Annotated in this window: 32 protein-coding genes and 2 pseudogenes (1 of these 34 only partly in view); 16 read left to right on the top strand and 18 right to left on the bottom strand. The window is 74.4% G+C overall.

Going from position 1 to position 43883, the window contains the following annotated elements; genetic code table 11:
* Positions 1–525 precede the first annotated feature (525 nt).
* Entirely contained in the window at positions 526–975 is a 450-nt protein-coding gene (locus IH09_RS03495) for a PTS sugar transporter subunit IIA (protein ID WP_052853768.1), read from the top strand.
* A gap of 77 nt (positions 976–1052) precedes the next feature.
* Positions 1053–2723 (top strand): phosphoenolpyruvate--protein phosphotransferase, encoded by a 1671-nt coding sequence (gene ptsP, locus IH09_RS03490; RefSeq protein ID WP_052853767.1) that lies wholly within the window; start codon positions 1053–1055, stop codon positions 2721–2723.
* A 94-nt stretch (positions 2724–2817) separates the two neighbouring features.
* On the opposite strand, the gene IH09_RS03485 is transcribed toward ptsP, so the two are convergent.
* Together IH09_RS03485 and IH09_RS03480 are read right to left on the bottom strand one after the other, a co-directional pair.
* A complete protein-coding gene (locus tag IH09_RS03485) occupies positions 2818–3753 on the bottom strand; it encodes a hypothetical protein (protein WP_052853766.1) in 936 nt (311 codons plus the stop codon).
* 82 nt (positions 3754–3835) lie between these two features.
* Positions 3836–5854: an acetoacetate--CoA ligase gene (locus IH09_RS03480; RefSeq protein WP_052853765.1), complete on the bottom strand. Its 2019-nt coding sequence runs from the start codon at positions 5852–5854 to the stop codon at positions 3836–3838.
* 325 nt (positions 5855–6179) lie between these two features.
* On the opposite strand from IH09_RS03480, the pseudogene IH09_RS03475 reads away from it, so the two are divergent.
* The 5 genes and pseudogenes from IH09_RS03475 to IH09_RS03455 all read left to right on the top strand — a co-directional run.
* Positions 6180–8801: pseudogene (locus IH09_RS03475) on the top strand (glycoside hydrolase family 31 protein); the annotation flags it as partial.
* Between the two features lie 388 nt (positions 8802–9189).
* Positions 9190–10029: a M15 family metallopeptidase gene (locus tag IH09_RS03470; RefSeq protein WP_052853763.1), complete on the top strand. Its 840-nt coding sequence runs from the start codon at positions 9190–9192 to the stop codon at positions 10027–10029.
* A 303-nt stretch (positions 10030–10332) separates the two neighbouring features.
* Entirely contained in the window at positions 10333–10731 is a 399-nt protein-coding gene (locus IH09_RS03465; RefSeq protein WP_052853761.1) for a DUF962 domain-containing protein, read from the top strand.
* 284 nt (positions 10732–11015) lie between these two features.
* Positions 11016–11474, top strand: a complete 459-nt coding sequence (locus tag IH09_RS03460; protein WP_094794811.1) for a Zn-ribbon domain-containing OB-fold protein — start codon at positions 11016–11018, stop codon at positions 11472–11474.
* Positions 11471–12661, top strand: a complete 1191-nt coding sequence (locus IH09_RS03455; RefSeq protein ID WP_052853756.1) for a lipid-transfer protein — start codon at positions 11471–11473, stop codon at positions 12659–12661. The genes IH09_RS03460 and IH09_RS03455 overlap by 4 nt, the downstream gene beginning before the upstream one ends.
* Before the next feature lie 72 nt (positions 12662–12733).
* Here IH09_RS03455 and IH09_RS03450 read toward each other — a convergent pair whose 3' ends face one another.
* From IH09_RS03450 to IH09_RS03425, 6 genes are all read right to left on the bottom strand, one after another.
* A complete protein-coding gene (locus IH09_RS03450) occupies positions 12734–13345 on the bottom strand; it encodes a GTP-binding protein (protein WP_052853755.1) in 612 nt (203 codons plus the stop codon).
* 76 nt (positions 13346–13421) lie between these two features.
* Complete coding sequence (locus tag IH09_RS03445) at positions 13422–14159, bottom strand: TetR/AcrR family transcriptional regulator (protein WP_240150936.1); 738 nt, start codon at positions 14157–14159, stop codon at positions 13422–13424.
* A 62-nt stretch (positions 14160–14221) separates the two neighbouring features.
* A complete protein-coding gene (locus IH09_RS03440; protein ID WP_052853753.1) occupies positions 14222–15091 on the bottom strand; it encodes an alpha/beta fold hydrolase in 870 nt (289 codons plus the stop codon).
* Between the two features lie 85 nt (positions 15092–15176).
* Positions 15177–15599, bottom strand: coding sequence for a DUF742 domain-containing protein (locus IH09_RS03435; protein WP_052853751.1), 423 nt, complete (start codon positions 15597–15599; stop codon positions 15177–15179).
* Between the two features lie 19 nt (positions 15600–15618).
* The gene (locus IH09_RS03430; RefSeq protein WP_052853749.1) at positions 15619–16059 is read right to left on the bottom strand and encodes a roadblock/LC7 domain-containing protein; all 441 of its coding nucleotides are present in this window, start codon (positions 16057–16059) and stop codon (positions 15619–15621) included.
* Positions 16056–18833, bottom strand: coding sequence for a sensor histidine kinase (locus IH09_RS03425; RefSeq protein WP_052853838.1), 2778 nt, complete (start codon positions 18831–18833; stop codon positions 16056–16058). Before IH09_RS03425 ends, IH09_RS03430 begins: the two co-directional genes overlap by 4 nt.
* Before the next feature lie 374 nt (positions 18834–19207).
* Here IH09_RS03425 and IH09_RS03420 point away from each other — a divergent pair, with 374 nt between their 5' ends.
* Positions 19208–19591: a hypothetical protein gene (locus IH09_RS03420; RefSeq protein WP_094795571.1), complete on the top strand. Its 384-nt coding sequence runs from the start codon at positions 19208–19210 to the stop codon at positions 19589–19591.
* A 78-nt stretch (positions 19592–19669) separates the two neighbouring features.
* On the opposite strand, the gene IH09_RS03415 is transcribed toward IH09_RS03420, so the two are convergent.
* Entirely contained in the window at positions 19670–19999 is a 330-nt protein-coding gene (locus IH09_RS03415) for a bifunctional 3-phenylpropionate/cinnamic acid dioxygenase ferredoxin subunit (protein ID WP_052853745.1), read from the bottom strand.
* A 162-nt stretch (positions 20000–20161) separates the two neighbouring features.
* On the opposite strand from IH09_RS03415, the gene IH09_RS03410 reads away from it, so the two are divergent.
* The 5 genes and pseudogenes from IH09_RS03410 to IH09_RS36560 form a co-directional block, all read left to right on the top strand.
* The gene (locus tag IH09_RS03410; RefSeq protein ID WP_052853744.1) at positions 20162–20968 is read left to right on the top strand and encodes an IclR family transcriptional regulator; all 807 of its coding nucleotides are present in this window, start codon (positions 20162–20164) and stop codon (positions 20966–20968) included.
* A gap of 230 nt (positions 20969–21198) precedes the next feature.
* Entirely contained in the window at positions 21199–21342 is a 144-nt protein-coding gene (locus IH09_RS38775) for a hypothetical protein (RefSeq protein ID WP_172451109.1), read from the top strand.
* Positions 21339–23801 (top strand): FAD-dependent oxidoreductase, encoded by a 2463-nt coding sequence (locus IH09_RS03405; protein WP_052853741.1) that lies wholly within the window; start codon positions 21339–21341, stop codon positions 23799–23801. Before IH09_RS38775 ends, IH09_RS03405 begins: the two co-directional genes overlap by 4 nt.
* A gap of 96 nt (positions 23802–23897) precedes the next feature.
* Positions 23898–25073 (top strand): N-methyl-L-tryptophan oxidase, encoded by a 1176-nt coding sequence (solA, locus tag IH09_RS03400; RefSeq protein WP_052853739.1) that lies wholly within the window; start codon positions 23898–23900, stop codon positions 25071–25073.
* Positions 25070–26182, top strand: a pseudogene (locus IH09_RS36560) (aromatic ring-hydroxylating oxygenase subunit alpha); the annotation flags it as partial. The gene solA and the pseudogene IH09_RS36560, both read left to right, overlap by 4 nt.
* On the opposite strand, the gene IH09_RS03395 reads toward IH09_RS36560, so the two are convergent.
* The 7 genes from IH09_RS03395 to IH09_RS03365 all read right to left on the bottom strand — a co-directional run bounded on the left by IH09_RS03395 (position 26169) and on the right by IH09_RS03365 (position 36963).
* Positions 26169–30932 (bottom strand): hypothetical protein, encoded by a 4764-nt coding sequence (locus IH09_RS03395; RefSeq protein WP_052853737.1) that lies wholly within the window; start codon positions 30930–30932, stop codon positions 26169–26171. The pseudogene IH09_RS36560 and the gene IH09_RS03395 sit on opposite strands and share 14 nt — an antisense overlap.
* Positions 30933–30996: 64 nt before the next feature.
* Positions 30997–31932, bottom strand: a complete 936-nt coding sequence (locus tag IH09_RS03390) for a hypothetical protein (RefSeq protein WP_052853736.1) — start codon at positions 31930–31932, stop codon at positions 30997–30999.
* Positions 31933–32014: 82 nt separating this feature from the next.
* Positions 32015–33538, bottom strand: coding sequence for a hypothetical protein (locus tag IH09_RS03385; protein ID WP_052853735.1), 1524 nt, complete (start codon positions 33536–33538; stop codon positions 32015–32017).
* A 227-nt stretch (positions 33539–33765) separates the two neighbouring features.
* Positions 33766–34410: a pyroglutamyl-peptidase I gene (gene pcp / locus IH09_RS03380; protein ID WP_052853734.1), complete on the bottom strand. Its 645-nt coding sequence runs from the start codon at positions 34408–34410 to the stop codon at positions 33766–33768.
* Between the two features lie 20 nt (positions 34411–34430).
* Complete coding sequence (locus IH09_RS03375) at positions 34431–35399, bottom strand: DUF979 domain-containing protein (RefSeq protein ID WP_052853733.1); 969 nt, start codon at positions 35397–35399, stop codon at positions 34431–34433.
* Positions 35396–36103, bottom strand: coding sequence for a DUF969 domain-containing protein (locus IH09_RS03370; protein WP_052853732.1), 708 nt, complete (start codon positions 36101–36103; stop codon positions 35396–35398). The genes IH09_RS03375 and IH09_RS03370 overlap by 4 nt, the downstream gene beginning before the upstream one ends.
* Before the next feature lie 116 nt (positions 36104–36219).
* On the bottom strand, positions 36220–36963 hold the full coding sequence (locus IH09_RS03365; RefSeq protein ID WP_052853731.1) for a GntR family transcriptional regulator: 744 nt from the start codon (positions 36961–36963) through the stop codon (positions 36220–36222).
* A 357-nt stretch (positions 36964–37320) separates the two neighbouring features.
* Here IH09_RS03365 and IH09_RS03360 point away from each other — a divergent pair, with 357 nt between their 5' ends.
* From IH09_RS03360 to IH09_RS03350, 3 genes are read left to right on the top strand one after another with little or no spacing between them, the layout of a single operon-like run.
* Entirely contained in the window at positions 37321–38097 is a 777-nt protein-coding gene (locus IH09_RS03360) for a LamB/YcsF family protein (RefSeq protein ID WP_094794798.1), read from the top strand.
* Positions 38094–38795 (top strand): 5-oxoprolinase subunit PxpB, encoded by a 702-nt coding sequence (pxpB, locus tag IH09_RS03355; RefSeq protein ID WP_240150935.1) that lies wholly within the window; start codon positions 38094–38096, stop codon positions 38793–38795. The genes IH09_RS03360 and pxpB overlap by 4 nt, the downstream gene beginning before the upstream one ends.
* Positions 38792–39685: a 5-oxoprolinase subunit C family protein gene (locus IH09_RS03350; RefSeq protein ID WP_052853730.1), complete on the top strand. Its 894-nt coding sequence runs from the start codon at positions 38792–38794 to the stop codon at positions 39683–39685. Before pxpB ends, IH09_RS03350 begins: the two co-directional genes overlap by 4 nt.
* Positions 39686–39710: 25 nt before the next feature.
* Here IH09_RS03350 and IH09_RS03345 read toward each other — a convergent pair whose 3' ends face one another.
* Positions 39711–43352, bottom strand: a complete 3642-nt coding sequence (locus IH09_RS03345; RefSeq protein WP_052853729.1) for a hydantoinase B/oxoprolinase family protein — start codon at positions 43350–43352, stop codon at positions 39711–39713.
* Positions 43353–43861: 509 nt separating this feature from the next.
* A protein-coding gene (locus IH09_RS03340) for a hypothetical protein (protein WP_052853728.1) crosses the window boundary here: on the bottom strand, positions 43862–43883 show its final stretch. 1403 nt of this gene lie beyond the right edge of the window; only the last 22 of its 1425 coding nucleotides appear in the window; its start codon lies beyond the right edge, outside the window; the stop codon is at positions 43862–43864.

The raw sequence follows: 43883 nt of genomic DNA, 5'->3' as shown, positions 1-43883 counted from the left end.
CAGCGTCCTCGCTAGTGTCGCCTCCCACACCACCATGTGGCGTCGGAGGACTTTTTCAAAGGAACCTCATCCACCGAAGTGGACGGGGTATCAACATATTTGGCGTTGACTTTTGGCACACTGTTGAGTTCTCAAGGAACGGACGCTTCCTTTGCGCCTGTTTCACCAGGCTCTCCGGGCGCTTCCCTTCGGTGTTTCACACTCTATCAGGCCGTTTCGGGCTTTCGAACCGCTGCTTTTCTGTAGGAATACAGAAGCGCACAATTCGAGAATCTCGATCAAGACTCTGAGGGAGTGCCGCCCACTCTCCTGGTCGCAGTGATTGCGTCCTGGTGTCCGGGGCAGGTGTCAGACAGTACAGCCCTGCTGTGGGCGAGGCAAATCGATTCGGCGGGGTTCTGGATCTCTGACGGGTGTCGCGCATGCGGAACCGTCAGTTCTTATGACTTACGCTTCTGAACGGTGCGCCGTCCAGGACAGGTAGTGACGGCGGCCTGATGAATCTCCACCCCTGGGAGGCTTCCCATGACCACCGTGACGTCCCCGCTTGCAGGACGCGCCATCGGACTCGCGGCTGTGCCCGACCCGGTGTTCTCCGGCGCGATGGTGGGTCCCGGTACCGCCATCGACCCCGTTCGTGAGCCGTCCACGGCCGTCTCGCCCGTGGACGGTGTTGTCGTATCGCTGCACCCGCACGCGTTCGTCGTCGTCGACGGCAGTGGGCACGGCGTGCTCACGCACCTCGGCATCGACACCGTTCAGCTCAACGGCGAGGGCTTCGAGCTGCTCGTCGACAAGGGCGACACCGTGACGCGCGGCCAGGAGATCGTGCGCTGGAACCCGGCCGCGGTCGAGGAGGCCGGCAAGTCGCCGGTGTGCCCGGTCGTCGCGCTCGAGGCGACCGCCGACTCGCTCGGTGAGGTGCGCGAGGACGGCGACCTCAAGGCGGGCGACACGCTCTTCTCCTGGCAGTAGCCGGGCGCCGTCCGTGACGGCAGGTACGACATACACCGCGGCGGCACAGACCGTCGCATCAACCGGAGACGGGTGAAATGGAGACAACGCTGCGAGGCGTCGGGGTGAGCCACGGCGTGGCCATCGGCGAGGTGCGGCACATGGGCACGGCGGTTCTCGAGCCGCCGGCCAAGCAGATTCCGGCGGAGGAGGCGGAGCGCGAACAGGGGCGCGCCCGCCAGGCCGTGGAAGCTGTTGCCGCTGACTTGATCGCGCGGGGGAATCTGGCCGGCGGCGAGGCGCAGGCCGTGCTCGAGGCGCAGGCCATGATGGCCCAGGACCCCGAGCTGATGGCCGATGTCGAGCGACGGATCACCGTCGGCAGCACCGCGGAGCGCGGTGTGTACGACGCGTTCGCCGCGTACCGGGCGCTGCTGGCGGGTGCCGGTGAGTACCTCGCCGGCCGGGTCGCCGACCTCGATGACGTACGGAACCGGATCGTCGCCCGCCTGCTGGGCGTACCGATGCCGGGTGTGCCGGACAGTGACGAGCCGTATGTGCTGATCGCGCGCGATCTGGCGCCGGCGGACACGGCGCTGCTCGACCCGGCGCTGGTGCTCGGCTTCGTGACCGAGGAGGGCGGGCCGACCAGCCACAGCGCGATTCTCGCGCGGGCGCTGGGAGTGCCGGCCGTGGTCGCGATGCCGGGTGCGGGTGAGCTGGCCGAGGGCATCGTGGTCGCCGTGGACGGCAGCACCGGCGAGGTCTTCGTCGAGCCGAGCGCCGACAAGCGTGCCGCGCTGGAGCAGGCCGCGGCGGCGCGGAAGGCGGCGCTCGCCGCGTCGTCCGGGCCGGGTGCCACCTCCGACGGGCACAAGGTGCCGCTGCTGGCGAACGTCGGCGGCCCGGCGGATGTGCCGGCCGCGGTCGAGGCCGGAGCCGAGGGTGTCGGTCTCTTCCGGACCGAGTTCCTCTTCCTGGACGACAGCCACCGGGCGCCGTCCGAGGAGAAGCAGGTCGAGGCGTACCGCAAGGTGCTGGAAGCCTTCCCCGAGGGCCGGGTCGTGGTGCGGGTGCTCGACGCCGGTGCCGACAAGCCTCTCGACTTCCTGACGCCGGGCGACGAGCCGAACCCGGCGCTGGGTGTGCGGGGTCTGCGGTCGCTGCTCGACCACCCCGATGTGCTGCGGACGCAGCTCACCGCGCTGGCCAAGGCCGCCGAGGGGCTGCCCGTCTACCTCGAGGTCATGGCCCCGATGGTGGCGGACCGGATCGACGCCAAGGCGTTCGCGGACGCGTGCCGGGAGGCCGGGCTCCAGGCGAAGTTCGGCGCGATGGTGGAGATTCCCTCTGCCGCGCTCCGGGCGCGTTCGATCTTGCAGGAGGTGGAGTTCCTGTCGCTGGGCACCAACGACCTGGCGCAGTACACCTTCGCGGCGGACCGCCAGGTGGGTGCCGTGTCGCGGCTGCAGGACCCGTGGCAGCCGGCGCTGCTCGATCTCGTGGCGGCTTCGGCCGAGGCCGCGAAGGCCGAGGGCAAGAGCTGTGGTGTCTGTGGTGAGGCGGCCGCCGATCCGCTGCTGGCCTGTGTGCTGACCGGTCTGGGCGTCACCAGCCTCTCCATGGGTGCGGCGTCGATTCCGTATGTGCGGGCTTCGCTGGCCAAGCACACGCTCGCGCAGTGCGAGCGCGCCGCGGCCGCGGCGCGTGCGGCGGACACCGCCCAGGAGGCGCGGGTCGCCGCGCAGGCGGTGCTCTCCGGGGAGTGATCCCGGCGGCGCGCCGCGTCGCAGGAGTGTCGATGGCCGTCCCGCCCTTGTGGCGGGGCGGCCATCTGCCGTATGAGGCCGGGCGGGGCGGCCGTCAGCGGTGCCGGTGGTCGTCCGGCGGGGGTGTGAGGGTCAGGCCGGGGGCGTGGTCGACGCCGGGCTCGGGCGGGACGGGATCGCCGGTGCCGGGGTCGGTGCAGTAGGCCGTGAAGACCTCGGCCGCGGTGAGGGCGCGGAGCCAGGAGTCGCGCAGGGACCAGCCGCGGACGGTGTCCCGGGCACCGCTGGTGCCGCTGCCGGTGTCGGTATCGGCGCTTGTACTGGTGCTGGTGCGGGAGACGATGCCGCCGGGTGTGCGCAGGGCGATGCCGGTGGCCAGGACCGTGCAGAAGACCAGGGATTCGGATTCGGAGAGCCGGCGGCGGCCGCCCTCGGCCGTCGTGTGCAGGACCGCCAGGAGGGACCGCTCCCCCGCCGGGACGCTGCACACCAGGTGGTGGGTACCGTCGCCGAGGGCTTCGAGGAGTTGGCGGAGGGCCTGGGTGGCGCGGGTGAAGGCGGTGTGTGCGAGGTCCGCGCCGCACTCCTCGCAGTGGCCGGCGCGGGAGAGCAGGGTGTTGGCGTGCTCCCAGGTCGCCCGGTGGTCGGCCGCTTCGACGAGCGGGGGCAGGAGCTCGGTGAGCGGTTCGCCGCCGTAGGGCAGTGTGGCTCCGGCGCAGGCGGTCTCGGTGGTGTAGCGGGTGCGGCTCTCGGGGCGGTCGGGGTCGAGGGCGAGGTCCGCGCAGTATTCCTCGTAGGCGGCCGGGTCGAAGAGGGTGAGGGTGGTGGGGACGCCCTGGGCGGCGAGGGTGCGCAGCAGGGTCTCCAACTGCCGGAGGTAGCCGCCGTAGTCGTCGAACGGGAAGGTGCGGTAACGGCGCATGGCCGCGAAGTCCTGCTCGTCCGCCAGGACGGCGGCGGTGCTGGGGACTTCGCGGCGCAGTGCGCGGCGGCCGCCGGCCGGTTCGGTGTGCCGGGATGTGGTGGTCATGACTCCCCCTCGGTGAGATGCGCTGCTCGCCCATCGCTTGTCACCGAGAGTAATCGGGGGGTCGGACAATGGCGGTCCGGCGTTACTGTGCGCGGTCGTTGGCGATGCGCTCGTAGAAGCGGAGCAGTTCGAGGTCGTCGACCGAGCCGGGGTTGACGGCCTTGTCGAGGGGGGTGCCCTGGAGGAGGCGTTTGACCGGGACCTCGATGCGCTTGCCGGTGAGGGTGTGCGGTACGCCGGGGGCCTCGATGATGTCGTCGGGGACGTGTCGCGGGGAGAGTTCGGTGCGGATGGTCTGCTTGATGCGGTTGCGCAGGTCGTCGTCCAGGGTGGCGCCGGGGGCGAGGTGGACGAAGAGGGGCATCCAGTAGCCGCCGTCGGGGAGTTCGAGGCCGATGACGAGGGATTCGCGGATCTCGGGGAGCCGTTCGACGGCTTCGTAGATGTCGGCGGAGCCCATCCGCACGCCCTGGCGGTTGAGGGTGGAGTCGGAGCGGCCGTGGATGACGACGCTGCCCCGCGAGGTGAGGGTGATCCAGTCGCCGTGCCGCCAGACTCCGGGGTACATGTCGAAGTAGCTGTCGTGGTAGCGGCTGCCGTCCGGGTCGTTCCAGAAGCGCAGCGGCATGGAGGGCAGCGGGCTGGTGACGACGAGCTCGCCGACCTCGTCGATGACGGGCTCGCCGTGCGCGTCCCAGGCGTGCAGGTCGGTGCCGAGACAGGGGGCCTGGAGTTCGCCGATGTGCACGGGGAGGGTGGGGACGGCCCCGGCGAAGCAGCTGCAGACGTCGGTGCCGCCGCTGACGGAGGCGGTCCACAGATCGGCGCCGCTCTCCGCGAAGGAGTCGTGCAGCCAGCGGAAGCCGTCGGGCGGGAGCGGCGAGCCGGTGGTGGCGACGCAGGTGACGGCCGAGAGGTCGAAGTCGCGGGCGGGGTGGATGTCCGCCTTGCGGCAGGCCATGACGTACGCGGCGGAGGTGCCGAAGACGGTGGCCCCGGTCCGTGCGGCGACCTGCCACTGAGCGGAGATGTCCGGGTGGCCGGGGCTGCCGTCGTAGAGCACGAGGGTGGTGCCCACCAGTAGGCCGCCGACGAGGAAGTTCCACATCATCCAGCCGGTGGAGGTGTACCAGAAGAAGCGGTCGTCGGGGCCGAGGTCGCAGTGCAGGCCGGTCTGCTTGAGGTGTTCGAGCAGGATGCCGCCCTGGGACTGGACGATGGCCTTGGGCAGGCCGGTGGTCCCGGAGGAGTACAGGACCCAGAGCGGGTGATCGAACGGGACCTGCTCGAAGACCGGTTCGGTGTCGTCCGAGGTCAGTTCCGACCAGGTGTGGGCGCCTTCGGGGGCGGGTGTGCCGAGCAGCGGGATGTGGACCACGGCGCGGAGGGTGGGAAGTTCGGCGCGGAGCTCGGCGACGGTCGCGCGCCGGTCGTGTTCCTTGCCGCCGTAGCGGTAGCCGTCGACGGTGAACAGGATGACCGGTTCGACCTGCTGGAAGCGGTCCAGGACGCTGCGGGCGCCGAAGTCCGGGGCGCAGGAGGTCCAGACGGCGCCGACCGCGGCGGTGGCCAGGAGGGCGACGACGGCTTGCGGGATGTTGGGGACGTAGCCGCTGACGCGGTCGCCGGGGCGGACGCCGAGCCGGCGCAGCGCGGCGGCCAGCGAGCCGACCTGGGCGCGGAGTTCCGACCAGGCCACCGGGGTGGGCTCGTGGGTCTCGTCGACGTACAGCAGCGCCGGGGTGCCGGCGCGGGCCGGGTCCTGGGCGTGGCGCAGCGCGTGCTCGGCGTAGTTGAGGGTGGCACCGGGGAACCAGCGGGCGCCGGGCATCGTCCGGTCGGCGAGGACGGTCTCGTACGGGGTGGTGAACCGGACGTCGAACCATTCGGCGATGGCCTGCCAGAACCGGTCGAGGTCGTCGACGGACCAGCGGTGCAGGGCGGCGTAGCTCGCGGCCGGGTCGCCCGGGGTGGGGGCGGGTGCGCCGTGGTGCTCGGCGGCCCAGGCGTGGAAGCGGGTGACCTGTGCGCCGGCGATGCGGTCCTGGCCGGGCTGCCAGAGGGGTTCCGGCTGCGGTGCGGACTGCGGTGCGGTGGTCATGATGCGGCTCCTGGGCGATACGCGTGGTGTGCGTCGGTCGCGCGTGGCGGTGGGTGTCCCCCTCCGGTGCGGTGGGGTGTGCGCGTGACACGGCTTGCCTGGACGATGCCATGTGATCGACTCGTGCACCAGAGCGGACCCCCCACATTCGGGGGGTACCCGGTGTGGGGCGGCCACGGCATGCGGGCCCCGGGGCTGTCTCCCGGCCGGTTCCGGCCACCGGGGGGCGGGCCGATTACCGGGAGGTGGCCGACATGATCTCTCACAGGTGAACGGGAGTTGAACGGTACCGGCCCGCAGTTCCGTCAATGGCAGGCTGACCGGCATGGACAGGCGTGATCTCGGGCGTGCTCTGGTGCGGTCGGTACGGATGGTCAGGGCGATCGGGCCGGCACAGGGGCTGCGCTCCGTGCGCACGGCATGGCGACGGCGGCGTGCGGACGCGCTGGCGTTGCCGCGGCGGGGTGCGGAGCGGGCGCGGGTGCCCGGGGCCGCGCGGGGCGCGGAGCCGCAGCCGGGTGGCGGGGTGATCCATTTCGCCCGGTCGTCGCTGCGGGTGCGGGTGGCGGCGGGCGGCGCGGTGTTCTGCGGCTGGGACGGCGCCGCGCCGGAACCCTCGTACGCACTGGCCGGGGCGTGTCCCGAGGTGGACGCACGGGCCGTGCTCGAACCGGATACGGAGGGCGGCTGGCGGGTGGTCTCCGAGCGGCTGCTGGTGGTGGTGTCCCGTTACGGCGCGGTCGAGGTGCGGACACCGGGCGGGGCGGTGCTCCGTCGCGAGCTGCCGCCGCGCTGGTGGGACCGTACGGACGGCGCGGACGGCGGGACGGACGGGAAGAAGGGCGGGAAGAGGGGCGGAAGGGGCGGGAAGGGCGGGAGGGGCCGTGGGGACGGCGCGGCAGGCGGTGGGGAGGCGGGCGCCGGGGCGCCGCCGGCCCGGGAGTCCGAGCGCTCCCGGGGCCCGGAGGGGCTTGAGCGGTCGGAGGGGTCGGAGCGGTCCGAGGCATCGGAGGGGCCCGAGCGCTCGGAAGGGTCAGAGCGCCCCGAGGCGTCGGAAGGGCCCGAGCACTCGGAAGGGTTCATCGGGTCGCGGTGGGTGCAGCGGTCGGAAGTGGCGGCCGATGCGCGGTTCTTCGGGCTGGGGGGCCGGGCGCACGGACCGCGGCTGCGCGACGGGGTGTACCGGCTGTGGAACACCGATCCCGGCGGCGCGTTCGGGCCGGGTGACGATCCGCTGTCGCTGACGATGCCGGTGCAGCTGGTGGTGGCGGACGCCGGGACGCATCTGGTCTTCCACGACAACTCCTGGGACGGGCGGGTGACGCTGCGCGAGGGCGAGGAGGGCGCGGGCTCCGGGCACGACCGGCCCGGCACCTGCGAGGTGCGGATGGACGGCGGGCCGCTGCGCTACTGGGTGCTGGCCGGCACCCCGGCCCGGGTGCTGCTCGGCTGGACGGCGCTGACCGGTGCCCCCGCGCTGCCGCCCCGTTGGGCGCTGGGCCATCAGCACGCCCGTTGGGGGTTCGGCGGGGCGACGGAGGTGCGTCGGGTGGTCGCGGGCTATCGGGAGCGCGGGCTGCCGCTGGCCGCCGTCCATCTGGACATCGACCACTACGACGGGCACCGGGTCTTCACCGTCGACCGGGAGCGCTATCCGGATCTGCCGGGTCTGGCCCGGGAGCTGCGGGCGGACGGGGTGCGGCTGGTGTCGATCGTCGATCCGGCGGTGAAGGCGGAGCCGGGCGGGGCGGTGTACGACAGCGGGGCCGCGGCCGGTGCGTTCGTCCGGGACGCGCGCGGGCGGGAGGTGCGCGGTGTGGTGTGGCCGGGCGAGACGGTGTACCCGGACTTCACCGACGCGCGGGTGCGCAAGTGGTGGGGCGCGCTGTACGCGGAGCGGCTGGCGCAGGGGTTCGCGGGGGTCTGGCACGACATGAACGAGCCGGTCTCGTTCGCGGTGTTCGGTGAGCCGACGCTGCCGCGTTCGGCGCGGCACGCGCTGGAGGGCCGGGGCGGCGACCACCGGGAGGCGCACAACGTCTACGCGCTGGCGATGGCGCGGGCCGGGTACGAGGCGCTGTGCGAACTGCGGCCGGACGAGCGGCCGTTCCTGTTCTCCCGGTCGGGGTGGGCGGGTTTGCAGCGGTACGGGGGCAGTTGGTCGGGCGATGTGGCGACGGGCTGGCCGGGGCTGCGGGCGTCGCTCTCGCTGGTGCTGGGGCTCGGGCTGTGCGGGGTGCCGTACAGCGGTCCGGATATCGGGGGGTTCTCCGGGGTGCCGTCGCCGGAGCTCTATCTGCGGTGGTTCCAACTCGGCGCGTATCTCCCGCTGTTCCGCACCCATTCGGCGATCCGGGCGGGGCGGCGGGAACCGTGGGAGTACGGGCCGCAGGTGCTGGAGCACGCGCGGGCGGCGCTGCGGGAGCGGGTGCGGCTGCTGCCGTACTTCAACACGCTGGGGCAGTTGGCGCGGCTGACCGGTGCGCCGTACGTCCGCCCTCTGTGGTGGAACGCGCCGCGGGACCGGGCGCTGCGGGACTGCGAGGACGCGTTCCTGCTGGGGGACGCGCTGCTCGTGGCGCCGGTACTGGAGCCGGGCGCGACCCGGCGGGCGGTGCGGCTGCCGCGCGGGCGGTGGTACGACACGGCGACCGGGCAGGCGTACGAGGGGCCCGGCCAGGTATGGGTGGCGGCGCCGTTGTCGCGGATTCCGGTGCTGGCACGGGCGGGCGCGGTGCTGCCGGTGGCGGGCGCGGACGGTACGACGGAGCTGGAGGTGTGGGCGCCGGCGGCCGGGCACCGGGGCGGCGGTCCGGTGGTGCCGGACGCCGGGGACGGCTGGCGGCGGCCGAACGTCGAGCGTTTCACCTCGCGGCTGGAGGGCGGGCGGGTGGTCGTGGAGCGGCACGGCGGCAACGCCGTGGGGTACCGGGTACGGGTGCGTGGAGCGGATACCGGGCCGGACAAGGGGACCGGGACGGATCCCGGAGCGGGGTCGGACGGGGGAACCGGGTCGGATTCGGGGACCGGGACGGATACGGGCGGGTCCGCGGCGGGCGGGGGCCGGTAGTGGGCGGCTGCCGCGCGGGCGGGCGGTTCCCGTAGAGGTGCATCGCGGCGGCGAGCCGTTCCCGTCGGGGGACTTCGCATCGCACATCGCCTCGTACATCGCGGCGCACGCCACGGTGCGCCGCCCGGCTTCCCGTCACGGTGCGCCGCGCGGCCTCCCGTCGCGGCGCACCGCGTGGCCTCCGCCCGTCGGGTGTCCCCGCTCCCGGCACGGCCCGCGTCCCGGAGGGTTCCCCTCCATGGGCCGTGGCTGGTAAACGGGGGCCATGCCGAGACTTACCGCCGCGCTGCGCGGCCTCGCCGTTGCCGCCGCCGCCCTGCTGACCGTCACCCTGCTGCCGTCGAGTGCGGTGGCGGGCGTCCCCGCCGCCCGGCCCGCCCCGCCCCCGGCCGCGGAGCCCAAGGCGCCCGCGGAGTTCGTCGCGCTGCGCGCGGTGGATCCCACGATCATTCAGGAGATGCGCTACTTCACCCCGCATGACTTCATGGGCGTACCGGTGACCGGCTATCGGGCGCCGGTGTGCCTCGTCACCCGGGACACGGCACGGGCGCTGCACCGGGCGCAGCTGTCGTTCCTGCGCCGCGGCTACTCCCTCAAGGTCTACGACTGCTACCGCCCGCAGCGCGCCGTGAACCACTTCATCCGGTGGGCCGAGGATCCGGGCGACCAGCGGATGAAGGACGAGTTCTATCCGCGGGTCGAGAAGTCGGCGCTCTTCCGGGACGGCTATATCGCCGAGAAGTCGGGGCACAGCAGGGGCAGCACCCTCGATCTGACGCTGGTACGGCTGCCGGCGCTGCCGACCAGGCCGTACCACCCCGGGGAGCCGCTGTCGTCCTGCTACGGCCCGAAGGCGGCCCGCTTCCCGGACAACTCGCTCGACATGGGCACCGGCTTCGACTGCATGGATCCCCTGGCGCACACCCTCGATCCGCGGATCACGGGCACCCAGCGGGCGAACCGGCTGCTGCTCAAGCAAGGTCTGGAGCAGGCCGGGTTCGTCAATTACGCCTACGAGTGGTGGCACTACACCCTCGCGGCGGAGACCTTTCCGGACACCTACTTCGACTTCCCGGTGTCCCTGCGCTCACTCGTCCGGCACTGACGTCGACCGGCCGCCGCGGGCGGGGCGCGCCCGCGGTCCGGGGCACGGAATCACCCCCGTCGATCCCGTGCCCCGGACCCTGCTGTGAGGGACGCGGTCGGGTCGCGTCCGGTTCGTTGAAAACACGAGAAATACCGAGGAGTAGCGGAACGGAGGTCCGGCCCCGTTCCCCTTGGTCCGGGCCATGGCCACATGCGCCCCGGCCACCCCGGATGGCCGGTTCGCGCCCCGTCCCCGGGGCCGCACGGGACCACCGTGACACCGGATGCTGACAGCCTCCACGGGCCCGGCTACCGTGCGGGCATGACCGACCGAGAGAGCAACCAGGAGCGCGAGGGAGAGGCCGGGCGTGCGGGCGGCCGGCGGTTCGGCTCGTACGAGGAGTTCTGGCCCTACTACGTCGCGATGCACTCCAAGGCGGCCACCCGCTGGGTGCATCTGACGGGCACGCTGACCGGGCTGGCGGTGTCCGCGTACGGGGCGCTGCGCGGGCGGCCGAAACTGCTGCTCGCCCTGCCGCTGATCGGCTACGGCACGGCCTGGCCGGCGCACTTCCTCATCGAGCGCAACAACCCCGCGACGTTCGGACACCCCGCGTGGTCGCTGCGCGGGGATGCGCAGATGATTCGCATGATGCTCAAGGGGCGGGACGCGGAGCTGGCCGAGATCGCCGCGAAGTGGCTCGCGGAGCACGGGAGTTAGCGAGGTCCGGCCGACGGAGGGGTAACGGCGGCCGACGGATCCGCGGCCGGGAGGGGACGGCGGCGCTCCCCCCCACTCCTCCCCCGCGGCCACCGCTCGGGAGCCGACGGGGTTCCGCGCCGAGCCGGCGGAGCTCCGTGCCGAGCCGACGGGGTTCCGCGCCGAGCGGGCGCGTGGCACACTCCTGACGTTCCGTCAGTTCTACGATTCCGGCGATTCGGTGAGCTGCGTGCGCCGTGTGAGTGCGTTCCACCGGTCCGTCGGTCGCGTTGCCGGGAGGCGTTGTGCCGCGTACGCGTAAACCCGTGGTGCCGGGTTGGTTCGATCAGGACGCCGCGGATTTCCGGCTGCTGGGGACCCGGTGCCGGGCCTGCGGCTCGGTGTTCTTCCCGCGGGAGGACTCCTTCTGCCGCAACCCCGGCTGCGCGGGCGACGAGCTGGACGAGGTGCCGCTGTCCCGGCGCGGCACGGTCTGGTCCTACACCGACGGGCGCTACCGCCCACCCGCCCCCTACGTCTCCGACCCCGACGCCCCATGGCAGCCGTACACCCTGGTCGCCGTGGAGCTGGCGGCGGAGCGGATGGTGGTCCTCGGGCAGGCCGCGCCCGGTGTCACCGTCGACGGCCTGACCGTCGGCGCGGAGGTGGAGCTGGTGCCGGGGGTGCTTCACGAGGACGCCGAGCACATCTGGACGACCTGGTACTGGCAGCCGGTCGCCACGGCCGCACCGGAGGCGTCATGACGGGCGAGGTGGCGGTGCTCGGTGCCGGGATGCACCCCTGGGGCAAGTGGGGGCGCGGCTTCGTCGAGTACGGCACCCGGGCGGCGCGGGACGCCCTCGCGGACGCCGGACTCGACTGGCGCGCCGTACAGAGCGTGGTCGGGGCGGACACCGTGCGCGGCGGCTACCCCGGCTATGTCGCGGGCGCCGCCTTCGCGAAGGCGCTGGGCTGGCAGGGCGCCCGGGTGACCAGTGTCTACGCGGCCTGTGCCTCCGGCGCGCAGGCGATCGGCACGGCGCGGGCGCAGATCCTGGCGGGCCTGGCGGAGGTGGCGCTGGTGGTGGGTGCCGACGCCGCGCCGAAGGGTTTCTTCGCCCCGGCGGGCGGCGACCGCCCCGACGACCCGGACTGGCTGCGCTTCCGGGTGCTGGGGGCCACCAACCCGGCGTACTTCGGGCTGTACGCGCGCCGCAGGATGGCGCTGTACGGCGACACCGTCGAGGACTTCGCGCAGGTGAAGGTGAAGAACTCGGCGGCGGGCGCGGTCAATCCGTACGCCCGTTACCGCAAGCGGGTCACGGCCCGGGAGGTCGCCGCGTCGGCGGTGGTCGCCGATCCGCTGCGGCTGCTGGACATCTGCGCCACCTCCGACGGCGCCGCGGCGCTCGTGCTGAGCAGTATGGACTTCGCCCGCCGGCACGGCGCCGCGGACCCGGTCCGGATCCGCGCGGTCGCCACGGCCACCCCGCACTATCCCCGGACCGTGCTCGACCTGCCCGATATCGCCACCGACTCGGCGGCGGCCGTGCCGGAGCCGGCGACCGCCTTCCGCGCCTCGATCGCCCGCGGCGCCTACGAGGAGGCGGGCATCGGCCCCGAGGACCTCTCGCTCGCCGAGGTCTACGACCTGTCCACCGCCCTGGAGCTGGAGTGGTACGAGGACCTGGGGCTGTGCGCCGCGGGTGAGGGGGCGCGGTTGCTGCGGGAGGGGACGACGGCGCTCGGCGGGCGGCTGCCGGTGAACACCAGCGGCGGGCTGGCCTCCTTCGGGGAGGCGGTGCCGGCCCAGGCCATCGCGCAGGTCTGCGAGCTGACCTGGCAGCTGCGGGGGCAGGCGGGCGCGCGTCAGGTGCCGGGCGCGCGGGTCGGGGTGACGGCCAACCAGGGGCTGTTCGGGCACGGGTCCGCGGTGGTCGCCGTCCGGTGAGACCGGGGACGCGCCGGGCGTGCGGCCCGCACCCCTGACGGTGCGGGGTGCGGGCCGTACCTCCGCGCCCCGTCAGGGAAGCGCGGGCTCGCGCCGCCGGGCGCCGAGGCGCATCGCGTGCTGGACGACGGCGATCAGCACGTCCCGGGCGGAGTCCTTGTGCCGTGCGTCGCACAGCATCACCGGTACCTCCGGGTCGAGGTCCAGGGCGTCCTGGACGGTCTCCACGGCGTAGCGGTCGGCGCCGTCGAAGCAGTTGACGGCGACGGTGAAGGGCAGGCCGCGGCGCTCGAAGTAGTCGATGGCGGCGAAGCTGTCCGCCAGCCGCCGGGTGTCGGCGAGCACCACGGCGCCCAGCGCGCCAAGCGCCAGCTCGTCCCAGAGGAACCAGAAGCGTTCCTGACCGGGGGTGCCGAACAGGTAGAGCGTCAGCCGCTCGCTGAGGGTGATCCGGCCGAAGTCCATCGCGACGGTGGTGGTGGACTTGCCGGTCACCCCGTCGAGGTCGTCGACCGGCCGGCCGGCTTCGGTCAGCCGCTCCTCGGTGCGCAGCGGTTTGATCTCGCTGACCGCGCCCACCAGGGTGGTCTTACCGACGCCGAACCCGCCCGCGACCAGGATCTTGAGCGTCATCGGGTCCGCGGTGGCGGGCCGGCTGCGGCGTTCCGAACGCCCGAAGGCCATGGGAATCGTCTCCAGGATTGCCGGGTACAGAGGGTGAACTCGCGCAGGGTCCCCGGGGGACGGCGAGCGTCCGGCGTCAGCGGCCGGAAGGGAACGGTACAACGTGCCCGCCGGTGAGCCCACTCGAGACGGGCCATGGCCGGGAACGGTGCCCGCGGAGTCCCGTAATTTCCCCAAATGGTCTGCGGGAAGGGCTGGTTGGCGGGCACCGCTCAGCGTGGGGTGAGCGCAGTGGGCCGGTCCAGCAGCCCCAGGAGGCCGACGAAGCCGGCTTCCACGAACGCGCAGATCTCCTCCCGCGCGTCCGCGTCCGCCGGGCGACCGCCTCTTCGGCGAACGCCATCCAGGCGCCCGAGGCCAGCTCCAGCCGGGGGACGTCCGGCAGGCCCAGCCGCCGCCGTCCCTCGCACACCCGCCCGGCGAGCGTCCGGCGGGTCTCGCCGACGATGTCGGCCACCACCGGATGGCTGCCCGCCGCGCCCCGGACCAGCGCGCGGTACGCCTGCCGGTGCTCCAGGACGTAGCCGACGAAGCCCGCGATGAAGGAGCGCAGCCATTCGACGGGGCCGAGCGAGGCGTCCGGTTCGGTGGCGGCCGTCAGGCGGTCGCACTCCGCGCGGACCACGGCGCGGTAGAAGTCGTGTTTGGAGTCGAAGTAGTGGAAGAGCAGTCCGCGCGAGATACCGGCCCGCCGGGCGACCTCGTCGGTGGAGAGCGCGTCCAGGGAACGGCCGGCGAGCATCTCCCGGCCGATCTCGACCAGCTGTTCCCGGCGCTGGTCGGGGGTGAGACGGGTGGCGCGCTTGCCGGACATGTCCGCAGTGTACGGCGGCGCGGGCCGGGCCGGACGGGGATCGTCCCCTCCCGCGACCGCGGTCAGGTGTACCGGCCGAGGTGGTGCAGGATCCGGGGTACGAGCGCGTCGGGGACCTCTTCGGGCAGCCAGTGGCTCGCCCCCGCCAGCGCCTCGAAGCGGTACGGGCCGTCGACCCACTCCCCCGTCGATTCGGCCGCGACACGTCCCAGGGCGACGTCCTCGCTGCCCCACAGGAACAGGGTGGGGACGGCGATCCGGCCCGCGGGGACCGAGACGGCCTCGCGGGGCGCCCGGTACCAGTTCAGGGTGGCGGTCAGCGCGCCCGGCTCGGTGAGCCTGCGGACGTTGGCCGCCACCAGCTCCTCGGCGACCCTGCCGCCGTACGCGGCGCGCAGCCGGGCCGCGCCGTCGGCCAGCAGGGCGCGCTCGGCGGCGCCGTCCGCCTGGCGGAAGAAGCGCACATAGTCCAGCCGGTGGTGCTGGTCCGGGTCCTGGGCCGCCGCGCGGCTGAGGGCCTCGGGGTGCGGGGTGGCCAGTACGGTCAGCGACCTCAGCCGCTCGGGGTGGGCGGCGGCCAGCGCCCAGGCGACCATGCCGCCCCAGTCGTGGGCGACGAGGTGGAACCGGCCGGCGCCCTGGGAAGCGGCGAACGCGAGGGCGTCGGCGACGAGTTCGGGCACGGCGTAGTCGGCGGTCCGCGGCGGGCGGGCCCGCGGGGAGTAGCCGCGCTGGTCGACCGCGACGGCGCGGTAGCCGGCCGCGCCCAGAGCGGTGAGCACGGCGCTCCAGGAGTCGGCGAACTCGGGCCAGCCGTGCAGCAGCAGGACGAACTCGCCGTCGGCGGGCCCGGCCGCCAGGGCGTCGTAGGTGTACGGGCCGGCCTCGATCGTCAGCTGCTCGAAGGGGGCCGGGGTGGTGTCCGGGGACATGGCGGTGCTCTCTTCTCTTCGGCCGCCGCGCGGCGCGAACCGTACGGACGGACCGTCGGATGGGCGTCGGTGCGCGAGCACCGTGTCACAGCGCGCGCAGACCGTCGATCACCTCGCGCAGGATCTGCTCGTCCGGCAGCTCGGCCGGCGGTACGGGGCGGCTGACGTGCACCAGTCCCGCGTCCAGGAGATCGCCGATGAGCACCCGTACGACGCCGACCGGCAGATCGAGGCCGGCCGCCAGCTCGGCGACCGACAGCGGTGTCCGGCGGCAGCGCCCGACGATGTCCACATGCTCGGGCGAGAGCGTCTGGTCGGCGACCGTCTCGTCCGCGCGGGTCTCCGCGATCACCAGCGCGATGAGGTCCAGGCGTCCTTCCGCGGCCGTGCGGGTGCGCCCGCGGGTCATGGCGTACGGGCGGACGACCGGGCCCGCGTCGTCGTCGAACCAGCGGGCCGCCGCACGGTCCGGACCGGCCCGCCCGGCCCGCCCCTCCTGGTCCCTCATGGCGTCACCGTCGGCGCCCTCAGGTGGTCAGCCCGGACCGGGGCGCGGTGACCAGGTGTGCGCCGACGCGTTTGACGAGCAGGGTCATCTCGTAGGCGATCAGCCCGACATCGGAGTCGGCGTCGGCGAGGACGGCCAGACAGCTGCCGTCGCCGGCCGCGCTGACGAACAGGAACGCGTCGTCCAGTTCGACCAGGGTCTGCCGGACCCGGCCCGCGTCGAAGTGCCGGCCGACGCCCTTGGCCAGACTGTGGAAGCCGGAGGCCACCGCTGCCAGATGCTCACCGTCCTCGCGGGTCAGGTCCTTGGATGCGCCGGTGGCCAGCCCGTCGCTGGACAGGACGAGTGCCTTGCGGATGCTGCCGACCCGCTCGACCAGTTCGTCGAGGAGCCAGTTGAGCTCGCCCGTTCCCTGCGACGCGTCCGGTGCGGTGGAAGCTGCTGCCTTCGGTGCGGTCATGGACCGTCTCCTCCCGATGTCGTTCCTGGTGCGGTGGTGCCCCCGTCGCCGCGGCGCGCGGCTGCGTCGCGGGTGGTGTCCGTGCGGTGGGCGGCGGTCTCCGCGGGGCCGCCGTCCGGTGCGGTGCCGGCTCCCCCGCCGTCCGGGGCCTCGCCGTTGTCGCGGCGGCCGCGCTGCCAGCCGCGCTGGAGCGCGGCCATCCGGGCGCGGACGGCGTCCGCGTCGCGGTCGTCGTCGTCCGCCGCCTGCTGCCGGACCGGGTCGGTCTTGAGCTGCGGTGCAAGGCTGGCCTGCCGGACCCGGCGGGGCAGTCCGCCGGAGGCCGGGGGCGGTGGTGTGACGGGTACGCCGTCCACCGGCTCAGATGTGCCGTCGCCGGAGGGCCGCGCTCCGTGCCCGGTGTGCCGTCCGACGCGGTCCGGGCCGGGGCGCTCGGCGGGTGGTTCGCCACCGTCGTCGCGGGCGTCGAGAGGTCTGCCGTGGTCGGCGACCAGGACCGGCGGGCGCCGGCGGCGCGGCAGCGGCGCGGGGCCGCCGCCCGGCGCCTGGTCCCGGCTCTGCCGGTGCTGTTCGGCGGCCGGGGGCGGGGCGGTGCCCGCGGGGGCGGCGGGTGAGGGCGTGGGGCCGGTCGGCGCGGCGGCCGGGCCCCGGCGGCCGCGGCCCCGGGCGTGGTTCCGGCCGCGGGGGCGGCCGGCCGCGTCGGCGCGGGGCGCCTCCCGTCCGGCCGGTTCGTCGAGCGCGGCCAGGGTGCGGCCCGCGCGCTCCGCCAGCGGGACCGGTATCTGCGCGAGGACGGCCAGCCGGTCCACGGCCTCCTCCGGTGCGCCGTTCGCCGCGCCGTCCAGGGCCGCCGCGCCGGTGTCGTCGCGGCCGTCCTCGGCGGTCTCGGTCAGGATGGTGCCGGGGATGAGGACCACGGCGGTGGTGCCGCCGTACGGCGAGGGCTGGAGCGAGACCCGTACGCCCTGCCGCCGGGCGAGCCGGCTGACCACGAACAGGCCGAGCCGGTCGGTGTCGGACAGCTCGAACTCCGGGGTCTCGGCGAGCCGGAGGTTGGCGTCCAGCAGCAGGTCGGGGGCCATTCCCAGACCGCGGTCGTGGATCTCCAGGGTGAAGCCGTTGGGGACCCGCTCACCGCGTACCTGGACGGCGGTGTGCGGCGGTGAGAAGACGGTGGCGTTCTCCACGAGTTCGGCGATCAGATGGGTGAGGTCCGAGACGGCGGGCCCGTCCACCGCGAGCCGCGGCAGCCGGCGCACCTCGATGCGCGCGTAGTCCTCCACCTCGGCGACGGCGGCCCGTACCACGTCCATCAGCTGGACGGGTTTGCGCCACTGCCGGGAGGGGGCCGCGCCGGAGAGGATGACCAGGCCCTCCGCGTGCCGGCGCATCCGGGTGGTCAGGTGGTCGAGGCGGAAGAGGTCGGCGAGTTCGTCGGTGTTCTCGGTGCGCCGCTCCATGGCGTCCAGGAGGGTCAGCTGACGGTGCAGCAGGACCTGGCTGCGGCGGGCGAGGTTGACGAACACCTCGGAGACGCCGCGGCGCATGTCCGCCTGTTTGACGGCCGCCTCGACGGCGGCCCGCTGGAGGGTGTTGAGCGCCTGGCCGACCTGGCCCGTCTCGTCGTGGCCGAAGTCCAGCCGGGGCGCCTCGGCCGCCACGTCGACCCGCTCGCCGGCCGCCAGCCGGCGCATGACGCTGGGCAGCCGGACGCCGGAGACCTCGTGCGCGTCCTTGCGCAGCCGGGTCAGGTCCTTGACGTGCCGGCGGCCGATGCGCAGGGAGACGATGACGGACACCAGCAGGGCGACGAAACCGAGGACACCGGCGATACCGGCCTTGATCACGACGGCCCGCGCGACCGGTGCGACGCGCTCCTGGTAGCGGTCGCCGGCGTCCTTGCCCAGCTGCTGGAGGTCGCCGAGCACCGTGTCCGCGGTGGATTGCCAGCGTTCGGTGTTGACGGCGTGCGGTGCGTCCCGCGCACCGGCGGCGATCACGGCGTCCTCGAAGGAGGTCAGCGCGCGGGCCGTGGCGGTACGCCAGTAGTCGTCGTAGGCGGTGCGCTCCGCGGCGGGCAGGGCCGCCAGACCGGTGGCGTACAGGACACGGCGTTCGGCGATCCGCTCGGTGAACGCCCGCAGATCGCGGGTGCTCATGCTGCCGGAGGTCAGGACCGCGGACAGCAGGGCGTCCTCGCGGGCGAACGCCTCGCGGGCGCGGGTGAGGGTGACCAGCGCGCGGCCCTCTTTGTCCATCTCCACGTCCGCCAGGGCGTGGAGGGCGGCGAGGAAGTCGTAGTGCGGGTCGACCAGGCTGTCGTACGCCTCCATGGCCTCCTCGCGGGTGAGGGTGTTGCCCTCGACCTCGGTGCGCAGGGCGGGCAGGCCGTCCAGTCCCTTGATGACGTCGCGCATCCGGGCGCCCGCGCCGGCGGTGAGGTCCTCGCGTACGCCGGGGTTCCGGGCGTTGGCGCGCAGCCGGGCGGCGGCCTCGTCGGTGGCCCGGTCCCGCTGGCGCAGTTCGGTGAGCGCGTCGGCGCCGCGGCGGTCCGCGAGGTAGAGCAGGCTCTGCCGGCGTTCGTTCTGGAGGGCCTGGACGACGTCCTCGGCCGGGTACCCCAGTTTCCGTACGACGTTGCCGACGTCCAGCAGCTGGTTGGCCTCGCGGCCGGTGAGGTAGGTCGCGAACGCCCACATGGCGGTCAGGGACACCAGCGGCACGAGCAGCAGCGCCACGATCTTCCGGCGGATCGACTTCCCGCGAAAGCGCATGGCCTCCCCCACGTCAACCCCGGCGCACGGGGGCGGTGTTCCGTCAGCAAACGGCGCGAGCCTACTACTGTCGGGTGACCGGGCCGAAGGCTCTTCCGGACGCCGTGGCGCGGGGTTCGGGGCGGGGCGGTCATGAGTTGTCCGTCGATTCCCGGACAACCCACCCGTGTTTACGGCCCCGGACGCCGCTCCCGTCTCCGGTGCCCCGCCGCGCCGGTTGGCCGGAATTCTGCTACCCCGGGTGATCCGGTGGCTCCGGGGTGCGTGACGATGAGGGTGGACGAGGTGCGGCGACACGGGCAGTACCCGGTGAAATCCGGGCAGCCACCGAGGAGTCGGACATGCGCGGAGAGTGCGGGGAGTGTGACGCGTTCATGGACACCGGCAGGCGTGCCCTGTGGCAGGAGGAGCCGGCGACCCGGTGGCGGATGCCGGATCCGGTGCGCACGGCCGCGGTGCGCGCCGTGATCATCGTGGCGGTCACCCTGATCCAGGCCATGGTGGCGTTCCTGAGCACCGTGACGGGATCCTGGCTCGCCTTCCCCGCGGTGATCAGCACGGTCGCCAGCACCGTGGTCGCCACCTGGGGGGTGCTGGACGTCTGGGTGACCCGGCAGGTGTGGGTGCAGCGCAACGGCGTGTGGTCCCAGCCGAGCAGTACGGCCCGGGAGTTGCGCCGGGAGCGGCGGCGGGCGCGCCGGCAGCGGCGGCGGGAGGCCCGGGACGGCTCCGCGCGGGCGGACCGCGCGGCGGCGTGAACGGGCGGCGGCCGGTGTGCCGTCGGGGGCCGGTGTGCCGTCACGCGCGGGTGGGCGCGGCGCCCGGCCGGACCGGGCTCACGCCATGGACTCCTCGGACACCGCGAGCCGGATATGGATCACGCCGTCCAGGACGCTGACCTCGTGGGTGCGCACGGGCCGGCGGGCGGGCGGCCCGGCGGGGACGCCGGTGCGCAGGTCGAACCGGGCGGCGTGCAGCGGGCATTCGACGTGGCAGCCCTCGGCCCAGCCGTCGGAGAGCGAGGCGTCCTGGTGGCTGCAGGTGTCGTCGAGGGCGTAGAGGCCGGTCTCGGTGTGGAAGACGGCGATGGCGGGTGTGGTGTCGTCGATCTCGATCCGTACGGACTCGCCTTCGGGCAGGTCCTCGATGCGGCAGACGGGAATCATCTGGCCCCCCTCGCGCTGATCGGTATCATGGCGTTCTGAATAACGCATCGCGGAGCGCGATGCGCAACAGAATCCAAGCCGGGGAGCGGGCCGTCAAGGGCTTCCCGCAGAGCTGCCGTCGGACGCGCCCCGCGGGGCCACCGGGTGGAGACGCGGAGACCGATGTCGAACACGACCGATGCGGCCGGGGAACGGTCCGAGGAGCGGCGCGGCGCGGCGGGATCCGTTCAGTCCGTGGACCGCGCGGTGAGCGTGCTGGAGATCCTGGCCCGGACGAGCGAGGCCGGGGTGACCGAGATCTCCGAGGAGCTGGGCGTCCACAAATCGACCGCGTTCCGGATCCTGGGTGTGCTGGAGACACGCGGGCTGGTGGAGCAGGAGAAGGAGCGCGGGAAGTACTTCCTGGGCGCCGGGGTGCTGCGGCTGGCGGGCGCCGCCGCGATCCGGCTGGACATCTCGCAGGAGGGCCAGCCGGTGTGCCGGGCGCTCGCCGACGACACCGGGGAGACCGCCAACATCGCGGTGCTGGACGGCGATGCGGCGGTGAACATCATGCAGGCCAGGGGCGCCGCCGCGGTGACCGCGTACAACTGGCTGGGCCGCCGCACCCCGCTGCACGCCACCGCGAGCGGCAAGGTGCTGCTGGCGCATCTGCCCCGGGAGCGGCAGGAGAGTCTGGCGGCACGGAAGCTGCCGCGGTTCACCGGGCACACCCTCACCGCGCCGGCCGCGCTGCGCGCCCAGCTCACCGCCGCCGCCGAGGACGGGTTCGCCTGCTCCGCCGAGGAGCTGGAGATCGGGCTGAACGCGGTCGCGGCGCCGGTCCGGGCGTACGACGGCGCGGTGATCGGGGCGATCGGCGTCTCCGGGCCCGCCTACCGCATGGCGCGGGCACGCCTTCCGGAGCTGGCCCGGCTGGCCGTCGGGGCCGCCGCCGAACTCTCCCGCCGGATGGGCCACCCGGGCTGATCCACGGTCAGGAAATTCCCCTCTTGACGGATTCCTGATGGACTTCCAGCATGTCTCCCATGGCGCAACGCGATGTGCCATAGGCAACAGCATCCGGTACGTACCGGGTGCGGCGGAGCGCCGTCCGACACGCCCCGGCACAGCGCGCCGCGCCATCCTCACCAGCATCCGTGCCAGCTCCAGGCGCCCCCGCCCCTGCCGTCACCGCAGGGGCTGTTGAGGAGTGAGACATGCCGCACGAAGCCCGCGCCACCGTCGCCATAGCCGTCGCCGTCGCCGTCGCCGTCGAGAAGGGCGCACCCGTCGAGGTGCCGCCGGTCCCCGTGCCGGATCCCGGTCCGGGTCGTGTACTCCGTACGGCGGTGGTCCGGTGAGCACCGGTGCGGGCACCCGCCGGGTGGTCGTCATCGGCGCCGGTATCGTCGGCTGCTCGCTCGCCGACGAGCTCACCGCACGCGGCTGGCGGGACGTCACGGTCCTGGAGCAGGGCCCGCTGCACGCCCCGGGCGGCTCCACCTCGCACGCCCCCGGCCTGGTCTTCCGTACCCATCCCCACAAGACGATGACCGACCTCGCCGCGTACACCGTGCGGAAGTTCTCCGCGCTGACGGAGGACGGGCGGTCCTGTTTCGACGCGGTCGGCGGGCTGGAGGTCGCGACCACCGAGGCGCGCTGGGCCGATCTGCACCGCAGGGCCGGGCTGGCGGCGTCCTGGGGCATCGAGGGCGAGCTGGTCCCGGCGCGGCGGTGCGCCGAACTGTGGCCGCTGCTGGACGAGTCGAGGGTGCTCGGCGGTTTCCACACCCCCGGCGACGGGCTGGCCCGCGCGCTGCCCGCGGCCCGGGTCCAGGCCGCGCGGGCCGCCGCCCGCGGTGCCCGCTTCCTGGACCGGCACACCGTCACCGGCATCGAGCGCGCGGACGGCCGCGTCACCGCCGTCGGCACGGACCGGGGCACCTTCCCGGCGGATCTGGTCGTCTCCGCCGCCGGGTTCTGGGGTCCGGTGATCGGCGCGCTGGCGGGCGTCACCGTCCCGCTGCTGCCGCTGGCGCACCAGTACGTGACGACCTCGGCGGTCCCGGGCCTGGACGGCCGCCGCCCGATCCTGCGCCACCAGGACCAGGACCTGTACTTCCGCGAGCACCCGGCGGACACCCCGGGCCCGGACGGGCGGCCGCCCGTCCGGCTCGGCATCGGCTCGTACGCGCACCGGGTGCTGCCCGTCGATCCGTACACGGTGCCCGCCTTCGACGACGCCCCGGTGATGCCGTCCGCGCTGCCGTTCACCCCCGAGGACTTCGCCCCCAGTTGGACGGCGAGCGGCGCGCTGCTGCCCGCCCTGGCCGGGTGCCGGATCGAGGACGGTGTCAACGGGGTCTTCTCCTTCACCCCGGACGGGCTGCCGCTGCTCGGCGAGTCCCCCGAGCTGCGCGGATTCTGGCTGGCCGAGGCGGTCTGGGTCACCCACTCCGCGGGCGCCGCGAAGGCGGTCGCCGAGTGGCTGACCGACGGCAGGCCCGGCACCGACCTGCACGGCTGCGAGGTGTCCCGCTTCGAGGGCGCCCAGCGCTCGCCCGGTTACGTCCACGCGCGCGGCGCGCGGCAGTTCACCGAGGTCTACGACGTCGTCCACCCCTTGGCGCCGGCGGACCGGCCACGGCCGCTGCGGGTCAGCCCGTGGTACGCCCGGCAGCGGGAACTGGGGGCGCACTTCCTGGAGGACGGCGGCTGGGAGCGCCCGCACTGGTTCGAGGCCAACGCCCCACTGGCGCGGGGGCTAGCCCTGCCCGCACGGGACGCCTGGTCGGCGCGGCACTGGTCGCCGGCCGCGGCGGCCGAGGCGCGGGCCACCCGGGAGCGGGTCGCGCTCTACGACATGACGCCGCTGCGCCGGCTGGAGGTCACCGGGCCCGGCGCGCTGGACTTCCTCCAGCGGATGACCACCCATCAGCTGGCCAGGCGGCCCGGCGCGGTGACGTACACGCTGCTGCTGGACGCGGCGGGCGGGATACGCAGCGATCTGACGGTGGCCCGGCTCGCCGCGGACCGCTTCCAGATCGGCGCCAACAGCGCCGCGGACCTGGAGTGGCTGGCCGGCCACGCCCCCGCCGGCGTCCGCGTCGCCGACCGCACCTCCGGCACCTGCGGAATCGGTGTCTGGGGCCCGCTGGCCCGCGAGCTGGTCCAGCCGCTCTCCGGGACCGACTTCTCGCACCGCGGCTTCGGCTACTTCACGGCGCGCGAGGCGTACATCGGCGAGGTGCCGGTGACCGCGCTGCGGCTGAGTTACGTCGGTGAGCTGGGCTGGGAGCTCTACACCAGCGCCGATCTGGGCCTGCGGCTGTGGGACACGCTGTGGCAGGCGGGCCGGCCGCTGGGGGTGGTCGCGGGCGGCCGCAGCGCCTTCGACAGCCTCCGGCTGGAGAAGGGGTACCGCGCCTGGGGCCGGGACATGACCACCGAGCACAACCCCTACGAGGCCGGGCTCGGCTGGGCGGTGCGGCGGGACAAGGGCGACTTCGTCGGGCGCGCGGCGCTGGCGGAAGTGTCGCAGGAGACCGTCCGGCGCCGCCTGGTGTGCCTGACCCTCGACGATCCGTCGGCGATCGTGCTGGGCGGCGAACCGGTGTACCTGGCGGGGACGGCGGCCGGCTATGTGACCAGCGCGGCCCACGGATACACCCTCGGGCGGACCGTCGCCTACGCCTGGCTGCCGGCGGCCGCCGCCACGCCCGGTACAGCCGTGGAGGTGGCGTACTTCGGCGCGCAGATCCCGGCGACGGTCCGCGCCGAACCGCTCTTCGACCCGGCCATGGACCGCATCCGCCGCTGAGCGGTGCCGGGGAAGCACCACTGAATCCGACAATAGGGACAGCGCCGGGGAACACCGGAAGACGCTGTCGCAGCCCGTTCGGCCCGGGAGGCCCGCTTGTCCCCCTCGTATGACGTGATCGTGCTCGGCCTCGGCGGCATGGGCAGCGCCGCCGCCCACCATCTGGCCGCCCGGGGCGCCCGGGTGCTGGGGCTGGAGAAATTCGGCCCGGTGCATCAGCGCGGCTCCAGCCACGGCGGCTCCCGCATCACCCGGCAGTCCTATTTCGAGGACCCCGCATATGTACCGCTGCTGCTGCGCGCCCATGAGCTGTACGCGCGGCTGGCGCGCGACAGCGGCCGGCGGGTGGCGACGCTGTGCGGCGGGGTGATGGTCGGGCGGCCCGGGAGCCGTACCGTCGCCGGTGCGCTGCGCTCCGCGCGGACCTGGGACCTGCCGCACGAGATGCTCGACGCCAAGGAGATCCGGCGCCGCTTCCCGACGCTGGCCCCGGCCGCCGACGAGGTCGCGCTGTACGAGGCGCGGGCCGGGTTCGTCCGCCCGGAGCACACCGTCGCGGCCCAGCTCCAGCTCGCCGGGCAAAGCGGCGCCGCGCTGCACTTCCAGGAGCCGGTGACCCGCTGGGAGGCGCTGCCGGGCGGGCGCGGGGTGCGCGTGCACACCCCCGACGACACGTATACGGCGGGCCAGTTGGTGATCTGCCCCGGTGCCTGGGCGCCGCGGCTGCTGGCCGGGCTCGGGGTGCCGTTCACCATCGAACGGCAGGTGATGTACTGGTTCGCGCCCGACGGCGGAACCGCCCCGTACGCCCCCGAGCAGCACCCCGTCTACATCTGGGAGGACGCGGCGGGCGTCCAGATCTACGGTTTCCCGGCGATCGACGGACCGGACGGCGGCGCGAAGGTGGCGTTCTTCCGCAAGGGCACCGTCTGCACCCCGGAGAACATCGACCGGACCGTGCACGAGGACGAGGTACGGGCCATGGCTGCCCAGGCGGCCCGGCTGCTGCCCACCCTGCCCGGCCGTTTCCTGTCGGCCGCCACCTGTATGTACAGCAACACCCCCGACGAGCACTTCGTCATCACCCGGCACCCCGCGCACCCCGACGCAGTCACCGTCGCCTGCGGCTTCTCCGGCCACGGCTTCAAGTTCGTACCGGTGGTCGGCGAGATCCTCGCCGATCTGGCGCTGACCGGGGAGACCGGGCATCCCATCGAGCTGTTCGACCCCGGCCGGCTGACCGCCGCGCCCGTCCCCGGAGGTGTCCGATGACCCTCGCTCCCGAGTCCACCGGTCTGCTCGCCACCCTGCCGGGGCGGATGTACACCGACCCCGGTGTCTTCGCCGAGGAGCAGCGGCGGATCTTCGAATCGCTGTGGTTCTGCGCGGTCCGGGCGGCCGACCTGGCGCGGCCCGGCGCGTTCCGTACCGTCCAGGTGGGCCGGGAGAGCGTGCTGGTCACCCGCAACCACCGGGGCGGTTTCGGGGCGTTCCTCAACGTCTGCCGGCACCGCGGCGCCCGGCTGTGCACCGAGGAGTCCGGTGCGGCGGGGCGCGCGCTGCGCTGCCCGTACCACGCCTGGACCTACGACCTGGACGGGCGGCTGACCGCCGCACCCAACCTGCGGCGGATGCCGGGGGTGGACCCGGGTGAGCGCGGGCTGCTGCCGGTCCGGCTGCGGGAGTGGCTGGGCTATGTGTGGGTGTGCCTGGCCGAGGAGCCGCCCTCCTTCGAGGAGACGGTGATCGCGGCGGTCACCGAGCGGCTGGGCGATCCGGCGGCCGTGGCCCGTTACGCGGTCGACGGGCTCGCGCTCGGCCGGCGGATCCGCTACGACGTGGCCGCCAACTGGAAGCTGATCGTCGAGAACTTCATGGAGTGCTACCACTGCGCGACCATCCACCCCGAACTGACCGAGGTGTTACCGGAGTTCGCGGACGGTTTCGCCGTGCAGTACTTCGTCGGGCACGGCGCGGCGTTCGCGGACGAGGTCACGGGGTTCACCGTCGACGGCGGTGACGGCTTCGCTCCGCTCGCCGGTCTCGCCGCGGAGCAGGACCGCCGCTACTACGCCGTCACCGTCCGCCCGCAGGTCTTCCTCAACCTCGTGCCCGACCATGTGATCGTGCACCGGATGTTCCCGATGGCCGCGGACCGCACCGTCGTCGACTGCGACTGGCTGTACGCACCCGACGTCGTCGCCTCCGGTGCCGACCTCGACCGGTCGGTGGAGCTCTTCCACCGCGTCAACGCGCAGGATTTCGCGGCCTGCGAGCGGACCCAGCCCGCGATGGACTCCCGGGCCTACCGGGCCGGCGGGGTGCTCGTGCCCACCGAGCACCACATCGGCGAGTTCCACCGGTGGGTCACCGGGCGGCTCCGTCCGCAGGGGCAGCCGGAGCCGGAGCCGGAGCCGGGGCACCGTCCGCCGTCCCCTCCGGAGCGTCCGCGGACCGGGCCGGCGGCTGCGGGGGCTCTTCCGGACGGCGGTACATCCGCGTCGCCGTGATCTGGCCGTGCACCGGCTCCCCGGCCGGGTCCTGCTGCGGCAGACCGGGCCGCAGATGCTCCTCGACGCTGATGTACTTCAGCCCGGCCCGCAGGTCCGCGTCGTTGCGCAACCGGATGACCAGCGGGAACTCGGCGAGCGCGGTGGTGTCGAAGAGGCCGGTGGTGTAGAGCAGCTGGACGCCGAGGGCGTCGGCGACGGCCCGCTGGAGCTCCAGCAGATAGGTGGCGTTGGCGCGGCCGATGGGGTTGTCGAGGAACAGCGTGCCGGCGTGCCGCTGCTTGTCGCGGCCCCGGTCGTTGCTGCGCAGCGCCGCCATCGTGCAGTACAGGGCGATGGCGGCGGTCAGCAGCTGGCCGCCGGAGAAGACGTCGCCCATTTGCCCGACCGGCACCCGCTCGGCGCGCAGCACCGCGTCCGGCTTGAGGATCTCCACGGCCACCCCGCGCGGCAGGAGCGCGGCGGCGACCCCGCGCAGCAGCAGCGACATCCCGTCCCGCCGCAGATCGCTGTTCTTCTTGACCGCCGAACGGGTCGCCTCGTCGATGACCTCGCCGAGCCGCTCGGCGAGGGTGGCCTGGTCCGGGTCCTCGAAGCGGATCCGCAGGAACTCCTGCCCCGACCATTCCCCCAGCCCCTCGGGCAGCCGGGACAGCCGCTGCGCCGAGCGCAGCGTGGTCAGCGACGACTCGACCAGGCCGCGGAGCCGGTCGACGATGCTGTCGCGGTTGCGCTCCAGCTGCGCCAGCTCGTCGGTCAGTACCCGCAGCCGGGGCGCGAACGCCTCCGCCCACTTGGCCGCGTGGTCCGGGAGCGCGGCGGCGGGCAGTTCGCGGATCTGCTGCCGGGCGGGGGTGCGTACCTGTTCGTAGCGGGTGGAGTTGGCGTGCCGTACCAGGACGTCGCCCGCCTCGCGCACCGCGGCCTCGGCGGCCGACAGGTCGGCGGCGCAGCCGCGCAGCGAGCGGCGGGACTCGGCGGCGGCGTGCCGGGCCTCCGCCAGCCCGCCGGCGTACGGCTCGGGCTGCTCGCCCGCCGGGTCCTCGGCGTCGTGGTGGTCGCGCAGCAGATCGCGCAGCAGGGCGGCGCTCTCCTCGAAGCCGCCGGCCGCGTCCTCGGCGGCGCGGTGGCCGCGCAGCAGCTCTTCGTGCCGGGCGCGGGCGGCGTCCAGCGCGTCGGTGGCGGTGGCCAGTTCGCCGCCCGCGCTGCGCAGGAGTTCCTTGGCCCGGCCGGCGTCCGCGGGGATCAGGTCGGCGGGCAGTTCGGTGTGCGCGTCGCCGTCGGTGGGGGCGAGCCGCTCGGCCTCACCGCGCAGCCGGCCCAGTTGCTCGCTGGCGGTCGAGGCGCGGGTCTCCAGCATGTGGACGAGCGATTCGGCGCGCGCCGCGGCGGCCTGCCGGGACGGGCCGTCGGCGGCGTCCGGGCTCTGCAGGAGCCCTTCGGCGCGGGTGCGGACCTTGTTGGTGAGGCGGTTCAGCTCGGCCAGGGCGGCGCTCTCCTCGCCCTCGGCGCGGGCCTGTTCGGCGCGCAGGTCGGCGCCGACGCCGACCTTCTCGTAGAGCTGGGAGGCGGCGCGGTACGCCTCGCGCAGGGCGGGCAGGGACGTGGTCGCGCCCTCGGGGGCGGCGCCCAGGTCGTCGGGGACGCCGGCGATCTCGGCGCGCTCGGCGCGCAGCGCGCGGGCGGTGCGGCGGGCGTCGTCGGCGGCCCGCTGGGCGGCTCTGCGGTCCTCGTCGGCGGCCCGTGCGCGGTCCACGCACTCCTCGGCGCGGGCCTCGAACTCGGCGCTCTCGTCGGCGAGTTCCCGCATCCGGGACTGCCAGCCGGCACGCTCGCGCAGCCGGTGGGCGAGCCCGGCCAGGATGTCCGCGGCGCGGCGGGCGCGCTGCGCCGCCTCCTGCCGCTCGTCGCGCACCCGGGTGGCCTCCGCCGCGACCTCGTCGGCCTCGGCGCGGACCGTACGGGCCTCGGCCAGCTCGGCGGCCGCGGTGTCGGCGGCCGTGCGGGTGCGCGCCGCGGCGGCGGCCAGCTCGGCGAGCCGCCCGGCCGGGCAGCCGGTGCGCCAGGAGGCGAGCCGGGCGGCCAGCGCGCGGTCCCCGGCGAGGCGGGCGGCGAGCGCCCGGATCTCGTCGTCGCGCCGCATGGCGCGGGCCCGCAGCGCCTGGCGCTCCTCATCGGCGGCGGATTCGTCGTGCATCGCCGGGTTGGGCGGGACGAGGAAGACGCCGGTGTCCCGGCCGTCGGGGGCGGGGGTGGGGGCGAGCAGGGCGGCGGCGGTGCCGACGGCGACGGCGGAGCGGGGCAGCAGCGCGGCCCGGCCGAGGACCTCGCGGGCCCGTGCGTGGGTGTCGGGGTCGGTGATGATCACGCCGTCGACGAGTTCGGGGCGGGCGGCGAGCACCCGGTTGTGGTCGGCGGGATCGACGGACTGGGCGAGGTAGCGCCAGCCGGGCAGTGCGGGGACGCCGTGCTCGCCGAGGTATTCGACGGCGGCCAGCACATCGGGGCCGGGGGGCAGCAGTCCGCCGTCGCCCAGCGCGCCGAGGATGCGGGAGTCGTCCGCGGCGGCGGTGCGCAGGTCGAAGAGCTGGCGTTCGGCGGCGGCGACGCCCTCGTCGAGCAGTTCGTGCAGCGCGTCGGCGTTGCGGTCCAGTTCCTCGGCGGTGAGCGGGCCGGCGGCGGGGCGGGGCGGGGCCGCGGGGACCGCCTCGCGTTCCTGGCCGGTGGCCGTCCGGGGGCCGGGCAGGCCGATGGTGCGGGCCCGGTCCTCGGGGAGGCCGAGGAGGTCGGCGAGCCGCTGCTCGGCGCCGATCGATTCGGCGGCGCGGCGTTCCGCGTCATGGGCGCCCTCCGCGGCCTGGGCGGCGTCCTCGGCGCGGGCCGCCGCCAGCTCCGCGGCGGAGTGCCGCGCGGTGGCCTCCCGGGCGCGGTCGGTGGCTTCCCGGGCCGCCTCGCGGGCCGTGTCCCAGATCGCGACGGCGCTCTTCTCGGCGTCCGAGGCGGCGAGCGCGGCGCGGGCCGGATCGGCGTCCGGGGCGGTGTCGTCCAGCCAGCCCGCCGCGACGGCCTCGGTGGTCTCCTGGGCCACCTCGGCGAGCCGCTGCTTGAGGTGTCCGGTCTCGCTGCGGGCGCGCTGGGCCTGGGTGGCGGCGGCGGTGGCGTCGCGGTGCGCCGATTCGGCGGCCTCCTGGAGTGCCGCGGAGCGCTCCTCCTCCTCGCCCGCGATCCGCTCGCCCGCCTCGGCGGCGGTGTGCAGGGCGCGGACGAGGTCGGCGGCGGCGGTGGCGCGGGCGGCGAGCGCCGGGGCGGCGTCCCGTTCGGCCTCGCGGATGGCGGCGGCGACGCGGGTGGAGCGGTCGGCGGCGGCGCGGTGGCGCAGCGCGATCTCGGCGGCCTGCCAGGCGCTGTGCAGCGTGCGGGCGTCGTTGAGTTCGCGGCGCTGGGCGGCGGCGCCCTTCTCGGCGGCGGTCAGCGCCAGCGAGGCGTGCCGGTAGGCGAGTTCGGCGGAGACCAGGGCGCGGCGGTCCCGGGTGTCCGCGGCGTCGGTGACGCGGTGCGCGGCGGTGGCGACCTGTTCGGCGAGTTCGGCGGCCCGGCCGTGCTCCTCGGTGCCGCGGGCGTGCAGCCGCCGGGCGAGGCCGCGGGTGCGCCGTTCGGCGCCCGTGTGCACCTCACGGGCGCGTTCGCGCTGCTCGGCGGCGTCGGCGATACGCGCCAGCAGGTCGAGGGAGCCGGCGGTGAAGTCCCGCTCCGCGGTGAGTTCGGCGCGCCGGCCGAGCTTGTGCGCGAAGCCGTGGACGAGGTCGGCGAGGCCGTCGGTGTCGCGGGTGTCGGTGACGGCGCGCAGCAGCAGGTCGGTGAAGTCGGAGTCGTTCTTGACCGCGAACAGGCCGGCGGCCTCGCCCTCGTCGGCGTTCATCTCCCGCTGGTAGCGGAAGAGTTCGGGGTCCAGGCCCAGCTCGCCGAGGTGTTCGTTCCAGCGTTCGTGGATCTCTTCCCAGACGACGTCGAGATTGGGGTAGTTCTTGCCGGCTTCGGTGAGGACGTCGCGGAAGCCCTTCATCGTGCGGCGGCGGCCCTGGGCGCCGGAGGCGCCCTCGCCGCTCTCCCGGCGGGGCCGGACGACGGTGGCCTCGGCGACGGGGAGGGAGTCCAGGCTCATCCCGGGGCCCGGTCGGAAGCTGTACCAGGCTTCGGCGAACTTCCGGGGGTCGTTGGAGACCTGCCGGCCGCGCCATTCGCTGACCTTGCCGACGACGACGCTCTCACCGGTGAGGACGTGCTGCCATTCCAGGGCGACATGGCCGCAGTCGTCGGCGAGCAGGAACTTGCGCAGGACGCCGGAGCTGGCGCCGCCGAGGGTGTTGCGGTGGCCGGGCAGCATCACCGAGAAGATCAGCTTGAGCAGGACGGACTTGCCGCCGCCGTTCTCCAGGAAGAGGACGCCCGCGGGGGCCGGGCGGCGCGGCGGGCCGACCGGTTCGTCCTCGAAGAAGTCCGCCTGGGCCGGGGCCGGCCGGGGTACGGGCGCGCCGACTCCGCGCAGGTCCAGCACGGTGTCGGCATAGCGCGCACCGGCGGGTCCGATGGAGTAGAGGCGGACCCTGGACAGCTCGTACATGGCGGACTCTCGTTGTCGTGTCGTGTGGTGTCGGGCGGTGGCCGGCGGGCGGGGCCGGCGGAGGTCAGGCGGAGTGGAAGGGGAGCCCGGCCTCGGCGACCAGGTCGAGGTCGTCGGTGTCCTCGCCGGGCAGCAGGGCGGCGCTGCCGTCGGTGACGGGGACGATGCCCAGCTCCAGCAGTTCGGCCATGGCGGCGCCGCCGGCCAGGTCGCGGACCTGGAGTTGGTAGCGGGCGGTGGTGCGGTAGGCGCCGCCGGCGTCGTCGCCGGTGCGTTGCAGGAAGCCGGAGTCGACGAGGAAGGTGACGGCCTTGGCGATGATGCCGGTGGTCGAACCGGCCAGCCGCCGGGCGTCCTTGGTGGCGCCCGTCGCGCTGCGCCGGGCGTAGACCCGCCAGGCCGACTCCAGGCCGGGGGCGCCGGTGGCCGGGTCGGTGTTCTCGCCGTCCTGCTCGGCGCGCTCCTCCAGGCGGCGGCACGCCTGGCGGACGAAGGCGTCGACGCCGTTGACGGTGATCCGGCCGATGTAGCCGTCGTCGGCGAGGTCCTCGGGGCGCGGGAACGCCAGCGCGGCGACGGCCAGATGGGCCAGACCGTGCAGGAAGCGGTCGGCGGAGTCGGCGGAGGCGCGGCGGGCGTAGTCGCCCATCCGGACGGCGAAGACGGAGTCCTCGGCGGCGGTGACGGCCATCCCGGCGCGGGTGGACACCTCCAGGACGACCAGGCCGAGGCCGGTGGCGACCGCGTCGCTCAGCCGGGCGAAGGCGGGCTCGTCGCGGTAGCGGCGCAGCAGCTCGGCGTATTCGGCGTCGCGGGCGGGCAGCAGTTTGGGCTGGAGTCCGAAGGAGACCAGCCGTGCGGCGTCCGCGGCGTCGGCCGGGGTGACCGGCGCGGGTCCCGCCGGGCCCGGCGTCTCGTCGGCGGGCACCGGCCGGCCCGCCGCCTCGCCCGCGGCGGACGGCTCCGGCGGTGCCGGGTCGGCGGCGTCGTACTCGGTCACGGTTGGAGCTCCTTGTGGGGGGTGGGGGCGGCCGGTTGGCGGTGGCGGGCGCCGGGGCGCCGTACGCGGGATCGTCGGGGCATCAGGCCACCTCCGAGCGGTCGGCGGCCATCCCGGCCGCGTCCAGCAGGGCCTTGCCGACGATGAGGTCGGCGCCGCCGAACTCCGGGTCGGCCAGCTCGGTGCCGTCGTCGACGGCGAAGAGCAGCTGCTGCTCGCCCTGGCGGTAGGCGGTGCCGACCGGGGGGCTGGCGGCGTGCACCGCCAGGAGGGCGACGAGGTAGGGGAGTTCGGGGTCCGAGCGGCGGGCGTCGGCGAGCAGCCCGGAGAGCCGGCGGGGGGCGTCGGCGGGCAGGTCGAGGAGTTCCATCGCGGCGTCCAGCTGCTGTTCGCTGAAGCGGCTGTCGTCGGGCGTCGCCACCAGGTCGGGCTCGGGCATCTCGGCGCCGAGGTGCTCGCGCTCCAGGGGCGGGGTGAGCAGCATCTCGACGAGGTCGCCGACGCGGACGGCCGAGGGGGTGCGCAGGCCCGTGCCGCGGGCGAAGAACGCGTCGGTGACGCGGATGGCGCGCTCGGCGGGGAGGGGCAGCAGCGGGGCGACGAGCTGACCGTAGAGGTCGAGGCCGAGGCCGGCGGCGGGGGTGGCGAACGCCTGCCGGTCCTGTTCGGCGCGGAAGAGCGGTCCGGCCTCCAGCAGCCGGGACTGGAGCTGGGTGTGCCGGCGGATGCAGTCCTTGACGATGTCGACCAGCTCGGCGGCGCGCCGCTTGTGCTCGGGCTCCTCGGTCTCGTCGCGGGCCTTGCGGATGTTGGTGAGGATGGCGTTCTCGTGGCGGTAGCGGTCCGCGACGTGCTCCAGCGCCTCGGCGATCATGTCGGGGACGGCGTGCAGCCAGTCGACGGCGCGGACGTTGCGCCGGGTGGCGTCCAGGGTCCGGCGGAGGGTCTCGGCGTACTGCACGGTGCGGTAGCGGGCCTGCTCGGCGGCGAGCTGGGCGTCGGCCAGCCGGCCGCGTCTGATCAGCACCTCCAGCTTGACCTCGGCGGCGATCTGGGCGCTGGTGACGTCCGTGTCGAGGGCGCCGACCAGGACGTTGACCGCTTCGTCGGTGGCCCGAAGGTAGACGGTGCCGCCGGTGCCGGGGACCTCCTCGATGAGCTTGAAGTCGTAGTCGCGGCGGACGTACTCGCCCTCGGGGCCGAAGGTGCCGTAGACGGCGCGGAAGCCGCGGTCCACGCTGCCGACGTTGATCAGGTTCTCCAGCACCCAGCGGGCCACCCGCTCGTGCTCGCCCGCGGGGCGGCGCGGGGCCTGCGCGGCGATCCGCGGGAGCACCCTGGCCACTATTTCCTCGTGGTCGGCGCCGGTGTCGAAGTCCATGTGGAGCGTGACGAGGTCGATGACGGCGAGCGCCACCTCCGACATCGCGTAGATCCCGTACTCGCCCGCGAGGTTGGCCTTGCGCACATCAAGGTCGTGGAGCGGCGCGGTGCACGCGAGGGCGCGCAGCCGGCGGGCCAGTCCTTCGTCGGCGGCCGGGCCCGGCGCGGGCCGGGTGGGCCCGTTGAGCTGGGGCGCGGCGGCCCCCGGGGCTGGAAAAGTCACGTCGCACAGCGTAGGCGCTCGCACTGACAACGGACGAAACGGCACGGACCGCCCGGTGTGACGGAGCCGTCGGTCGGCGGTCCGTCAGTCTACGGTGCGGTCCGCGGTGGGACGCCGGCGGGCCGGCTCGGGGGCGCGCAGGCGTCCGGTGCGGTGGCCGGTCCACGGACCTGCGGGGCCGGGGACGGGGGGCGCGGCGAGCTCGGCCGGCCCCGTGCCCGTACCGCTCAGTGGGTGGCCCCTTCGGCGACCCGCAGGTCGGTACGGGTGTGCGCGGCGGTGGCGGCGATCTCCCGCAGGGCCCGTGCGACGTCGGCGACCGGCAGCGACGGCCGGGCCCGGTCCAGGACCTGTTCGGGGGCGTAGGGGACGTGGACGAAGCCGCCGCGCACGCCGGGCAGTTCGGTGGCGATGAGATGGGCGAGGGCGTAGAAGACGTGGTTGCAGACGAAGGTGCCGGCGGTGTTGGAGACGGAGGCCGGGAGTCCGGCGGCGCGGACGGCCGCCACGCACGCCTTGACCGGCAGCGTGGAGAAGTACGCGGCGGGGCCGCCGGGCACGATCGGCTCGTCTATCGGGCGGGCACCGGCGACGTCCGGGATGCGGGCGTCGTCGAGGTTCACGGCGACGCGTTCGACGGTGATGTCGGGGCGGCCGCCCGCCTGGCCGACGCTCACCACGATCTCGGGGCGAGCCTCCTCGATGGCGGTGCGCAGCGCCACCCGGGCCGCGCCGTAGACGCAGGGCAGTTCGGCGGTGACGATCTCCAGGCCGGCGGGCGGCTCGGCCGCGGCGGCGCGTACCGCCAGCCAGGAGGGGTTGACGGACTCGCCGTCGAAGGGCTCGAATCCGGTCAGCAGTACCCGGGCCATACGGTGCTCCTCGGCGGTGGTCAGAAGGCGAAGAGGGACATGATCACGATGTTGCAGCCGAGCAGCACACCGGCGGTGGGCAGTTGCGCCTTGATGGGCCCGTACTGGTCCTTCAGTTCCAGCAGGGCCGCCGGCACGATGTTGTAGTTGGCGGCCATCGGGGTCACCAGGGTGCCGCAGAATCCGGCGAGCATGCCGATGGCCAGGACGGCGGCGGGGGTGCCGTGGAAGTGCCCTACCAGGACCGGCCAGCCGACGGCCGCGGTCATCACCGGGAAGGCGGCGAAGGCGTTGCCCATGATGACGGTGAACAGGAACATGCCCACGAGGTAGACGACGATCGCGACGTAGAGCGAGTCCTTGGGCAGCAGGGCGGCGGTGAGCCTGCCCACCTGGTCGCCGACCCCGGAGACCTGGAAGATGGTGCCCAGGGTGGCCAGCAGCTGCGGCAGCAGCATCGCCCAGCCCATCGCCTCCAGCATGCCGCGGCCGGACTGCACGGGCACGGACAGTCGCTTCTCACGCAGCATCACCATGCCGACCACCAGCGCGACGACGGCGCCGATGCCCAGCCCGAGGATGGTCTCGCTGCCCTTCTGGAGCAGCGGCTGCCCGCCGATGGAGAGGTGTTTGACGCCGATGGCGCAGGCCATGGCGACGGCGGGGATGGTGAGTGCCGGGACGAAGAGCCGGTTGCCCAGCCGGGCGGCGCTCGCCCGGCGCTGTTCCGGGGTGGTGGTGCGAGGCGTGCCACGGCCGGTGAAGCCGCAGCCGGCCAAAACGGCCATGAGGAGGACGGCGACGCCCAGCGGCTCGGCGGGGGCCTGCTTGGTGACCACCCAGCTGCTGTAGACGAAGCCGGCGCCGATCAGGCCCCAGAAGGCGCCGGTGCCCAGGCGCTTGGGGTTGCTGCGGTCGGCGGCCATCTGTGCGGCCATCACCAGGAAGCTGAGGCCGACCAGCCAGTAGAACCACTCTGCCTTGATCACTTGACGGCCTCCGCGGCGAGGGATTCGGCGTTGGCGGTGAGCAGTTCGCGCTCCAGCCGGCGGTCCAGGCGCAGCAGCCGCCAGCCGTGGAAGGCGAAGGCGCAGAGCGCGGTGGGGATCGCCCACAGGGCGAGGTGCAGCGGTTCGAGGTGGGTGCCGTAGGTGGTGTTGACGAAGCTGGTGATCAGCAGGACCGAGCCGACGGCCAGGAAGACGTCCTCACCGAAGAACAGGCCGATGTTGTCCGCGCTGGCGGAGAACGATCTGATCTTCTCCCGGGTCCGGTCCGGCAGTTGGCCGTACCGCTGCTCGGCGGCGCCCTCGGCCATCGGGACGGCGAGCGGGCGGACGGTCTGGGCGTGCCCGAAGACGCTGGTCAGCCCGACCGCGGCGCCGATCTGCCGCAGGCCCAGGTAGAGCGCCAGGAAACGGCCGGTGGTGAGCTTGCCGAACCGGGCGATCAGGGTGCGGGCCTGCTCCTGGAGGCCGTAGCGCTCCAGGAGGCCGATGACCGGCAGGGTGATCGCGAAGATCGTCACCGCCCGGCTGTTCGCGAAGCCCTCGCCGAAGGCGGCGAGGAGCTCACCGGGTGTCAGACCGCCGAGGAGGCCGGTGGCGATACCGGCCACCCCGACGACCAGGAGCGGGTTGCGTTTCGTGGCGAAGCCGATCACGACCACGAGCACGCCGAGGAGCACGATCATGGATCCGCCTTCCGCGTACGGGACCCCACGCGGAGCGCGCAGGGAGAGAGGAGAAGAGTCCTGCGGAGGCTAGGCGATTGTTCAACGATCCAACAAGGGTTCTGCGGGGACGAACCTTATTGTTCGGCGATGTGCTGGGCGTACGCCCCCGACAGCTGACTGCGCGAATCCTCCAGATAGGACACCAGCAACCGCTCCGCCTCGGCGGCGTCGCCCGCCTGGAGCGCCTCGACGATCTGCCGGTTGCGGGTCAGATACGGCGCGTGGAAGCGCCGCGGATCGTCCATGACGTGGAAGACCAGCCGCAGTTCGGCCAGCACACCGCGCATCAGCTCATCGGTGCGGGGGCTGCCGGCCAGCGCCACGATCGCCTGGTGAAAGCGGATGTTCGCGGTCGAGAGGTCCTGCCAGGCCCGGTCGTGGGAGGCGGTCTCACCGGCCCGCACGGCGGCCTCGATCGCCGCGATCGCCTCGGTCGCCCCGGCGTCGTGGGGCGCTGCCCCCAGTCCACGGACCGCCGCGCACTCCACCAGGGTGCGCACCCGGTAGATGTCGTCCAGATCCGCCACCGTCACCAGGCGTACGAAGACTCCGCGGTTGAGCCGGTGCACCAGCAGCCGCTCGTGTGTGAGCAGCCGGAACGCCTCGCGCAGGGTGTTGCGCGAGACGCCCAGCGCACCGCCGATGCCCTCCTCCGACAGCCGGACACCGGGCGGGAAGTACCCCTCGGTGATCCGGTCCCGCAGGATGTCGGCGACCCGCTCCGCCGTGCTGGAGCGCCCCAGCAGCGCACGGTCCCGCGCCAGCCCCGAGACCTCCGCGAGCCGCCGCTGATCGTTCTTCGCCACTCCGCCGGCCATACCGCCTCCCCGTCCCTCACCTCGTGCCGGGCGGCCCGCCGACGGGCCACCCGGGTGCCCTTCCGGCGGAAGTCAATCCCAGATGGGAGAGCGAGACAACACACCTCTTGTCGGATCGTTCAACGATCCCTTACGTTGGCCTCCACGCCGGTCGGCCCGAGTGCCCTCGGGGGAGAGTCACTACGGATACGGGCCGGCCGGCGCTCCCTCATCCCCATCCACCACATCCCGCCACTTCCGACACGCGCGCGCCACGACGGCGCACGCACCCGCACACCGGTACCCCGGCAGCCCCCGGACCCGGCACCGGCTGCCGCGCACCCGGCGGAGCACCGAGCACATCTGGAACGGACACACATGAGCGACGCGGTGGCCCCTCCCGTCATCGACCTCAACGCCGACCTCGGAGAAGGCTTCGGCCGCTGGCAGCTCACCGACGACGAGGCCCTGCTGTCCGTCGTCACCAGCGCCAATGTCGCCTGCGGCTTCCACGCCGGCGACCCGGCCACGATGCGCCGGGTGTGCGACCTGGCCGCCGCGCGCGGTGTGGTCATCGGCGCCCAGGTCTCCTACCGCGACCTGGCCGGCTTCGGCCGCCGCGCGATGGACGTACCGCCCGAGGAGCTGGCCGACGAGATCGCCTACCAGATAGGCGCGTTGGAGGTCTTCGCCCGCGCCGCCGGGGCCCGCGTCGGCTATGTCAAACCGCACGGCGCGCTCTACAACCGCTGTGTGCACGACGCGGAGCAGGCGGACGCCGTCGTCGCCGGCATCCGCACCGCGGGCGGCGGTCTGCCGGTGCTCGGCCTGACCGGCTCCCGGCTGCACGAGGCGGCCGGCCGGGCCGGGCTGCCCGTGGTCGGCGAGGCGTTCGCCGACCGCGCCTACACCGCCGCGGGCACCCTCGTCCCGCGCCGCGAGCCGGGCTCGGTCGTCCACGACCCCGACGAGGTCGTCCGGCGCGCCCTGGGCATGTCCCGGGACCGCGCCGTCACCTCCCTCGACGGCCGGCGGGTCGAGATCACGGCCCGGTCGCTCTGCCTGCACGGCGACACCCCGGGCGCCGCCGGTCTCGCCCGCCGCGTACGGTCCGCGCTGACCGCGGCCGGCGTCCGCGTGCGGAGCTTCGTATGAGGCCGCTGCCCGTCGGCGAACACGGGCTGCTCATCGAGCTGGACACCGCCGGCGAGACCGAGGCGCTCCACGCCGAACTGCTGCGCCGGGCCGCCGACGGCACCCTGCCGCCGGTCCGCGAGATCGTGCCGGCCGCCCGTACCGTCCTGCTCGACGGGCTCGCGGATCCGCGCGGCCTCACCGCCGAGCTGGCGACCTGGGATATTCCGGCCCGCACCGCGGGCGACCGGCCCGGTGTCGAGATCCCGGTCCGGTACGACGGCCCCGACCTCGCCGATGTCGCCGCCCTGTGGGGCGTCACCCCTGACGAGGTCGTCCGCCTGCACTCCGGTACCGAATTCCACGTCGCCTTCTGCGGATTCGCCCCCGGTTTCGGCTATCTGACCGGTCTGCCGGAACCGCTCCACGTACCGCGCCGCGACACCCCCCGCACCAAGGTCCCGGCCGGCGCGGTCGCCCTGGCCGGCCCGTACACCGGCGTCTACCCGCGCGCCTCCCCCGGCGGCTGGCAGCTCATCGGCACCACCGACACCGTCCTGTGGGATCCGCACCGCGAGCCCGCGGCGCTCCTCGCGCCCGGCACCCGCGTCCGCTTCGTCCCCCAGGATCTCCCGGGCACCACCGTCCGGGAGCGCCCCGGCACCGCGTCCGGCGCCCTGTCCGGCGACACCCGCCGCGCCGAGGAGGCACCCCGATGACCGGCCCCGCCCTCACGGTCGTCCGGGCCGGTGCGCTCACCACCGTCCAGGACCTCGGCCGGCCCGGCCACGCCCACCTCGGCGTACCGCGCGCCGGCGCCCTCGACGAGCCCGCGCACCGTCTCGCCAACCGCCTGGTGGGCAACCCTGGGTCGGCCGCCACCCTGGAGACGACGCTGACCGGCTGCGGTATCCGCGTCCGTACGGCCACCACCGTCGCCGTGACCGGCGCCCCCTGCCCGGTGACGGTCGACGGCCGCCCGGCGCCCTGGGGCGCGCCGGTCCGCGTCCCGGCGGGCGCCGTCCTGGACGCCGGACCGGCCACCCACGGGCTGCGCTCGTACCTCGCCTGCGCGGGCGGTATCGGCACCGAACCGGTCCTGGGCAGCCGCGCCGCCGACCTGCTCTCCGGCCTCGGCCCCGATCCGCTCACCGACGGCGCGGTCCTCCCCCTCGGCCCGCCGCACGGCCCGCCCGCCGACGCGGACGCCGTCCCGCACCCCGGCCCGGGGACGGAGCTGGTGCTCCCCTTCGTCCCCGGCCCCCGCCACACCTGGTTCACCGACCACGGTCTGCGCACCCTGGCCACCGGCCGCTTCCGGGTCTCCGCGGCCAGCAACCGCATCGGCCTGCGCACCGAGGGCCCGTCCCTGGAACGTGCCCGCATCGGCGAACTCCCCAGCGAGGGGATGCCGTTGGGCGCCCTCCAGGTGCCGCCCGATGGCCGCCCGGTCCTCTTCCTCCACGACCATCCCACCACCGGCGGCTACCCGGTGATCGGCGTGGTCCCCGAGCGCTTTCTGGCCCCCGCCGCCCAGGCCGTACCGGGCACCCCGGTCCGGTTCGTCCCGCGGCGCGCGGCCGGACCCACCCGGCGCCGCTTCGGCTGACCGCCCCGCCCGCGCCCCGGCCCGCTCACTCCTGTACCGGCTCCGCCGCCCCGTACCCGCCGCCCCCCGGTGTCCGCATCACCAGCACATCGTCCACGCCGACCGACGCCGCGTCGCAGCCCCGCAGCGGCTCGGTCGCACCGTCGGCACGTTCGACGGAGTTGGCGCCCAGCGCGCCGGGGGCGCCGCCCGCCATGCCGTACGGGGCGATGCGCCGGTGGTTGGTGAGCAGGGCCAGCGTCATCGGCGCCAGGAAACGCAGCCGGCGCTCGACGCCGCAGCCGCCGTGCCACCGGCCCGCGCCGCCGCTGCCGGGGCGGATCGCGAAGCTGTCCACCCGGACCGGGTAGCGCCACTCCAGCACCTCCGGGTCGGTCAGCCGGGAGTTGGTCATATGGGTCTGCACGGCGTCCGCGCCGTCGAAGCCGTCGCCCGCGCCCGAGCCGCTCGCCACCGTCTCGTAGTACTGCACCCGGTCGTTGCCGAAGGTCAGGTTGTTCATGGTGCCGGAGCCCTCGGCCTGGACGCCCAGCGCCGCGTAGAGCGCGCCGGTGACCGCCTGGGAGGTCTCGACATTGCCCGCGACGGTGGCCGCGGGGAAGACCGGAGCGAGCATCGAGCCCTCCGGGATACGGACCTCGACGGGCTTGAGGCAGCCGCTGTTGAGCGGGATGTCCTCGGCGACGAGCGTCCGGAAGACGTACAGGACGGCCGCCATCACCACCGAGCTGGGCGCGTTCGCGTTGCCGGGCAGCTGGGGTGAGGTGCCGGCGAAGTCCAGCACCGCGCCGCGGGCGCTCCGGTCGACGGTCAGCGCCACCTGGATCCGCGCCCCGCTGTCGGTCTCGTAGCGGCAGGAGCCGTCCGACAGCCCCGCGATGATCCGCCGCACCGACTCCTCGGCATTGTCCTGGACGTGCCGCATATAGGCCCGTACGACATCGAGCCCGAACTCCTCGGTCATCCGGCGCAGTTCCTGGATGCCCTTCTCGTTCGCGGCGATCTGGGCCCGCAGATCGGCGATGTTGGCTTCCGGCGCGCGCGAGGGGTACGGGCCGCCCGCGAGCAGTGCGCGGGTCTCGCGTTCGCGCAGCACGCCGTCGCGTACCAGCAGCCAGTTGTCGAAGAGGATGCCCTCCTCCTGGATGGTGCGGCTGAAGGCGGGCATCGAGCCCGGGGTGATGCCGCCGATCTCCGCGTGATGGCCGCGGGAGGCCACCAGGAAGAGCAGCTCCGTACCGCCCGTGGCGGCCACCCCCGCCGCCGTGCCGAAGACCGGTGTGACGACGGTGACGTCCGGGAGGTGGGTGCCGCCGTGGTACGGATCGTTGACCGCGTACACATCGCCGGGCCGCAGCTCCCCCGCGCGGCGCCGCAGCACCTCCTTGATGGACTCCCCCATCGACCCCAGGTGCACCGGGATGTGCGGGGCGTTGGCGATCAGATTGCCGTCGGCGTCGAAGAGCGCGCAGGAGAAGTCGAGACGCTCCTTGATGTTGACGGAGTGCGCGGTGTTCTCCAGGCGGACGCCCATCTGCTCGGCGACGGCCATGAAGAGGCTGTTGAAGACCTCCAGCAGCACGGCGTCGGCGCCGGTGCCGGCCGCGGTCCGGCCGGTGCGCGGCCGGGCCCGGGTCAGCAGGAGGTGCCCGCGGTCGCCCGCGGCCGCCCGCCAGCCAGGGTCGACGACCGTCGTCGCGTCCTCCTCGGCGATGATCGCCGGGCCGGTGAGGGTGTCGCCGGGGCGCAGTTCGGCGCGCCGGTAGAGCCCGGTGTCCTGCCAGCGCCCCTGGGCGTACATCCGCACCGTCGCGGCGGGCCGCAGCTCCCCCTCCCGGGGCGGCAGGGCGGCCTCGTGGCCGGCGGCGCCGCCTGCCGCGCCGGTCGCCTCGACCGACACCGCCTCGGCCACCAGGGGCTTGTCCATCGTGAAGGCGTAGCGGGCCCGGTGCGCCCGGCGGAAGTCCCGGGTCATGGTGGCGGCGTCGGCCAGCGGTACGCCGATGGTGGAGTCCGTCCCGGCGTAGCGGATCAGCACCCGCGCCCGGGTGGTGAGGGAGGCGTCCGGCACCCCCTCGGCCAGGAGCTCGCGCCGGGTCTGTCCGGCGAGCTCGGCGCAGACCTCCCGCACCCGGTCGGCGGACGCCTCGTCGGTGAGCTCGCACTCCACGGCCTGTTCGCGCATCGCGGTGGCGTCGGCGACCCCGATGCCGTACGCGGAGAGCACCCCGGCCAGCGGCGGGACGAGGACCGTGCCGATGCCCAGCGCGTCGGCGACCGCGCAGGCGTGCTGGCCGCCCGCGCCACCGAAGCTGGTCAGCGCGTAGCGGGTGATGTCGTGGCCGCGCTGGACGGAGATCTTCTTGACGGCGTTGGCCATGTTCAGCACCGCGATGTCCAGGAAGCCGGCGGCGACGTCCTCGGGGCCGCGGTCGTCCCCCAGGGCGGCCGCGGCGCGCCCGGCCAGCTCCGCGAACCGGGTCCGTACGGTCCCGGCGTCCAGCGGCTGGTCGCCGGTTGGCCCGAACACCGCCGGAAAATGGCCGGGCTGCACGCGGCCGAGCATCACATTGGCGTCCGTGACGGTCAGCGGGCCGCCGCGGCGGTAGCAGGCCGGTCCCGGTACCGCGCCGGCCGAGTCGGGGCCGACCCGGTAGCGGCGCCCGTCGAAGTGCAGCACCGAGCCGCCGCCCGCCGCGACGGTGTGGATGTTCATCATCGGGGCCCGCATCCGCACACCGGCGACCTCGTTGCCGAAGACCCGCTCGAACTCGCCCGCGTAGTGCGACACATCGGTGGAGGTGCCGCCCATGTCGAAGCCGATCACCCGGCCGTGGCCCGGCCCGGCCTCGGCGGCGCTGCGGACCATGCCGACGACGCCGCCCGCCGGGCCGGAGAGCACCGCATCCTTGCCGCGGAAGTGCGCGGCCTGCCGCAGCCCGCCGTTGGACTGCATGAACATCAGCCGGATACCGGGGAGTTGGGCCGCGATCTCGTCGACGTACCGGCGCAGGATCGGCGAGAGATAGGCATCGACGACGGTGGTGTCCCCGCGCGGCACCAGCTTCATCAGCGGGCTGACCTCGTGCGAACAGCTCACCTGCGCGAACCCGGCCTCTCGGGCGAGCTCGGCGACGGCCCGCTCGTGCGCGGTGTACCGGTAGCCGTGCAGCAGGACGACGGCCGCGCTGCGCAGCCCGTCCGCGCGGGCCCGGCGCAGCGCCCGGCGGACGGCACCGGTGTCCAGCGGCCGGACGACCGCGCCGTGCGCGTCGACCCGCTCCGGCACCTCGATCACCCGGTCGTACAGCGCCTCGGGCAGCACGATCCGCCGGTCGAAGATCCGCGGCCGGTTCTGGTAGGCGATCCGCAGCGCGTCCCGGAACCCCTCGGTGGTGAGCAGCACGGTCGGTTCGCCGGTGCGCTCCAGCAGGGCGTTGGTGGCGACCGTGGTGCCCATCTTGACGACGGAGACCCGGTCGGCGGGGACCGGCTCATCGGGGCCGAGACCGAGCAGCATCCGGATACCGGCCACCGCGGCGTCCCGATAGCGCTCGGGGTGGTGCGAGAGCAGTTTGCCGGTGACCAGCCGCCCGTCCGGCCGCCTGCCGACGACGTCCGTGAACGTGCCACCACGGTCGATCCAGAACTCCCAGCGTCCCGTCATCCGGCCATTGTGACAGCGCACCGCCCTGACGGACGGGCACCGGATGGCCCGCCGGACCCCCGTCTCGCGCCTCCGCCGGCAACCACCGTCCGGCTGGTGCACACGCCCCCGGAAACCGCCCGGGGCCGGTCGTCCACCGCCTCCCGGTGCCGCCTCGGCCGGCCCGCCACCGGGGCGGGTACGGGAGGAGGGAGCGCGCCGGTCCGGCCCGGGGGACGGTAGCGGGCCGCACACCGCGACGGTGGTGGGACGGGCCTGATATCGCGCATGCCGCCGACGGGGCGACCGGGCAGGTGCTGGGCACCGGCCCGGGGCGGGCCGGGCACCGCGCACGACCTCGGCGGGGTGCCCGGCGCGGCGTGCGGCGGGCACGGGATCCGGTGCCCCGGCGTCCGTCCCGGCGGCGCGGGCGGGTCCTTTCGGCTCACACCGCGCGTAGCACTACGTGCGGTGTGTGGACAGCGCGGACCGTGCACTCCACCACGCGTCGCACCCCACTGACGCCCTCGTCACACCGCTGACGCGTCCGGC

Origin of the sequence: Streptomyces celluloflavus, from assembly GCA_000720995.1 — a bacterium.
Lineage (GTDB): Bacteria > Actinomycetota > Actinomycetes > Streptomycetales > Streptomycetaceae > Streptomyces > Streptomyces celluloflavus.
The sequence above is the reverse complement of the archived record's forward strand: the minus strand, read 5'-3'. Positions and strand labels throughout refer to the sequence as shown.

Bases quoted from the DNA above. Each gene is read 5' to 3' on its own strand.
- IH09_RS03425 (WP_052853838.1), bottom strand. From the start codon at position 18,833: ATGCGCTTTCGCGGGAAGTCGATCCGCCGGAAGATCGTGGCGCTGCTG.
- IH09_RS03410 (WP_052853744.1), top strand. From the start codon at position 20,162: ATGTCGAACACGACCGATGCGGCCGGGGAACGGTCCGAGGAGCGGCGC.
- pxpB (WP_240150935.1), top strand. From the start codon at position 38,094: ATGAGGCCGCTGCCCGTCGGCGAACACGGGCTGCTCATCGAGCTGGAC.
- IH09_RS03480 (WP_052853765.1), bottom strand. From the start codon at position 5,854: ATGACCACCGCACCGCAGTCCGCACCGCAGCCGGAACCCCTCTGGCAG.
- IH09_RS03365 (WP_052853731.1), bottom strand. From the start codon at position 36,963: ATGGCCGGCGGAGTGGCGAAGAACGATCAGCGGCGGCTCGCGGAGGTC.
- IH09_RS03415 (WP_052853745.1), bottom strand. From the start codon at position 19,999: ATGATTCCCGTCTGCCGCATCGAGGACCTGCCCGAAGGCGAGTCCGTA.
- IH09_RS38775 (WP_172451109.1), top strand. From the start codon at position 21,199: ATGCCGCACGAAGCCCGCGCCACCGTCGCCATAGCCGTCGCCGTCGCC.
- IH09_RS03445 (WP_240150936.1), bottom strand. From the start codon at position 14,159: ATGTCCGGCAAGCGCGCCACCCGTCTCACCCCCGACCAGCGCCGGGAA.
- IH09_RS03370 (WP_052853732.1), bottom strand. From the start codon at position 36,103: ATGATCGTGCTCCTCGGCGTGCTCGTGGTCGTGATCGGCTTCGCCACG.
- IH09_RS03465 (WP_052853761.1), top strand. From the start codon at position 10,333: ATGACCGACCGAGAGAGCAACCAGGAGCGCGAGGGAGAGGCCGGGCGT.
- IH09_RS03360 (WP_094794798.1), top strand. From the start codon at position 37,321: ATGAGCGACGCGGTGGCCCCTCCCGTCATCGACCTCAACGCCGACCTC.
- IH09_RS03430 (WP_052853749.1), bottom strand. From the start codon at position 16,059: ATGACCGCACCGAAGGCAGCAGCTTCCACCGCACCGGACGCGTCGCAG.
- IH09_RS03495 (WP_052853768.1), top strand. From the start codon at position 526: ATGACCACCGTGACGTCCCCGCTTGCAGGACGCGCCATCGGACTCGCG.
- IH09_RS03345 (WP_052853729.1), bottom strand. From the start codon at position 43,352: ATGACGGGACGCTGGGAGTTCTGGATCGACCGTGGTGGCACGTTCACG.
- IH09_RS03420 (WP_094795571.1), top strand. From the start codon at position 19,208: ATGGACACCGGCAGGCGTGCCCTGTGGCAGGAGGAGCCGGCGACCCGG.
- IH09_RS03485 (WP_052853766.1), bottom strand. From the start codon at position 3,753: ATGACCACCACATCCCGGCACACCGAACCGGCCGGCGGCCGCCGCGCA.
- IH09_RS03350 (WP_052853730.1), top strand. From the start codon at position 38,792: ATGACCGGCCCCGCCCTCACGGTCGTCCGGGCCGGTGCGCTCACCACC.
- IH09_RS03440 (WP_052853753.1), bottom strand. From the start codon at position 15,091: ATGTCCCCGGACACCACCCCGGCCCCCTTCGAGCAGCTGACGATCGAG.
- IH09_RS03435 (WP_052853751.1), bottom strand. From the start codon at position 15,599: ATGAGGGACCAGGAGGGGCGGGCCGGGCGGGCCGGTCCGGACCGTGCG.
- ptsP (WP_052853767.1), top strand. From the start codon at position 1,053: ATGGAGACAACGCTGCGAGGCGTCGGGGTGAGCCACGGCGTGGCCATC.
- IH09_RS03470 (WP_052853763.1), top strand. From the start codon at position 9,190: ATGCCGAGACTTACCGCCGCGCTGCGCGGCCTCGCCGTTGCCGCCGCC.
- IH09_RS03395 (WP_052853737.1), bottom strand. From the start codon at position 30,932: ATGTACGAGCTGTCCAGGGTCCGCCTCTACTCCATCGGACCCGCCGGT.
- pcp (WP_052853734.1), bottom strand. From the start codon at position 34,410: ATGGCCCGGGTACTGCTGACCGGATTCGAGCCCTTCGACGGCGAGTCC.
- IH09_RS03450 (WP_052853755.1), bottom strand. From the start codon at position 13,345: ATGGCCTTCGGGCGTTCGGAACGCCGCAGCCGGCCCGCCACCGCGGAC.
- IH09_RS03455 (WP_052853756.1), top strand. From the start codon at position 11,471: ATGACGGGCGAGGTGGCGGTGCTCGGTGCCGGGATGCACCCCTGGGGC.